We start from the raw sequence: 57,671 nt of genomic DNA, 5'->3' as shown, positions 1-57,671 counted from the left end.
CGACGCCCGGAGCGTCCGCCGTCAGGACGGTATACGCCCGCTGGTTGTGTGCCAGATCCGCCTGCGCCTGCGCCGATTTCAGCGCCGTTTCCTTGGCGTCGAGCGCCGACTGGCTGACGAAGTTCTTGTCGCGTAATTCACGATAGCGACGCGCGTCGGCCTGCGCCAGCGCCAGCTGCGCGTCTGCCGAACTGGCGCTGAGCGCGGTATCGGCCGGATCGAGCCGCGCCAGCACCTCGCCCGCCTTGACGGTTGCGCCGGCGTTGGCGCGCCGTTCGATGATCTTGCCGCCGACGCGAAAGCCCAACGGCGTCTCATAGCGCGAGCGCAGTTCGCCCGCATACGTCGTCGCCGCCGCTTCACCGCCACTGCCGAGCACCTGCGTCACCACCGGCCGGGGCGTCGGCGGCGCCGGCGGCTCTTTGGCACAGCCCGCCAATACCAGCACGACGAGCGCAGGCAGGCCGACGCCCGCGAATATGGCGCGACGCCCACAGGACAGTCCGCCAGAGTTCATCCCCTTCATGCCCGCCCCTCGGCAGCCGACGCGCCGGCAGTGCCCGTGCGTGAATCGGCACACAGGCCGTTGATGAGCAGGTTCATGTGAGTCTCCAGATAGGTCGCCGGCGCGTAATCGTAGCCGCACATGCCCACCATCGAATGCCGCCAGATCAGCAACATGAGGATCGGCGAAAAAATGACGTCAATGGCGATTTCGATGTCCAGCGGACGGAATTCGCCGCGCGCGATGCCACGTTCGAGCACCGTGCGCATCAGGGCGCGACCACGCACGATGACGCGCTCGTGATAGAACTTCGCCAATTCAGGAAAATTGCCCGCCTCGGCAATAATCAGCTTCGGCATGCCGGCCAGCGGCGTTTCGCCAAGCAGGACCCACCAGCCAACGAGCAACTCGCGCACGCTGTCGGTCGCGCTGCCCTCGTACTGCGCCAGCCATTGCTCCGCCGCCGCCAGCGCCGGCACCAGCGACTCTTCGACCACGGACTTGAAGAGCGCTTCCTTGCTGTCGAAATACAAATAGAGCGTGCCCTTGGAAACGCCCGCACGGGCCGCCACATCGTCGAGCCGCGTCGCGGCAAAGCCACGTTCGACGAAAAGACCGAGCGCCGCCGCCACCAGTTCAGAAGGCCGCGCCGCCTTGCGCCGGCGCCGCACGGGCGCACTGTCGCCGGAGGCGACGGGCGGCGCAGACGACTCCTGCAGGGTTTTTTGCCAGGACGCCATGCCCAGCGTCTCGATGAAGGCGCACAAGGACGAAGCGGCGAACGGCGGGGCATCCGCCGCGCCTGCCGACGCTTGCGGCGCCTCCCGGCGCGATGGCTGACGAATCTGGTTCATGACGACCACTAATGACTGACCGGTCAGTAATGTAATCGGCGGCACCGGGCGGCGTCAATACGCGTCCAGCGCCGCGCAGCAAATTTCGCGGCCCTCTCGCGCCCCTCTCGCGAGCCGGGTGCGCCCTCGCTACCCCACCGACGCCCGGCACACCGCCACGCACATCCCCCAGCGCGGCGACGGCTCCGCGCCATCCGCCGGCCGCCGCCACACACCTTCCAATGACATTGGAAAACCTTTGAAATTCAGCGCAGTAAAGTCATTGAACGGCACGAGAAGTTGCCGTACAGTCGCTCCCCTAGCCTTCGCCGTCGGCCCACGGCGATGCCCCGCACGCCCCGTTCATCGTGACTCACACCGCCCCCTCGACCCGACCGACATCCGCTGCCATTCTGGTTGTCGCCTCTCCATCCGGGGATTGGCTCGCGCAGCTCACCGCCTCGCCGCAACTGGCGGGTCACGCCATTCACACGGTGGTGACATTGGACGAGGCAGTCGCGGCACTGCAGCGCGATGCGTCGATCGGCCTCGTGCTGCTCTGCCACAACGCCGCCGCGAGGGCCGCGGTCGGCACGCACAGCGCGGTACCGGTGGCATCCGCCGCAAGCCCGCCGTTCTCGGGCATCCCCCCCCTCCCCGCCTGCACCACGCTTCCTGCCCACGTTCTTCGCCTGCTGGCCGAAGCGCGCCCCCTGCTCTCCGTGATGGTACGCAGCGCGACCCCGCTTGAGGCGAAGACCGCCGACGCGCTGTGGGAGCTGGGTGTCGCCGATTGCCTGTTCACCCAGCGCAGCCACGAGTGGGCGGCCTCGCTGGCGACGGCCCTGCGCGAGCAGAAGCGCCGTGCGCTGCATCTGCGCCTGACCGAATCGCCAGCGCAGATCGCCGGCGCGCGTACGGTCGCTGACGTCGCTGCCGGCGTCCTGCGCATTCTGGGCGAGCAGGAAATCGCCCTGCGCGGCGGGCTGTTTTGCGTGGAGCGCAAAACCGGCGACACCGCGCACGGTGACCTGATCGCCCTGGCCGGCATGGGCGAATTCGCCAGGCGCATATGCACGCCCGTCGCCCGCCTCGACACGCCGGCCATGCGCGCCTTTCTGCGACGCGCCTGGAGCGCCCGGCACAGCATCTTTGCCGACGATTACGCCGCGCTCTTCGTGCAGACCACCGGCGAACAAACGCAGCCGGTGCTGATCCTGCTCTGTCTGGCGGCACCGCTACCCGACTGGCACCAGCGCATGCTCGACGCCTTCACCCGCGCCATTGCCCCGGCGGTCGAACACGCGCAGGTCGCGCAACAACTGCTACGCACGCAGCGGGCGACCGTCTCGACGCTCGCTACCCTCGCTGAATACAAAGATACCGACACCGCCCGCCACGTTGGCCGCGTTGCGCGCATGAGCGCCGAAATCGCCAGCGCGCTGGCGCCCAGCCACGCGGCGATCACGCCCCACATGCTGGAGAACATCGGCTACGCCGCCGTCCTGCACGATCTGGGCAAAGTCGGCATTCCCGAAAACATCCTGCTCAAACCTGGCGCGCTGAACGCGGAAGAGCGCACGGTGATCAATCGGCACGCCCTCATTGGTCACAGCATGCTCAGCCAATCGGCGGCGCTCGCCGCGCACGGCGAAGCCCGCCTCTTTGAACTGGCGGCGACGATCGCGCGCAGCCACCACGAACGCTACGACGGCGAGGGCTACCCGGACCGCCTCGCTGGCGAGAACATCCCGCTGGCGGCGCGCATCGTCGCCGTCGTCGATGTCTTCGACGCCCTCATCAGCGACCGCCCCTACAAACGACCGTGGACCGAGGCGCAAGCGCTGGCAATGATTCGCCGCGAAGCCGGCGCACACTTTGATCCCGCCGTCGTCGACGCTTTCCTGGCTGTCCACGAACGCAAACGGACCGCGCAGTTCATCCGCTGGACGCCGGCCATGTCGGTCGGCAATGCCGAACTCGACGCCGACCACCAGCGACTGGTCGACATCATCAACGACCTCGGCGTGAACATCGAACTGGCCAATCACAACACGCTCGAATTCATCCTCGACGATCTCGTTGCCTACGCGCAGGAACACTTCGCCCGCGAAGAAGCACATCTGGCGCGCATCGATTTCCCCGACCGCGCACGCCACACCGCCCTGCACGCCGCCATCGCCACGCGCATCGAGCAGGCGCGCTGGAAAACGCGGCAGGGCTTCCCGGCGGCGCTGGAAAACGAACTGATGCGCTTCCTCACCCGCTGGCTGAACCACCACATCCTCGTCGAAGACATGCAGTACGCGGCGCACACGCGCTCCATCGACAGCCCCCCGGCCTGAACCCGCCGCTCTCCGCCCGCCCGCCGGATCCCGCCCGCACCACGTCACCCGCCGGCCCGACGCCGCGCCAGCGTCGACTCAGTAGGGCGCCGCCGCCGTCACCGTGGGCACGCCCTCTGCGGCCACGCGCAAGGCAGAGGCCTCGACCCGGCCGAGCACGTGGCCATCGTCCGCCAGCAACACGACAGCGCCACCGTCGAGCCGTAAAGCCCTGGCCCCCTCGGCCGGCTGCTGCCCGAGCGAACGCAAACGGCGCGCGTCAAACACCTCGACCTGCTCGCCGCCCAACACCCACAGCCGCCCATGCTCGGCGTCGAGCGCCAGCGCGCGCACCGAATGCCGCCGGGGCGACGGCGCGAACGCCAGCGGCGTCGGCGCGGTCGTCGCCAGACTGAAGGCGCGAATGCTGCCGCTGCGCTCATCGGCCACGAACAGCAAGCGCTCCGCCTGCCACTCGACGAGATGCTGCTTCGGCAGGGCGGCTTCACTGGAGCAGCCGACGACCAAAAAGGAGGCGCCTCCCGCCATCAGCCACGCGAACCCCGAGCACCAACGAACCCGGCTCGACCGCAAAATCTGCTGCGCTGCTGTACGAAACATGGAGCACTCCTTTCTGTCGCCCGTACCGAAAATTGGCTACAGACCCGGCAACGGCGGGAGTCTGTAATGCCGGGCATTGACCGCGACCAGACAATACCGGACACTTTTCGGACACAAAAGGAACACACCACCACGCACTGCGTGACACCGTACCGGCAAAACGACCAGTACAGTCGAGCGCCGGCAACGCACACTTGGAGCCACCCCATGCTGCCCCTGCGCCTCGACCCCGAATCGCCCCTGCCGCTCGTCGATCAGATCGTCGGCGGCGTCCGGCAGCACATCGAAGACCGCCTGCTGCGGCCGGGCATGCGCCTGCCGCCGATTCGCGGCCTCGCCGATGAGCACCACATCAGCCGCTTTACCGTCGTCGAGGCGTACGACCGGCTGGTGGCGCTCGGTTATCTGCAATCGCGGCGCGGCTCCGGCTTCTACGTCGCCCCTCGGCCGACCGCCAGCCTCCGCGAACACCGCCCCGGCGAAGTCGAGCGCGCCTTCGATAACGCCGGCGTGCTCTATCAAAGTCTGGAAGAAAGCGGCGACCGCCTGAAAGTCGGCGTCGGCTGGCTGCCACCGGAATGGCTCGACGAAGAAGGGCTGCGCCGCAACATCCGCCTGCTCGCCCGCCGCGCCGATACGCGCGTCGCCGGCTATGGCACGGCGCAAGGCTACGCGCCGCTGCGCGAACAGATCAGCTTGCGTCTCGCGGAACTGGGCATCGCCGCGCCGGCTTCGCAGATCACGCTCACCCACGGCGCGACGCAGGCACTCGACATCGTCGCCCGCACCTTCCTCTGCGCCGGCGACTGCGTGCTGGTCGACGACCCCGGCTACTGGAACCTCTTCGCCAACCTGCGCCTGTACGGCGTGCAACTGGTCGGCGTGCCGCGCACCGCCAGCGGCCCCGACCCGGAGGCACTGGCCGAACTCTTGCAGACGCACCGCCCCAAGGCCTTCTTCACGCACTCCGTCCTGCACAACCCGACCTCGGGCAGCCTCGCGCCAGCGAACGCCTTTCGTGTCCTGCAACTGGCCGAACAGCACGATTTCCTGATCGTCGAAGACGACACCTACGGCGACCTGCACCCCGGCGCAGCCACACGCCTCGCGCAACTCGACCTGCTGCGCCGGACGATCTACATCGGCAGCTTCTCGAAGACGCTTTCCGGCTGTCTGCGGGTCGGCTTCTTCGCGGCGGCGCCGGCACTGATGGCGCGGCTCACCGACGTGAAAATCGTCTCCTGCGTGTCGACCTCGGAGTTTTCCGAACGCCTCGTCTACCAGATGCTGACCGAAGGCCCGTACCGCAAATTCGTCGACCGCGTGCAAGGCCGGCTGGCGATGGTCACCGAGCAGACCTTGCGCCTGCTCGAACGCTGCGGCATGCGGATCGATACGGAGCCGAAAGGCGGCATGTTCGTCTGGGCGCGCACGCCCGGCATCAGCGATGCGACGCCGCTCGCCCGCCGCGCTGCCGACGCCGGCATCATGCTGGCGCCGGGCAGCATCTTCCGGCCACAAACGCAGCCCTCACCGTGGATTCGCTTCAACGTCGCCTACGCGACCGACCCACGCCTCGAACGCTTCCTCGGCGAAGCGCTGGGCCGCTGAGACTCAAACACCAAGGAGCGGCGGAGCGTCGAGGAGGCCACGAACCGGACCTAGCGGGATTCCTTGATCAGGCGAGCGCTCGTCGGCTGCACCGGCCGCGCATTGTCCGGATAGAGGCGGGCAAAGATGGCGATCTGATCGGCCGACACCGCTAGCGGCTGCTTCAACACCAGCCAGAGCACGTCTTCGCTGCACGGCGGCGTCGTCAGCGAGCCCATGTAGGTGAAATACGCGCGATCCGCCGGCAACAGGCCGTTGACGTCGAGGAGATAGCCGGGCGGCGAGACTTCCTCGTTCTTCTCCAGCGGCAGATGGTTCCAGACCGTCTGGATCAGCGGGTTTTCGGCGCCGCGTTCGAGGGCGATGGCGACGACCGCCAGACGGCCGTCCGCCGCCTGATGCACCAGATGCAGCGACATTTCGGCGGCGCGACCATTCACGCGCTCCTCCGCCGGGCGGTGAAAGTGGAACTGCTTGAGCTGATAAACCTTGCCGAGCAGACTCAACTGTCCGCCCGCCAGCGTCGTCTGTACGGTATGGCCGTTATCGATGACCGAGAACGCCGCCGGGTGGTAGTCAAAAACAATCGGATCGAGATCGACGCGGATGCCGTCGCGAATATCGATGGGCGACTGGCGACGGCCATTGGCGCATTGCGACCATTCGCTACGCAGTTGCCCCCAGCGCTCCGGCCCGGTCTCGCCGGCATACGACCATTCCGCGTGCCCCGAATGCGCAGCCACCGGCCGAGGCGCCGGACGAGCCACCCGACGCGGCCGCGCCGGCGGTGTCTCGACGGGCTCTTCAGCGACCGGTGGCGCCTTGGCCGCCGGGGACTCCTTCGCCGCCGGCTCTTTTGCTGCCAACTCCTTCGCCGCCGCGATTTTTTCTTCCGCGGTCTTTTCGCCCGACGCCCTGCCGGCAGCAGCCTTGTCGAGCGGCATCTTCTCGGCCCGCCCCTTGTCGCCAAGATCCCGCTCAGGCATCGGCTTGTCGCCGAGTGGCTTCAGCGCGGCTTTTTCGATGGGCGCCTTGTCGACGGGGTCTTTCTCCCGGGACGGCTTCTCTGCGGCCGGCTTCTCTGCCACCGGCTTGCTGCGGCGCAGTTCTTTTTGCAGCAAGGCTTCGTTGGCCCGCCGCAGATCGTCGGCGACTTCGCCCGCCTTGGCGGCCGTGCGCATGGCCTCCTTTTGCACTTCCTGCGGAGAACTCGGACGGCACACCTCACGCAGCACGCGATCATCGAGCGTGCCGGAGCGGACAGGCATGTCGAGGACGGTCTTCACCTCTTCTTCGCGCAGCAACTCGCCTTCTTCGCGGAAATACGTGCGCTTGAGCGTGCCGTAAGTCCGTGCGGAGCAGTCGTAGCGGCTCTGCGCCTCGATGATGCGGTAGGAAGCTCCGGTCTTGGGATCATTGATCGGCTTATCGAGGACGATGCGCCCAAGCGCCAGCGTCTTGCCGGCGGAATCCTTGGCGATGCTCGAGCGATCGACCTCGATGCGCTTGCCCTGCTCGACCAGAATCGGCTGCCAGCGCGTCGCCTTGCCGGTCGGCGCAGCCGCGCAGAGCGTCACGGGCATGACGATGGCGACGACAGCAACAGCGATGGAAGTGAAACGCATGCTCGGCCTTTCTGGCGACGTTCGTGTCCTCATCAGTGCTTGACGGACGAACGCCGGAAAACTTTAGCGCGGCGTGCGCCGATGCCCCGCGCCGCGCCTCAAAACGCCAGCCCCATACGCGCCGAAGTCCGGCGCACGCAGGCACGACACTCGCCGGATGGCGTCTTGCCATTGCCGGACGATTACAGTAACTTGCCCCCTCCGCTGGCGCCCCGCGTGTGCGGCCCTCTGGCCGCCCTCATCGCCTGCCGCCACTGCGAAGCCGCCCGAAGCGGCGCTTCGCTCCCTCCGACCGCGCGCAGACTGCTCCCCGACGCCGCGCGTCTTCGCCAGGAAAATTTATGAACGCCAACGAGAAATTCACCGCCGCCGAGGCCCACGTTGACGCTGCCGCTGTCGAGCCGCTGCCCAACTCCCGTCGCATCTACGTCAGCGGCAGCCGCCCAGACCTGCGCGTGCCGATGCGCGAAATTTCGCAAGCCGACACGCCGACCGCCTTCGGTGGCGAGAAGAACCCGCCGATCACCGTCTATGACTGTTCCGGCCCCTACGGCGATCCCGACGCCACGATCGATGTGCGCAACGGCCTGCCGCCGCTACGCGCCGGCTGGATCGACGAACGCGCCGACGTCGAGGAACTGCCCGGCCCGACCTCCGTCTTCGGCCAGCAGCGCGCCGCCAACCCGGATCTGGATGAACTGCGCTTCCCCGGCCTGCACCGCAAGCCGCTGCGTGCCAAGAGGGGCAACGGCGCCAGCGGCAACGTCACGCAGATGCACTACGCGCGGCGCGGCATCATCACGCCGGAAATGGAATACGTCGCCATCCGCGAGAACAACAACCGCCGCGCCTACCTCGACGGCCTACGCGCCGCCGGCCCGCAGGGACAGAAGCTGGCCGAACTGATCGGCCGCCAGCACCGCGGCGAGCGCTTCGGCGCGACGATCCCCGAGGAGATCACGCCCGAATTCGTTCGCGACGAGATCGCGCGCGGCCGCGCCATCATCCCGGCCAACATCAACCACCCGGAAGCCGAGCCGATGATCATCGGCCGCAACTTCCTGGTGAAGATCAACGCCAACATCGGCAACTCGGCGCTCGGATCAAGCATCCAGGAAGAAGTCGAGAAGATGACCTGGTCGATCCGCTGGGGCGGCGACACGGTGATGGACCTCTCGACCGGCAAGAACATCCACGAGACGCGCGAGTGGATCATCCGCAACAGCCCGGTGCCGATCGGCACGGTGCCGATCTATCAGGCGCTGGAAAAGGTCGACGGCCGCGCCGAAGACCTCACCTGGGAAATCTTCCGCGACACGCTGATCGAACAGGCCGAGCAAGGCGTCGATTACTTCACCATCCACGCCGGTGTGCTGCTGCGCTACGTGCCGCTCACCGCCAACCGGCTCACCGGCATCGTCTCGCGCGGCGGCTCGATCATGGCCAAGTGGTGCCTCGCGCACCACAAGGAAAGCTTCCTGTACACGCACTTCGAGGAAATCTGCGAAATCATGAAGGCCTACGACGTCGCCTTCAGCCTCGGCGACGGCCTGCGTCCCGGATCGATCTATGACGCCAACGACGAAGCACAGCTCGGCGAACTGAAGACGCTCGGCGAACTCACCGAGATCGCCTGGCGCCACGACGTGCAGGTGATGATCGAAGGCCCCGGTCACGTGCCGATGCACATGATCAAGGAAAACATGGACCTGCAGCTCGACTGGTGCAAGGAAGCGCCGTTCTACACGCTCGGGCCGCTGACCACCGACATCGCGCCGGGCTACGACCACATCACCAGCGCCATCGGCGCCGCGCAGATCGGCTGGTACGGCACGGCGATGCTCTGCTACGTGACGCCGAAGGAACACCTCGGCCTGCCTGACAAGGACGACGTCAAGGAAGGCATCATCACCTACAAGCTCGCCGCGCACGCCGCCGACCTCGCCAAGGGCCACCCCGGCGCGCAGATCCGCGACAACGCCTTGTCGAAGGCTCGCTTCGAATTCCGCTGGGACGACCAGTTCAACCTCGGCCTCGACCCGGACAAGGCGAAGAGCTTCCACGACGAAACGCTGCCCAAGGAATCGGCCAAGGTCGCGCACTTCTGCTCGATGTGCGGCCCGCACTTCTGCTCGATGAAGATCACGCAGGACGTGCGCGACTACGCCGCGGCGCAGGGTCTCGACGAACAGGCGGCGCTCGAGAAAGGCATGGAAACGAAGGCCGTCGAGTTCGTGAAGTCGGGGGCGGAGGTTTACCGCAAGGTGTAATCCCCGGCACGCGCAACGCGACGCAACCGGGCCGAGATCAGGCCCGGTTTTTTATGCACCGGAGCAATAGCGCGCCCTCTGTCTAACGTCGCAGCGGGCTATCGACGGGAACCTTGCCCTGCCCCAACCGTGAGTGAGCGCCGCGTGGCAATGCCTCGCCTGCGGCGGTGGCGACCCGGCCGCCAGCGCCGCTGCTGGTAACGTCCATCGTCGCCTCAAGCGCCGCCAGCAGCGCCCTCCCCTGCATGCGACACAGGCGCTCGATCTCATCGTCGCGGCGCTGAAGTAGCGCGCTGCCAAACGGCACACGCAAGTCGAGCACGGCGGCGCGCTCGATGGCGGGCCATGCCGGCCCAAGCGCCAGCCGTAGTTGCCGGCGCAACTGCGCGGCAAGCAACGCGAACACCGGCGCCCCGCCCGCTGCCGCCGCGCGACGCAAACACGTCAGCCAGCGCTGTGCCGCGACGATGGACTCCTCGCCAGTCGCCGTGCCATCTGCCGCGTTACCGACGACGGCCCCCTGCGCGGCGGCGCGCCGGCAATCTTCGAGCACGGCCACCAGCGCCTCGGACGAGCGCGCCGCCAGCCGGCAGAGCAGGTGGCACTCGATCTGCACGAACTGTTCGCACAGACAGGCGAGGTCGTCACGCGCCAGCGCACTGACGGCAAAGCCCTCGCCGGCCGGCCGCAGCAGTCCGTCGGTGGCGAGCCGTTGCAGGGCCGCGCGCAGTGACGCGCGCGACACGCCGTAATGACGGCTGAGCGATGCCTCGTCCAGCGCCGCGCCGGGGCGCAAGCGATGCTCGAACATGCGCTCGCGCAACGAGGCCGCGAGGCATACATCGAGTTCGCGGGCGCCGGGCAGTGCCTCGGCGATATCGTCTGCGCCGCTCACGCGAGATCCCCGGCGGCGGTGGCCTGCGGCGCGGTCGTCGCCAGCGTCGCGCCCGCTGGAGCCAGTTCCAGCGCCCGCGCATCACCCGGAATCACGCCTGACACAGGCGCGCCGTCCACGCCGTCAGCCGCCGGGCTGTCGGGCAGCGGCCCGAATGCCGCCTCGCAGTAAAAATAGGGATTAACGAACATCGCAGACTCCTCTGAAAAAAACGCCAATATCGCTTGCCAGCGCGACAGAAGATTCGCAATATACGCAACGTAAAAACGCCATAAAGACCTGAAATGGCGTAGTTTTGCGAACCCGAATGCGTTTTTCTGCGAATCTTGTGAACATCCGATGAAAAAGACCTTCATGGGCGTGCGCCTGAAACGTCTGCGCGAGGAGCGCGGCCTCACGCAAGTGGCACTGGCGCGCGCGCTTGAACTCTCGCCGAGCTACCTCAACCAGCTCGAGCAGAACCAGCGCCCGCTCACCGTGCCGGTGCTGCTGCGGCTGAACGCCGTATTCGGCGTCGACGTGCAGCTTTTTTCCGAGAATGACGAGGCGCGGCTGATCGCCGATCTGCAGGAAGCCTTTCGCGAACACGGTGCCGGCGAGCCGGTCTCGCAGGCCGAGATCCGCGAACTCGCTGCCGGCATGCCGGGTGTGGCGCGCACACTGCTGACGCTCGCCCGACGCCAGCAGGAAGCGCAGGAGCGCGAAGCGGCCTGGGCGGCACGCATGGGGCTTGACCGCAGCGAGCAGCCACTGGCCACGCGACAACCCTTCGAGGAAGTGCGCGATTTCTTCTACGCGCGGCACAACCACATCGACGAACTCGACCGCCTCGCCGAAGGCTTCGCCGACGCCTGGCAGCTGCGCCCCGGCGAGATGGCCGACGGCCTCGAAGCGCGGCTACGGCAGGCGCACGGCATCGACGTACGGCGCGGCAGCCGCCTGCCCGCCGAGGCGAGCGGCGACGCCCAGCGCGAATTCGACCCCGCCACGCGCACGCTGGCGCTGTCACCGCATCTGACGCCGGGGCAGCAGGCTTTCCAGATGGCGACGCAGCTCGCCTTCCTCGAGGCCGGCGACGGCATCGACGCGCTCGCCGCCGGCGCCGCGCTCGCCAGCGACGAGGCGCGGCGGCTGGCGCGCATCGGTCTCGCCAACTACTTCGCCGGCGCGCTGATCCTGCCCTACACGCGCTTTCTCGAACGCGCCGAAGCCCTGCGCTACGACATCGAACGCCTCGGACGCGCCTTCGGCGTCGAGTTCGAGACTACCTGCCACCGCCTGTCGACGCTGCAGCGGCCCGAGGCGCGCGGCATCCCCTTCTTTTTCGTGCGCGTCGACCGCGCCGGCAACATCTCCAAGCGCCAGTCGGCGACCGATTTCCACTTTTCGCGCATCGGCGGCACCTGCCCGCTGTGGAATGTGTACGAAGCCTTTGCGCAGCCGGAACGCGTACTCACCCAGCTGACGGCGATGCCCGACGGCCGCGCCTACCTGTGGATCGCGCGCACGGTAACGCGCGGTTATGGCGGCTACGGCGCGCCGAGCAAGCGCTTCGCCATCGGCCTTGGCTGCGACCTGCAACACGCCGAGCGGCTGGTCTACAGCAAGGGGCTGAACCTTGGCGATAGCGAGAGCTACACCCCCATCGGCGCCGGCTGCAAGGTCTGCCCGCGCGAGGTCTGTCCGCAGCGCGCCTTCCCCGCTGTCGGCGGCGCCCTTGTCGTCGACGAAAACCGCCGTCGCTTCGCGCCCTACCCGCTGCGCTGAGCGCGTTCAGGCTGGCGAACGGCGCAGCGGCGAACTGGCGAATCGACACCTCGCCAGCGGGCGACGATCCGCGCGAGAATAGGCACTCACTCAGCCCACACCCTCGCCCTCATGGATTGCCGCCCCGCCTGCGCCGCCTGCTGCATTGCCCCCTCAATCGCCACGCCAATGCCCGGCCATCCGGCGGGCAAGGCGGCTGGCGATCCCTGCGCCAACCTCACCGCCGATCTGCGCTGCGGCTTGTGGCAGCGACCGGAACGCCCGGCCTGCTGTGGTGGCTTGCAGGCGTCGGAGGAGATGTGCGGCGCAGATCGCGACGCGGCGTTGTCCTATCTCGCCCACCTCGAACGCATCACCGCACCACTCTCTTAACCTGTTCTCTCACGATCCCCGCACCGACCGACGGAGCCCCGATGAGCCATCCATTGTTCTCCCCCTTCACCCTGCGCCGGCAGACGCTCGATAACCGCATCGTCATCGCACCGATGTGCATGTACTCCGCCACCGACGGCAAGGTCGGCGACTGGCACACCATGCATCTCGGCACGCTGGCGCAAAGCGGCGCCGGCCTGCTCATCATCGAAGCCACGGCAGTCGCGCCGGAAGGCCGCATCACGCCGTATTGCCCGGGCCTCTGGGACGACGCCTGCGCCGACGCCTGGGCGCCGGTGCTCGCCGCCGTGCGCCACTACTCGACGATGCCGCTGGCGATCCAGCTCGCGCACGCCGGGCGCAAAGCCAGTTGCGAAGCCCCCTGGCGCGGCGGGCGACAACTGCCGCCCGAGGCCGGTGGCTGGCCGACGCTCGCCCCGTCGGCACTCGCTTTCAACGACGGCGACACGCCACCGACTGCCCTCGACACGGCCGGGCTGGCGCGTCTGCGCACGGCCTTTGCCGATGCTGCACGACGCGCCGATGCGCTGGGTATCGACATCATCGAAATCCACGCCGCACATGGCTACCTGCTGCACGAATTCCTGTCGCCGCTGAGCAACCTCCGACAGGACAACTACGGAGGCTCGCTGGAAAACCGCCTGCGCTTCCCGCTGGAAGTATTCGACGCCGTTCGCGCCGTCTGGCCGGCAGAAAAAGCGCTGGGCCTGCGCGTTTCCGCCGACGACTGGGTGGCCGGCGGCTGGGACATCGAGCAGACGCTGGCGCTGGCGCGCGCCCTGAAAGCGCGGGGCGCCGACTTCCTCCATGTTTCCAGTGGCGGGCTCTCTGCGGCGCAATCGATTCCCGTCGCGCCGGGCTACCAGCTGCCGTTCGCACGCAGGGTCAAGGCCGAAACCGGCCTGACGACCATTGCGGTCGGCCTCATCACCGAGCCACATCAGGCCGACGCCGTCATCGCCGATGGCGACGCCGACCTCGTCGCCCTGGCGCGCGGCATCCTCTGGAACCCGCGCTGGCCCTGGCACGCCGCCGCCGCGCTCGGCGCCACGGTGGACGCCCCGCCCCAACTCTGGCGCGGCGCACCGCATGCGGCGAGCGGCGTATTTGGTCGCTAAGGCGCAGCGGCGCCGAACGACCTCGCCGTCTCCCGGCGCCGCCCTCTTCGCCCTCTTCGCCCTCTTCGCCCTCTTCGCCCTCTTCGCCCTCTTCGCCCTCTTCGCCCTCTTCGCCCTTTCGCATGGCGGCACGCGCGGGGCAAAGAGGGCCCGCAGAGTGCCGCAGAGGCGGTCGCCCAGCCCGCTTGCCGCGCCGGCGGTCAGCCTCCTGACATACTCGCCTCTCTGGCAGCCGGTATAATCGCGCCCCTTCACACACTTTCCCCGAGCCCTGCCGCATGGAACACCTGCTTCTGCTGAAGGCCGTCATTCTCGGCATCGTCGAGGGACTGACCGAATTTCTCCCGGTCTCGTCGACCGGCCACCTGATCCTCGCCGGCGATCTGCTCAACTTCAACGACGACCGCGGCAAGCTCTTCGAGATCGTCGTCCAGTCGGGCGCCATTCTCGCCGTCTGCTGGGAATACCGGGCGCGCATCCTCAACGTTCTTCTCGGTCTGCCGCGCGAACGCGCTGCCCGCCGTTTTGCGCTGAACGTCTTCGTCGCCTTCCTGCCGCTGGCGATACTCGGCCTGCTCTTCGGCCACGCCATCAAGGATCACCTCTTCAACGCGCCGACCGTCGCCACCACCTTCATCGTCGGCGGCCTGATCATCCTCTGGGCCGAACGGCGGCGGCATCAGGTGCGCATCGTCGAAGTCGAAGACCTGCGCCTTGGCGACGCCATGAAGCTCGGTCTGGCGCAAGCCTGCGCCCTGATCCCCGGCGTATCGCGCTCGGGTGCGACGATCATCGGTGGCCTGTTTTTCGGGCTGTCGCGGCGCGCGGCGACCGAGTTTTCGTTCTTCCTGGCGATCCCGACGCTGCTCGCCGCCACGGCCTACCAGCTGTACAAGGAGCGTGCGCTGCTCTCCTTCGACGATATCGGCATGTGGGTCGCTGGCTTCATCGCCGCCTTCATCTCGGCCTTCATCGCCGTGCGCGCCCTGCTGCGCTATATCAGCACGCACGATTTCACGATCTTCGCCTGGTACCGCATCGCCTTCGGGCTCGTTGTCTTCGCCACCTGGCACTTTGGCCTGATCGCCTGGAGCGCCTCCTGAACGAGTCATAAGAGACTCCTGAGCGACGCCATCGCGGCGAGGCGCCGGCGCGCCCCGCCATCGCCGCAAAAACCGCCAGAAATGCCGTGCTGGCGGCAAATCGACGGCACAGGCCGCAGGTTATAATCGGCGCATGCACGTTCTATTCGAAGAAGACAGCGCCTTCAAGACTGGCGCCATCCTGGCCGACAACGACACCTCGTTGCAGGTCGAAGCCGTATCCGGCAAACGCAGCAAGATCAAGGCGACGAACGTGCTGCTGCGTTTCAGTGCGCCGGCGCCGGGCGAACTGCTCGAACGCGCCACCCCGCTGGCTGCCGAGATCGACGCCGACTTCCTCTGGGAGTGCGCCGGCGACGGCGAATTTGCCTTCGCCGATTTTGCCGCCGAATACTACGGACACGCCCCTTCGGCGGTCGAAGCGACGGCGCTGCTGCTCGCTCTGCACGCGGCGCCGATCTACTTTCACCGCAAGGGCCGTGGCCGCTTCCGCAAGGCGCCGCCCGACATCCTCGCCGCCGCGCTCGCCGGACTGGAAAAGAAGCGCCTGCAAGCGCTGGCCATCGAGCGCATGGCCGCCGAGCTGCAAGCCTTCACGCTGCCCCCCGAATTTCCGCCGCTGATCGACCAGCTACTCTACAAGGCCGACCGCAACCGCCCGGAGACCAAGGCGCTCGAAGCCGCCTGTGCCGCGAGCGGCCTCTCGGCGCTCGCCCTGCTGGCGCGCTGCGGCGCCATCCGCTCGCCCTACGCCTTCCATCTGCGCCGCTTCCTGCTCGACGAATTCCCACGCGGCCCCGGCTTTGGCGAACTGGCGCCGCTCGCCGAACCGGCCATCGCCGCCCTGCCGCTCGCCGAAGCGCCAGCCTTTTCCATCGACGACGCATCGACGACCGAGATCGACGACGCCTTCTCGCTGCAACGCCTGCCGGGCGTGGGCTGGCGCGTTGGCATCCACATCGCCGCGCCGGGACTTTCGATCACGCCGGATTCACCGTTTGACGCGATTGCCCGCGAGCGCCTGTCGACGGTCTACATGCCCGGCAGCAAGATCACCATGCTGCCCGACAGCGTCGTCGCGCACTTCACGCTGGCAGCCGGACGCACCTGCCCGGCGCTCTCGCTATACCTGACTGTCAGCGAAGACTTCGCCATCGTCAGCCACGAATCGCGCATCGACCGCGTGCGTATCGCCGCCAATCTGCGCCATCACGACCTGGAGCCGGTCTTCAACGCGCAGACGCTGGCCGACGGCCTCGGCGACTTTCCCTTCCGTGACGAACTGAAGACCCTCTGGCAACTGGCCGGCGCCTGCGAAGCGCGGCGCGGCAAGTCGTCGAACGCGGCAGGTTTTGTCGATTACAACTTCGACATCGTCGGCGATCTTGCCGACGCCGAATCCTGCCATGTGTCGATCAGCCAGCGCCCACGCGGCAGCCCGCTCGACATGCTCGTCGCCGAACTGATGATCGTCGCCAACAGCCTGTGGGGCGGCCTGCTCGCCGAACAGCGCGTACCGGCAATCTACCGCGCACAATCGGCCGGCAAGGTGCGCATGACGACGCAAGCCGCGCCGCACGACGGCCTCGGCGTGCCGCAATACGCGTGGATGTCCTCGCCGCTGCGCCGTTACGTCGACCTCGTCAATCAACGCCAGCTGATCGCCTGCCTCAACGACGAGGCGCCGCCCTTTGCCGCCAAGGCCGGGCGCAATCAGGAGCTGTTTGCGATCGTCCGCGATTTCGAACTCGCCTACGCCGCCTACGCCGAATTCCAGCGCGGCATGGAGCGCTACTGGAGTCTGCGCTGGCTGCAACAGGAAGCGTGCACGACCCTCGAAGCGGTCATCCGGCGCGACGGCACGGCTCGCGTCGACGGTCTGCCGATCATCCAGCGCGTGCCCTCGGCGCCGGACTTGCCCGCCGGAGCGCGCATTCGCCTGTCGGTCGAGCGCATCGACCTGCTGACGCTCGAACTCGGCTGCCGCTGGCTCGAAACGCTGGCCGCCGACGGCGTCGCCCCGGACGACGAAGAACCCGACAGTGTCAACGACAGCGACGAGTCGCCCGCCGATTCGCGTGTCGACTCCGCCGACACCTCCAGCGCCACCGACTCCATCTCGCCGACCGACGCCGCCACTGCCGACGCCGCCCCCGAGGACAGCGCGGCGGAGGCGTCCGCCCTCGCCGCCGATGCGGCGACATCCCCCTCATTGCCGGCGGCTGCCTGACGTGAACCTCGCTGTGCCGCGTTTGCCCCGCCTTGGCGCCGGCCAACCCTCGTTCCTTGCGCTGGCCATCGGCGCTTCTCTGCTGCTGCATGGCGTGCTGCTGACGCTGCATTTCGGTTTCCCCGAAATGTCGCGCGTCTTTCAGGACAAGGCACTGGAGATCGTGCTGGTCAACAGCAAATCGGCGCGCCGCCCGAGCGAAGCGCAGGCGCTGGCGCAGGCGAATCTCGATGGCGGCGGCAACGTCGAGGACAACCGCCGCGCCAAAAGCTCATTGCCAGCCTCGGCGCAACGCAAGAGCGGCAACGAACTCGAACAGGCGCAGCAGCGCGTCCAGCAACTGGAAATGCAGCAACAGAAGCTGCAAACCCGCGCCACCAGCCGCAAAGCCATTGCGCCGCGCCCCGACAGCGAGACGCAGCCGCGCCCGACGCCGGTCATCCGTGGTCGCGATCTGGCCGAGAACGCGCTGGCCATGGCCCGCCTCGAAGGCGAGATCGCGCAGAACATCGACGAGTACAACAAACGCCCGCGCAAGCGCAACATCGGCGCGCGCGTCGAGGAATACCGCTTCGCCCAGTACGTCGAGGAGTGGCGGCAGAAAATCGAGCGCGTCGGCACGCTCAACTACCCCGAAGAAGCGCGCGGCAAGCTCTACGGCACCCTCGTGCTGACGGTGGCGATCAAGAGCGACGGCAGCATCGACAAGATCGAGATCAACCGCTCCTCCGGCCATCGCATCCTCGACGACGCGGCGCGGCGCATCGTCCAGATGAGCGCGCCGTACGCGCCCTTCCCGCCTGCCATTCAGCGCGACACCGACATTCTCGAAATCACCCGCGCCTGGAACTTCGTCAACGGCGATTCCTTGCAGACTGCCGGATCGAACCGATGAGCGCCCCCGTCAGCGAGCCGATGCGTGACCCAGTGCGAGCCGCGATGCCCGATCCGTACGCCGTTTTCGGCAACCCCATCGCGCACAGCCGCTCCCCCGCCATCCATACGGCTTTCGCCCGGCAAACCGGCGAAAATCTCGTTTATACGGCGATCCTCGCTCCGCGCGACGGGTTTGCCACGGCGCTGGGCGAATTCATCGCCGCCGGCGGGCGCGGCGCCAACGTCACGGTGCCGTTCAAGGAAGAAGCCTGCCGCCTCGCCACGCGCCTGACCGAACGCGCCCGCCTCGCCGGCGCGGTCAACACGCTGAGCATCGGCGCCCTTGCGTCAGACGCCGCCACCTCCCACACCTCAGGCACCGCTGACGCCACCGCGACTAACGCCGCCACCGCAGCCAACGAAATCATCGGCGACAACACCGACGGCGCCGGCCTGCTGCGTGATCTGCAACACAACCTCGGCTGCGCGCTCGCGGACCGCCGCATCCTGCTGCTCGGCGCGGGCGGCGCGGCACGCGGCGTGCTGGCGCCGTTGCTCGACGCCCGTCCGGCCCGCCTGCTCATTGCCAACCGCAGTGCCGACAAGGCACAGGCGCTGGCCGAACACTTCCAGCCGCACGCCGCCGGCTGCCGCCTCGCGGGTGGCGGCTTCGCGGCTGTCGACACCGGCGAGGGCGCCTTCGACCTCATCATCAACGCCACCTCCGCCAGCCTTGCCGGCCAAGCCCTGCCCATCGGCAAACACGCGTTCGCGCACGACGGTCTCGCGTACGACATGATGTACCGTGCCGATGGCGACACTCCCTTTCTTGCCGAAGCACGCGCCGCTGGCGTCGGCCGCTGCGCCGACGGCCTCGGCATGCTCATCGAACAAGCGGCGGAAGCCTTTTTCGTCTGGCGCGGTCAACGCCCGGAGACCGCGCCACTGCTCGCGCAGCGACGCCACGACTGAGCCAGCGACGGGCGCCCGACGCACCGGAAAACCATGAAAACCTTTGGACTATGGGTGAAGCGCGCGGTACTCGGCGTGATCGCTCTCTTCGTGCTCTACCAGCTCTGGCTGTTCGGCCATGTGCTGTGGTGGGCCAACGCCAATCCGGGCATGACGCACTTCATGGAAATCCGGCTCGCCGAACTGCGCCAGAAAAAACCCGACGCCGAGTTGAAGCAGCAGTGGGTGAGCTTCGAGCGCATCTCGCCGAACCTCAAGCGCGCCATCATCGCCTCGGAAGATGCCCGCTTCGTCGATCACGAAGGCTTCGACTGGGACGGCATGCAAAAAGCGATGGAAAAGAACCAGCAAAAAGGCCGCATCGTCGCCGGCGGCTCGACCATCTCGCAGCAACTCGCCAAGAACCTCTTCCTCTCTCCCGCCAAGACACCCTGGCGCAAGGCCGAAGAAGCCGCCATCACGCTGATGCTCGAAAACCTCTGGAGCAAACGGCGCATCCTTGAGGTGTATCTCAACGTCATCGAATGGGGCGACGGCGTATTTGGCGCCGAAGCGGCCGCGCGGCACTACTACGGCGTCTCGGCGGCGCAACTCTCGCCCGAGCAGGCGGCGCGGCTGGCCGGCATGGTGCCCAACCCGCGCTTCTACGACCGCAATCGCGGCGCGCCGGGGCTCGCCAAAAAAACGGGGATCATCCTGACGCGCATGCCCTCGGCCGAACTACCATAGCGACCATGCAGCGCGGCCTTCAGCGCCGCGCAACGCCCGGAGCGGGCGGCGAGGCGGGGCGATGCCGGGGAGCGATGTTAGAATCGCGCTTCCCTTTGCGCAGCGCATCATGAGCGACGAACTCCACCACGCCGACGGCGACGAATTGCACGAGCACCTTAGCGCGGTGCAGACGCTGCTCGCCCGTCAAAAGCTGGTCGAGACGCTCGTGCACCGGCAGGAAATGCCGCGCCACGAGCTCGTCGAAGGATTGCTGCACAAGCAGCATCTGAGCGAACTGCGCGCACGCCTTGAGCGCATGCACCCGGCCGACATCGCCTACGTTCTCGAAGCCCTGCCGCTCGATGAACGGCTGATCGTCTGGGATCTCGTCAAAGCCGAGCGTGATGGCGACATCCTGCTCGAAGTCTCCGATGCCGTGCGCGAAAGCCTCATCGCGCACATGGATTCGCACGAACTCGTCGCCGCCGCCGAAAGCCTTGACGCCGACGAGCTCGCCGACCTCGCGCCCGACCTGCCGCACGAGGTCATCGAAGGCGTCTTCCAGTCGCTGTCGGTCGAAGAGCGCGAGCAGTTACGCGCAGCCATGTCTTACCCCGAGGAATCGGTCGGTTCGATCATGGACTTCGACATGGTCACGGTGCGCGAAGACGTCACGCTCGAAGTCGTCCTGCGCTACCTGCGCCTCTTCGACGAACTGCCCGACCACACCGACCAGCTCTTCGTCGTCGACCGCGACGAAAAGCTGAAGGGCGTGCTGCCCCTGAACCGCCTGCTCGTCTCCGACCCGGATACCGAAGTCGGCGCCGTCATGCTCACCGACTTCATCGACCTGCAACCGAGCGACGAAGCCGAAGAAGCGGCGCAGGCCTTCGAACGCTACGACCTCGTTTCCGCGCCGGTCGTCGACGCGCAGCACCGGCTGATCGGCCGCGTCACCGTCAATACCGTCGTCGACTTCATCCGCGAAGAAAGCGAAGCCGAACAACTGGCGCAGGCCGGCTTGAAAGAAGAGGAAGACATCTTCGCCTCGGTCTGGGACTCGGTGAAAAACCGCTGGGCCTGGCTGGCGATCAACCTCGTCACCGCCTTCGTCGCCTCGCGCGTCATCGGCGCCTTCGAGAACTCCATCGAAAAGCTCGTCGCGCTCGCCGCGCTGATGCCCATCGTCGCCGGCATCGGCGGCAACTCCGGCAATCAGACGATCACCATGATCGTCCGCGCCATTGCCATCGGACAGGTTCAGCCCGACGCCATTCGCCGCCTGCTCAGGAAGGAAATCAACGTCGCGCTGATCAACGGCATGATCTGGGGCGGACTCCTCGGCCTCGCCGCCTGGTGGATGTACGGCAGCGCCCCACTCGGCATGGTGATGACCGCCGCGATGACGCTCAACCTGCTGCTCGCCGCCATCGCCGGCGTCTCGATCCCGCTGCTGCGCGAACGCCTCGGCGCCGACCCGGCCGTCGGCGGCTCGGTGCTGATCACCGCCCTCACCGACTCGGGCGGCTTCTTCATCTTCCTCGGGCTGGCGACGCTGTTCTTGATGTAGTTCGGAGGGGCCGCTGTGCCGTGGTCCTGCTACGGTGTCTGCTCTTCGTCCACAGTGGCCGGCCGCATACTTCGAGCTACACGGCAGGATTAGCGAGGTGAGCAGACACTCAGATGTGCTCGGGAGTGTTAGGCAATTAACAATTCGCTCTAATACTGGTGGTTCTCGACTTGTACTGCTGCACTCTTCCGGCTAAAAAAGTTCCATTCGCATGCATTAGGTCAGAGAGATGACAACCACGGAAAGCCAGATCGAACTCGATCTGCTCGCCAAACTCGGCGACCTCAAATACGCCTACCGTCCAGACATCCGCGACCGCGCTGCGCTGGAAGCGAATTTCCGCGAGAAGTTCTTCTCGCGCACCAACCGCGTGCTCAACGACAGCAAGGCGAGCAGGCGCCGCCGGTCGTGCAGCAACTCGATTTCGAATTCGTGCTGTTCTACACCCACCACTTCAACATGCTGCGCACCATTCTGGAGAAAACGGCGAGCTTTCAGGAGTTGAGCGAGGCAGCAGTTGTCAACCATTGGATGACAACTGCCACCGATGGCAAGAACTACCGGGTGGCGCACTACAAGCTCGACGCCATCCTTGCCGTGGGCTACCGCCGTGCGTTCGCCGCGCGGGGTGCAGTTCCGCCGCTGGGCAAGCACGGTGCTGAAGGAGTACCTGCTCAAGGGCTCGCGATCAGACTTGATCCTGCCCCAGCACGCCCCATGAAAAACGGCGACCTTTCGGTCGCCGTTTTCGTTTGCGGCTACGCCGGACTTACCAGGCAGCAAACACCGCGTCGGCGGCCGCAATCGTCGCGTCGATGTCGGCGTCGGTGTGCGCGGCCGAAACGAAGCCGGCTTCGAAGGCCGACGGCGCAAAGTAGTGGCCGGCGTCGAGCATGGCGTGGAAGAAGCGGTTGAACGCTTCCTTGTCGCAGGCCATCACCGCGTCGTAGGTGGCCGGGCATTCCGGCGCGAAGTAGAGGCCGAACATGCCGCCGACCGACTGCGCCGAGAAGACGACGCCGTGCTTCTTCGCCGCGGCAACGAGGCCGTCGGTGAGGCGCTTGGTGCGTGCGGTGAGCGTCTCGTAGAAGCCCGGCGCGCGCGTCAGCTTGAGCGTCGCCAGACCGGCGGCGACGGCCACCGGGTTGCCGGAGAGCGTGCCGGCCTGATAGACCGGGCCGAGCGGCGCGATCTTTTCCATGATTTCGCGCTTGCCGCCAAAGGCGCCGACCGGCAGACCGCCGCCGATCACCTTGCCCAGCGTAACGAGGTCGGCGTCGATGCCAAAGAGACCCTGCGCGCCCTGCGGGCCGACGCGGAAGCCGGTCATCACTTCGTCGAAAATCAGCACCGAGCCGTTCTTCTTCGTCAGCTCGCGCATTGCCTTCAGGAATTCGGGCTTCGGCGCGATCAGGTTCATGTTGCCGACGACGGCTTCGACGATCACCACGGCGATCTTGTCGCCATGCTCGGCGAAAGCCGCTTCCAGCGCGGCGACGTCGTTGTACGGCAGCACCAGCGTGTGCTTGGCGAGATCCGCCGGGACGCCAGCCGAATCCGGGTTGCCGAAGGTGAGCAGACCAGAGCCGGCCTTGACCAGCAGACTGTCGGAGTGGCCGTGGTAGCAGCCTTCGAACTTCACCAGCAGGTCGCGCCCGGTGTAGCCGCGCGCCAGACGGATCGCGCTCATCGTCGCTTCGGTGCCGGAGCTGACCAGACGCACCATGTCGAGCATCGGCAGGAGATCGCAGAGCAGATCGGCCATGTCGAGCTCCATCTCGGTCGGCGCGCCGAAGGAGAGGCTCTTCGCGGCCGTCTCGTTCACGGCGGCGAGCACTTCCGGATGGGCGTGGCCGGCGATCAGCGGGCCCCACGAGCAGACGTAGTCGAGATAGGTCTTGCCGTCGACGTCAGTCACGCGCGGCCCCTTGCCCTCGACGAAGAAGCGCGGCGCACCGCCCACCGAACGGAAGGCGCGAACCGGCGAATTGACGCCGCCAGGAATGTGGCGCTGAGCGCGGGCGAAAAGCTGGTCGTTGCGGGAGGGGGTGCTCATTCTCAGTTTTCCTCAAAGAGACGTTGAAAAGCAGCAGCGCGCGCGCGAATGGCGGACGCCGCAAAAGAAAAATCTTCCGAATCATATGGTTCGACCGCAACCACTCCGTCAGCGCGAACGGCAGCGGGTGTCGCCGGCACAAACAGATCGCTGATCACGGCCAGCAGTTGTGCGCCAGCAGCGATCACCGGCGCGGCGTTGGCAAGCGTAATTCCGCCGATGGCGCAGCACGGCACCGACAACTCGGCGCGCGCACGGGTAAAGAGCGCCAGATCGGCACGCGCCGCCAGCGGCTTGGTCGGCGAACCGTAGACGGCGCCGAACGCCACATAATCGGCGCCCGCCGCCTGCGCCGCCTGGGCGCGCGCAAAGTCGGCATAACACGAGGCGCCAAGCAGACTGCCGGCCGGCAAGGCCAGCCGCGCCGCCGCGAGATCACCGTCGTCGCCGCCCAGATGCACGCCGTCGGCGGCCACCGCGAGCGCCATCGCAACATCGTCGTTGACGATGAAACGCGCGTCATAGCGACGGCACAGCGCCGCGAGCGCGTGCCCCAGGCGTGCGCGCCGCGCGGCGTCCGACGATTTATCGCGCAGCTGCAAAAACTGCGCGCCACCGGCCAGCGCGGCCTCGGCGTACGCCAAGAGCGGCGCTTCCGGCAGGCCATCCGGAGTGATCGCGTACAAGCCTCGCCACTGCCGCACCGACTCAGGCATGGTCGTCCGTGGCGGCGGGCGATACCCTGCCGCGCTGCGCATAGAAGCGGTCGGGGATGAACTGGCCCATGCCGGGGCGGAAACCCGCCGCCAGCGTCTGCCAGGTAAACGACTGCGCAACCCGCACGGCTTCTTCGATCGGCAAGCCGCGCGCCAGAGCGGCCGCAATCGCCGAGGCCAGCGTGCAGCCCGAGCCGTGATAGACGCCGGGCAAGCGCGGCCAGGTGTCCCGGCGCAGATAGCCGGTCGCGCCGTAGAGCGTATTGACGACCTCGGCGGTGTTTTCGTGCGTGCCCGTAATCAGCACATAGCGGCAACCGCAGCCAACGAGACGGGCGGCGCAGTCGCTCAACGACGGCTCGCCGGCATCCGGCAACGGCGGCTCGTCTTCGTCGTCGAGAAGACGACGCGCCTCGAGGCTATTCGGCGTCAGCACGGTCGTCAGCGGCAGCAGAAGCTCGCGCAGGGCGCCGATGCCGTCCTCATCGGCGAGTTCGTCTCCGCGGCCAGAGGCCAGCACCGGATCGAGCACGACCGGAATATCCGGATAGTCGGCGATGATGCCGGCGATGGCGGCGATGTTCTCGACGCCGCCGGTGACGCCAATCTTGAAGGCCGCCACGGGCATATCGGCGAGCAGGGTGCGCGCCTGTTCCTCGACCCAATCGGCGTCGATCGGCAAGACGCCATCGACGCCCATCGAATCCTGAACGGTGATCGCCGTCAGCACCGACAGCGGATGGCAGCCATTCGCCGCCAGCGTCAGCAGATCGGCTTGCACGCCGGCGCCGCCCGTCGGATCACTGGCGGCAAAGCTGAGAACGATGGGCGGAGGGGCGGAATGTTGATCCATGCGCAGAGCCAAAAGCCGCCAACGGCCAAGGCTGGAAAAGGGCAAAACAGGCGCCAGACGGCGACGCCGGCAAGGCGGAGAAAACGCACCGACGGCGCCGGCGGCGTCCGCGCGGGTAGCAACACCGCAGCGAAGGCGCCGCAAGGGCATCGGACCAGCGCGGATTCTAACCGAAAAGCCCGGCCCGCCGCCCGCCGGGGAAGCTCGGCGCTGCCGACAATCCGGTATGATGAGGACGGAAGCACAGCCTGCGCCACGGCCCGGCGCGGCAGGAGCCGCCGCCGCTGCGACAACGCGGCGCCCACCTCGTGCGCAGAGCAGACCACCACATCACCGGCGGCCGACAGGGAGGCAGCAATTGACGGCAAGCACGACGCCGCAGAGCGTCAGGATTCTGGTTATCGACGATAGCGCGACCATCCGGCGCAGCGCCGAGCTGTTTCTCGGCGAGGCCGGCCATGAGGTACTCCTCGCCGACGACGGCTTCGCCGCGCTGGCCGTTATCGCCGAACACTCGCCTGATCTCATTTTCTGCGACATCACGATGCCCCGCCTCGACGGCTACCAGACCTGCGCGCTGATCAAGAGCAACCCGCGCTATCAGGCGACGCCGGTCGTCATGCTGACGGCCAAGGACAGCCTTTTCGACCGCACGCGTGGCCGCCTTTGCGGCGCCAGCGAACACCTGACCAAACCCTTCAGCCGCGAAGCCCTGCTGGCCTGCGTCGACGCTCTGGCGTCTGTGCCGGCCTGACGCGGACAGCACGACTGCCTGTTTTTTGACGAATCGGGAGCTTATCGAATGACTGTCAAAAAAATCCTCATCGTCGACGACTCGCCGACCGAACGCCATTTCCTCCAGGAAGTCCTCAACGGCGCTGGCTACGAGGTGCTGATCGCCGAAAGTGGCGAAGAAGGCATCGACACGACGCGCCGCGAGATGCCCGATCTGGTGCTGATGGATGTCGTGATGCCCGGCCTCAATGGCTATCAGGCCACGCGCACGCTCGCCCGCGACGAACAGACGCGGCACATCCCGATTTTCGTGTGCACCACCAAGGGCCAGGAAACCGACAAGATCTGGGGGCTGCGCCAGGGCGCGGTGGATTACCTCGTCAAACCCATCGATGGCGACGAACTGCTCGCCCGCATCGCTGCCCTCTGACCGCCGCCGCATGCCGCACCGGACTCGCCTTACCGACACCCAGGAACTGCCGCCTCCCCGCTCGCCCGAGGACGGCGGCGTAGCGGCTGCCACCCTGCTCGGCTTTCAGGCGGGCGAGGAACGCTGGCTGACGCCGCTGACCGACGCCGGCGAGATCGTCTCGACACCACCGCTGGCGCGCGCGCCGCTCACCTGCCCGTGGTTCGCCGGCCTCGCCAACGTACGCGGAACGCTCTACGCAGTCAGCGATTTCGCGCTGTTTCGCGGCGGCGAGGCGACCCCGCACAACAGTCACGCCCGACTGCTCCTCATCGGCGCCCGCCACGGCGTCAATGCCGCCCTGCTCGTCAGCCGCCTGATCGGCCTGCGCAAACCGGAGGCACTGCACGCCAACGTCCCGACCGTCGACGCCCCCGTCTGGGCAGCGCAATCTTTCCGCGACGACGACGGCCACGACTGGCGCTGCCTCGACGTTGCGGGCCTGCTCGCCGACCCGCGCTTTCTGGAGATCGGCGCCTGAACGGCGTCCATCCGTATGGCTACTCGCCCCGCCCCCGGCGCCACAACCTCCGGCACGAAGCCCTTCTCCGGCACGATGGTGCTGTTTGGCCAGCTGCCGGTCATGCAGCAGCTGAAGATTCTCGGCGGCGTGCTGCTGCTCGCCATGCTCGGCATCGCCGGCATCGTCTATCACGACAACCGCGAAGCCAGCTACGGCGCCACCTACATCGCCGCCTCCGGCGAAATGCGCATGCTCTCGCAGCGCCTCGCCAAAGCCTCGAATCAGGCCCTGCAAGGCGACGTCACGGCCTTCCGCCAGCTGCGCGATTCGCGCGACGCCTTCGCCCAGCGCCTCGACACCCTGCGCCAAGGCGGCCAGATCAATGGCCGCACCGTCCCGCGCTCTCCGGAGAGCGCGCAAGAGCCGCTGCAACGGCTGGCCGGCGAATGGGCCAAAACGGGCCGCAATGCGGAACAATTGCTCGACATGGAGAAAAACCTCGTCTCGCTCGGCAGCGACGTGGCGCTCATCAACAGCAAGAACCTGCAACTGCTCGAACTCGCCGAACAAGTCGCGGCGCTCAAGCTGCAAACCGGCAGCAGCCCGCGCGAGATCGCCGCCGCCAACGAAATGGTCATGCTGACGCAACGCATCGCCAAAAACGCCAACGCGCTGGAAGTCAGCGACATCATCGACCCGGAAGTCGCCTTCCTGCTCGGCAAAGACGTCAACACCTTCCGCGACCTCATCGCCGCCCTGCAAAAAGGCAACGCCGCGCAACACATCGGCGCCAGCCACGACGCCGACACACAGCAAAAGCTCACGCAACTGGAAAGCGCCTTCAAGGAATATCAGCAATCGGTCGGCGGCATCCTCGGCGGCATGCAGCGGCTGGTGCAGGCCAAACAGGCCGGCGCCCGCATCTTCCGTGACAGCGAAACCCTGCTCGACGCCACCGACCAGCTGACACTCGCCTATCAGGGCAACCTCGCCGAACGCGCCGCCTACGCCGCCGCGCTCGCCGTCCTCGTCCTCATCGCCATCGGCGCGCTGGGGCTGATGGCCAAGGTCTACCTCGACGACGCCCGCCACAACGCCGAAGAAGCCGAGCGCAGCCGGCAGGCGTCGGAAGCGGCCAACCGGCAAACGCAGGAAGCCATCCTGCGCCTGATGAACGAGCTGGGAAATCTCGCCGACGGCGACCTCACCGTCACGGCGACGGTGTCCGAAGAAATCACCGGCGCCATCGCCGATTCGATCAACTACGCCATCGAAGAACTGCGCGTCCTCGTCCGGCGCATCAACGACGCCGCCGAGCGCGTCACGCACACCACCGGCATCGCCCACCAGACCTCCGGCGAACTCCTCGCCGCCGCGCAACGGCAAGCGCTGAAGATCCAGAGCGCCGGCAGCTCGGCGCTGGCCATGGCGCAATCGATGACGGCTGTCTCCGGCGAAGCCGGCCTCGCCGCGCATGTCGCCCGCCAGTCGCTCACCGCCGCCGGCAAAGGCACGCTCGCCGTGCACGACTCGATCAAGGGCATGAACGAAATCCGCGGCCAGATTCAGGAAACCGCCAAGCGCATCAAGCGTCTGGGCGAATCCTCACAGGAGATCGGCGAAATCGTCGAACTCATTTCCGACATCACCGAGCAGACCAACGTCCTCGCGCTCAACGCCGCCATTCAGGCCGCCTCGGCGGGCGAAGCCGGACGCGGCTTCACCATCGTCGCCGAAGAAGTGCAGCGGCTGGCCGAACGCTCCGCCGCCGCCACGCAACAGATCGCCGCCATCGTCAAAACCATCCAGACCGACACGCACGCAGCGGTCTGCGCCATGGAAGAATCGACGCAAGGCGTCGTCGCCGGCGCCAAACGCTCCGACGCTGCCGGGCAGGCTCTCAGCGAGATCGGCGAAGTGTCGCGCACCCTCGCCGACCTGATCGAAAACATCTCCAGCGCCACCGAGCAGCAAGCCGGCTCGGCCAGCGGTGTCGCCGACAAGATGCAGGACATTCTCACCATTACCGAACAAACCACTGCCGGCACCCAGCGCACTGCCCTCGCCGTCGGCGAACTGGCTACGCTGGCGAGCGAACTGAAAGGTTCTGTCGCCGGCTTCAAAATCAAGGCATGAACGGCAACACAGCGACCAGCGGAGACGCGCCTGAGATGAACGCAGCCACCGGAATGAACGCCGCCGCCGAAGTCATCGGAGCCATCGGAGCCACCGGAAATCCCCCCGGCCCGCTTCTCCCGGTCAGCCGCGAGATCGAACGCGCCCTCGCCCTCACCGGCGAAGCGCTGGCGCAATTCGCCGACTGCGGCGAAGCCATGCCCTTCGGCGCCAGCACCTTGCCGGGCGCGAGTGAAGCGTTCCCGCTCGCCGCCGCTGAAGCCTCGCCACGCGCATCGCTGAACACCGCCCGCGTCACGCCCTCGCGGGGTACGCATGCCGAGCGAGCCGCAACGCCGCTCGCCGTCTGCCGTCAGCAGCTGGCGCAGGTGCGCGGCGCCTTCCAGCTGGCCGGCGACGACGGGCTCGCCCTGCTCTGCGCAGCGCTCGCCGACCTGATCGACGACGCTGGCCGACGCCCCGACACGACGCACCATGTCGCGCTGGCGCAACGCGCGCTTGACCGCCTCGGCGACGCGCTGACCGACCGTCTGGCCGGACTTCCCGCCGAAGGGCTGCACCTGCTGCCGCTGCTACGCGAGTTGCAGCGCGCCGCTGGCCGCCCGCTCGCCGCGCCCGGCGCGCTGTTTTTCCCTGACCTGTCGCGCCCGCTGCCGCCGCGCGCCGCCCCCAGCCTCACCGCCGCCCAGCAGCAACTCGTCCTGCGCCGCGAACTGCCGCGCTTCCAGCGTGGCCTGCTCGCCTTCCTGCGCAGTCCGAACAAAGACGAGGGAATCGCCGACGGCATCGCCGACATGCGCAACGCCGTCGAGCGCATCGACACCGCCAAAAACGCCGAAGGCCACATCTTCTGGCGGATCGCCGCCGCCTTTCTCGGCGCACTGGCCGAACGCGCCCTGCCCAGCGACTGCGACGTCACCCCGCTGCTGGCACGCCTCGACCTGCAAATCCGCCGCGTTCAGGAAGGCACGCCCGGCATCGCCCTCGCCCTCACGCGCGACCTCCTCTACGCACTGGCCCGCTCCGGCCGTGGCAACGAAGCGGTGCGCGAGATACAGGACGCCTTCGCGCTCCCCTCCTTGATCCCCGGCCTGCGGATCGTCGCCGCGGCGCCGGGCGCCGCGCCGGAGGCCATCAAGGCCGCCGCGAGCGGGGAGGAGAGCGACGCCGCGCAACCGCAAGCGGCGACCCCAGCACCTTCTCAGTCGGCAGCCGAACCCACACTCCCAGCGCCGGCCACCGGCGCCTCGCTGCCGGAGCCAGACAACGACGCGCCGGTGGCCGGCACCGCCACAACGGAGTTCGCCAGTCACGACGCAACCGACGCGGCGCCCGCCCCTACGCCGGAAGAGCAGCCCGACCCCCCGAACGGCACACCCGATGCGGCATCTGACACAACGCCCGACGAGCACCGCCGCGCCGTAGCGCATCTTGGCGCCGCCGCCCGCGCCAGCGAAGTCGCCTGGCTGGAATGCTGGTGCGGCGAAGCCTCACTGCCACGCTTTCGCCGCCACGCCGCGCGGCTCGCGGCCGCCGCCGACGCCCTTGGCAATACCGACTGCCGCCGCCTGACGCAATGCATCGTCGCCGCCGGCAACTGGATTGCCGATCCGGCCACGGCACTCGACGACACGCTCGCCCGCGAAGTCGCCTGCGCCATCCTGCTGCTGCAACGCGCGCCCGCCCTGCTGCCGGCGCCCGGCGCCGACTTCCTGCACGAAGTCGACCTGACCGTCGCGCGCGTTCACGCCTGCTTCGCCGGCAACCCACCGACGAGCGCCGCAGAGTTGCCGGCACTGCAAACGCTCGCCGACTACGCCCAGCAGCGCCGGCGTGCCCGCCAGCAGACGGGCGCCATCCGCAACGCGCTCGAGTGCATCGAACAAACACTCGACACCCTTGCCCAAGCGCCGCAGCGCTACCGCGAACTGTCGGCGCTGCCGCCCGCCCTGCGCGCCCTCGCTGACACCTTCGCCGGTCCGGCGCTCGCCGACACCGGCGACGCGCTGCGCCACTGCGCCCGCCGCATCGGCGAACTCGCCGACGCCGGGAGTGCGCCAGCAAATGACGACTTCCTGCCGCTCGCCGAAGCGCTGACGCGCATTGCGCAGCTCATCGAGGCACAGAGCCACGCGCCCACCCACACCTCTGTTGCCCCTGATATCGCCGACCCCGTCCGCGCCGCGCAGCTCTGGGCGCAGAGCGTCGAACACGGACTCGAACGCGACAAGCGCCTCGCCCAGGCCGCCCTGCAAAACCATCGCGCAGACCCCGCCGACGAGGCACGACGTGACGCCCTGCGCCAGCACCTGAGCAGCCTGCAAAACACCGCCGAACTCGTCGGCGACACGGCGCTGCGCGAACGCGCACGTAGCGCGCTGCTCGCTCTCATCGCCGACGACGCCACCGACGGCGCCGACCGCCGCCGCTCGCCCATCGACCCGACCCTCGATCTGCGCCACGCGTCGACGCGCCGCCCCGCGCCACCGGACGCCAACTGGCTGGGTGTATTCATCGAAGAAGCGCACGAAATGCTCTTCGCCATCGCTGAAAGCCGCGCCCGTCTGGCCAGCGGCCTGCGCGGCGGCGAAGCGCTCGCCGCCCTGCGCCGCGCCTTGCACACCCTGAAGGGCAGCGCTTACATGGTTGGCCTGCGCGCCTTCGGCGACACCGCGCGCGCCCTCGAACACACGGCCAAGGACTGGCAACCCCGCGCCAGCGACGCGCCGCCGGCGCTCACCGATCTCTTCGCCGAAGCCGAGCGTCTGCTATCGGCCTGGGTGGAACATCTCGCCAGCGGCAGCGGCGACGCCCCCGACCCGAGCGCCCTGCTGGCGCAAGCCGCCGCCCTGCGCGCTGCGGCCGCCAACGTCGACGCCAGCCGCGGTGCCGACGTCATCGAACTCGGCCGCTTCCGCCCGCCCCGCCCGCCACTCGACGGGACTCGTGAGGATGCGCCCGATGCTGCGACGGAAGAGACAGGCGAGGATGCCGCCGACGCCAGCGAGGGGCATACCCCGCCCGACGCCGATCCCGACGTGTCTCCGGAATCGCAGGCTGCCCTGCCAGCCCAGTCCGAACCGGCGCCACCCACCGACACCGCCCAGGAAACGCCAGAAACGCCGCCCCTGCGCCGGCAGCAGATCAAGGTGTCCTCCTCGCTCTGGCAAATCTTTCTCGACGAAGCGCAGGTCCACCTCGACACGCTCGAGCGCGAACTCGCGCAACTCACGGCGACGCCGGCAGCGCCGACCTCCGCCGCCTTCCACCGCGCCGCCCACACGCTCGGCAGCATTGCCGGCACCGTCGGGCTGCAGGCCGTCAACGCGCTCGGCGTTGCCCTCGAACATGCCTTGCAACGCCGCCGCCACACGCCGCAACCGGCGGCGAGCGAGGCGCTCACCGTACTGCGCGCAGCCATCGACGCCCTCGGCCACATGCTCGCCGCCACGGCCGCACATCGCCTGCCCGACGCCGCGCCGGCGCTCGTCGCCACGCTCGAAGCCATCTACCCGGCCAGCGCCGACGCCCTCGCCGCCGATGCCGTTGCCGAGTTCACGGCCGAGCCCGTCGACGCGCCGCCCACAACGCCTGCCTGCGCCGCCCCGCCCGACATGGCTGGCGCCTTGCCGCCTCCAGCGGCCGACACGCAGCCGGTGGCCCCGCCGCCGACTGCATCGGCCGCGTCATCCGTCTCGCCACACTCCGCCGCCGCGCCGCGCCAGCGAGAAATCCTCGCCCGCCAGCTCGGTCACGACGTCGTCAGCGCACTCGACGAACTCCTGTACGGCGCCAGCGCAGAGCCGTCGCCGAGCGCGGCGAGTGCGGTCAACGGAACGAGCGGAACGCACACGGCCGACACAAGCGCCGCCCCGCCCACCGCCTCCGCAATCTCATCCGCCCCGACCACGCCCACCGCGCCCGCGACGGCCGGCGAATGCACGCTCGGCGACGAACTCGACGAACAGCTCCTGCCGATCTTCCTCGAAGAAGCGAGCGATCTCGAACACCGCATCGAGGCGGCCCTGCGCGCCTGCCGCGAAGACCTCGCCAATGGGGAGGCGGCACGCGCCCTGGCGCGGCTGCTGCACACCTTGAAGGGCAGCGCCCGCATGGCCGGCGCCATGCGGCTCGGCGACATCACGCACGCCATCGAAACGCGCGTCGAAGCACTGGCGCACAGCACACCGGCCGACGGTACGGCCAGCGACGCCATCGACGCCATCGAAAGCGCCGTCGATGCCGTGCTCGAAGAAATCGACAGCCTGCGCGCGGGCGGCGCAATGCCGCCTGAGACCAGCACCGCCGCCCTGGCAGACGTCGACGCGCCCCCTGCTGCCAGCGCTCGCCCGGACGCCTCCGCCAACGAACGCCGCCTCGCCGACCGCGAACGGCGCGACAGTCCGAGCGCCAGCGACGACGATGCCCTGACGCAACGCAGCACGCTGCGCGTGCGCGCCGACCTCGTCGACCGCTTGGTCAACGAGGCCGGCGAACTGTCGATCGCCCGCGCGCGCATCGGCGACGAAGTGCGCGCCCTCAAGGACACCTTGCTCGAACTGACCGACAACGTGCTGCGCCTGCGCCGGCAATTGCACGACGTCGACCTGCAGGCGGAAACGCAGATGACCGCGCACAGCGCGCCGCCAGCGACGGCGACTGAAGCGGCGGACACCTTCGACCCGCTCGAATTCGACCGTTTCACCCGCTTCCAGGAACTCACGCGCATGATGGCCGAGTCGGTCGACGACGTCGCCACCATCCAGCAGCAACTCCTGCAGCACGTCGACGCCGCCGACACGGCGCTGGTCGCGCAGACGCGCCTAAGCCGCGCACTGCAACAGGAACTGCTCGATGTCCGCAAAGCGCCCTTTGGCAGCATCGCCGACCGGCTCTACCGCATCGTCCGGCAGACCGCCAAAGACACCGGCAAGCGCGCCAACCTCGATCTGCACGGCAGCCGCATCGATATCGACCGTGGCGTGCTCGACCGCCTCGCCGCGCCGCTCGAACACCTGCTGCGCAACGCCGTGGTGCACGGCATCGAAGCGCGCGAAGAACGCCGCGCCAAGGGCAAGAGCGAAATCGGCGAGATCGCGCTGACGCTGCAACAGACCGGCAACGAGCTCATCCTGACGCTGAGCGACGACGGCGGCGGTCTCGATTTCGCCCGCATCCGCGCCCATGCGCGGGAGGCCGGCCTGCTCGACGACGACGCCAGCGCTGCCACCGCCCCGGATAGCGAGCGCAAGGCGCGCCTCGTCGAACTCATTTTTGCCCCCGGTTTCTCCACCGCCGAGCTGTCGCAAGTCGCCGGCCGCGGCGTCGGTCTGGATGTCGTCAAAACCGAAATCGCCCAACTGGGCGGCCGCATCGAAGTCGATCCCGCGCCCACGCAAGGCACCACCTTCCGTCTGACCGTACCGCTGACGCTGGCGCTCATGCAGGCGCTGCTGGTCGACGTCGGCGGCGCCACCTACGCGATTCCCTCAACGATGATCGAGCAGGCACTGGATCTCAAAGCCCCGGCACTGGCGCCGCTGCGCGAGAGCGGCGCAGGCGAGTGGCAGGGACAGCGCTACCCCTTCAGAACGCTCGGCCAGCTGCTCGGCGAAAACGTCCCGGAAACCCCGCCGGCACACGCCTGGGTGCTGCTGCTCAAGAGCGGCGCACAGCGCCTTGCCATCGAAGTCGAAGCCCTGCGCGGCGCGCAGGAAATCGTCGTCAAGAACGTCGGCCCGCAACTGTCGCGCGTCGGCGGCATCGACGCCGCTACCGTCCTTGGCGACGGTAAGATCGTCCTCATCGTAAACCCGGTGGCGCTCGCCGCGCGCCCGCTGAGCGCGCCACCGCCGGCGCCACACGAAACGCCAGTAAACAGCGCTGCGACGGTGCCGACGCTGATGGTCGTCGACGACTCGCTGACCGTGCGCAAAGTCACGGGCCGCCTTCTGGAACGCGAGGGCTACCGCGTCCTCACCGCCCGCGACGGCGTCGACGCCCTCGAACAACTGCGGCAAACGCGGCCCGCCGCCCTGCTCGTCGACATCGAGATGCCGCGCATGGACGGCTTCGACCTGACGCGCGCCATCCGCGCCGACACACGCCTGAAAGATGTGCCGATCATCATGATCACCTCGCGCACCGCCGAAAAACACCGCCAGTACGCCGCCTCGCTGGGCGTCGACCGCTACTTCGGCAAGCCTTATCAGGAGACTGAACTGCTGGCGAGCGTTGCCGCGCTGGTGCGCGATGGGCGCAATCACCTCGCCTGACGCCGCCGCAAGCGGCGACCGGATCGCGTTAGAATCGGCCCCTTAGTCCTTGCCGCCGGCAGTGCCGGCTGCGTCACGCAGTTACCCAGTGGAGAAGCCATGCCCCGGCATACCAAGATCGTCGCCACCCTCGGCCCCGCCTCCAGCGACGCCGACGTCCTCGAGCAAATGATTCTGGCCGGCGTCGATGTTGTCCGCCTCAATTTCTCGCACGGCAAAGCCTCCGATCACGTCGCCCGCGCGGAAGCCGTCCGCGCCGTCGCCGCGCGTGCCGGGCGCCCGATCGGCATCCTGGCCGACCTGCAAGGGCCGAAGATCCGTGTCGGCAAGTTCGCCGGCGGCCGTGTCACGCTCGAACCCGGGCAAGCCTTCATCCTCGACGCCCGTTGTGAACTCGGCGACAACACGCGCGCCGGTCTCGACTACAAGGACCTGCCGCGCGACGTTTCGCCGGGCAGCGTGCTCCTGCTCGACGATGGCCGCATCACGCTGAACGTGGTGCGGGTCGTCGGCCCGGAAATCCATACCGTCGTCCAGCACGGCGGCGACCTCTCCGACAACAAGGGCATCAACCGGCAGGGCGGCGGACTCTCCGCCCCGGCGCTGACGCCGAAGGACATGGACGACATCCGTACGGCAGCGGCGCTCAACGCCGACTTCCTCGCCATTTCCTTCCCGAAGAGCGCCGCCGACATGTACATGGCGCGCCAGCTGATGGCGGCGGCCGGCGTCCACGCCCTGCTCATCGCCAAGATCGAGCGTGTCGAAGCCGTTGCCGCGCTCGATGAAATCCTCGACGCCTCCGACGGCGTCATGGTCGCGCGCGGCGATCTGGCCGTCGAAGTCGGCGACGCCGCCGTGCCGGCCTTGCAAAAGCGCATGATCCGGCTCGCCCGCGAGAAGAACAAACTGGCGATTACGGCGACGCAGATGATGGAGTCGATGATCTCCTCGCCGACGCCGACGCGTGCCGAAGTCTCCGATGTCGCCAACGCCGTGCTCGACGGCACCGACGCCGTGATGCTGTCGGCCGAGACCGCCGCCGGCAAATATCCGGTGAAAACGGTCGAATCGATGGCACGCATCTGTCTCGAAGCCGAAAAATCCGCCGAAGTCGTGCTCGACCGCGAATTCCTCAACCGCGTGTTTACGCGCATCGACCAGTCGATCGCCATGGCCGCGCTGTTTACCGCCGACCACCTCAAGGTCAAGGCCGTGGCGGCGCTGACGCAGTCGGGCTCGACGGCCTTGTGGATGAGCCGCCTCAATTGCGGCGTGCCGATTTATGCCCTGACGCCGGAAACGCCGTCGCTGACGAAGATGGCGCTCTACCGCGCCGTCTTCCCGCTGCACATGGAACAACAGCACACCGACCGCGACCTCCTGCTGCAAGAAGCCGAAGAGCGCCTGATCGAAGCCGGCGTGGTGACGCCGGGCGACCTCATCGTCATCACTATCGGCGAACCGATCGGCACACAGGGCGGCACCAACACGCTGAAGATCCTGCGCGTCGGCGAATCCCGCCTGCCCGGCACCTTCTGACGACGCCCGCCGCCAGCGGCGGCGGCGCTTCGCGGTAGAATGCGGACAGTGCCCGGCCCCGGCGCCGGGCGTGCCGCTGACATTCCCTTACCCGATTTCCAACACTCTCGCGATCCACAGGAGACAAGCATGCCGATCGTATCGATGCGCCAACTGCTCGACCATGCCGCTGAACATGGCTATGGCCTGCCGGCTTTCAACGTGAACAACATGGAGCAGGTGTGGGCGATCATGGAAGCCGCCGCGCACGTCGACGCGCCGGTAATCATGCAAGCCTCCGCCGGCGCCCGCAAATACGCCGGCGAAGCCTTCCTGCGCCACCAGATTCTCGCTGCGCTCGAAGCCTACCCCGAGATTCCGGTCGTCATGCACCAGGACCACGGCCAATCGCCGGCGGTCTGCATGGCGGCGATCAAATCCGGCTTCTCGTCGGTGATGATGGACGGATCCCTGCACGCCGACGGCAAGACGGTCGCCACCTACGACTACAACGTCGAAGTGACGCAGAAGGTCGTCGAGTTCTCGCACTCGATCGGCGTCTCCGTCGAAGGCGAACTGGGCGTGCTCGGCTCGCTGGAAACGATGAAGGGCGACAAGGAAGACGGCCACGGCGCCGACGGTCACATGACGCGCGAGCAGCTGCTCACCGACCCGGATCAGGCCGCCGACTTCGTCCGCGCCACGCAGTGCGACGCGCTCGCCATCGCCATCGGCACCAGCCACGGCGCCTACAAGTTCACCAAGAAGCCGACGGGCGACATCCTCGCCATCGAGCGCATCAAGGAAATCCACGCCCGCATCCCGAACACGCACCTCGTCATGCACGGCTCCTCGTCGGTGCCGCAGGAACTGCTCGCCGAAATCCGCGAATTCGGTGGCGACATGAAGGAAACCTACGGCGTGCCAGTCGAAGAAATCGTCATCGGCATCAAGAACGGCGTGCGCAAGATCAACATCGACACCGACATCCGTCTCGCCATGACGGGCGCCGTGCGTCGCTATCTGGTGGAAAACCCCTCCAAGTTCGACCCGCGCGACTTCCTCAAGCCCGCCCGCGAAGCCGCCAAGAAGGTCTGCGTCGCCCGCTACGAAGCCTTCGGCTGTGCCGGCCAGGGCAGCCGGATCAAGGCGATCTCGCTGGAAAAAATGGCGGAACGCTACAAAAAGGGCGAACTTGACCAGATCGTTCGCTGACACAGCCATGACGCGCGCCGTCAGCCGACGGCGCGCATGCCATTGAGCGGGAGATCGCATGCTTGCCAGCTTTGAATTTGAAGAGCATCCGTTGCGACAGCGGCTGAATCAGGAATTCCACGCCCGTCCGCCGATCCCGCTGGCGGTGCCGACCCTGGTCTCGCATCTCGCCTTCAAACACGAAGGCAACTCGGTCGCCGACGAGCGCGAGCACCTCTCGCGCCTGTGCAATGACGGCGTCTGCCGCTTCCTCGAAAACTCCGACACGCACCTCGTGCTCGAAGCCGAGAAGTTCACGCTGCGCTGGGAATTGCACACCGAGTTCTCCAGTTACACCTTCTCGCACCCGCTGGCGCCCGGCGAAGCCGGCGACGGCTCGGGAACCGCCGCCACGGCCCTGCAATCGCTGCTGCCGGAATGGCTGGCGGCGATCCCCGGCAAACTGATCGTCGCCACCCACGTCGAGCTGCGCTCGGCGCGCGAAATCACGCCGGAAGCCGCCATGGCCGCCTACTCGGCCAGCTCGCGGCAAGTCGCGGCGTCACTGGTCTCGGGCGGTTCGGCCTGGGTGTTTTCGGATTTCATGTTCGACGAAGGATTCACTCGCTTTCTCGTCATCGACATTTCGCTGACCGAGCGTCAGGCCGGGCGAACCGTGCAGCGGCTCGTCGAAATCGAGACCTACCGCATCATGGCGCTGCTCGGCCTACCGGTCGCGAAGCAGGTCGGTCGCTGGCTGCCGGACGCCGAAAAGCGCCTCGCCGCGATGATGTCGGGCATCGTCGACACGCAAAACTCCGACGACGAGCGCGAAGTGCTCGCCGAGCTGTCGCGGCTGGCCGCCGAAGTCGAAGACTCGGTGGCGCGCACCACCTACCGCTTTGGCGCCTCGCACGCCTATCACAGCTTCGTGAACCAGCGGATCGAGGAGTTGCGCGAAGTGCGCGTCCCGGGCTTCCCGATCTTCTCCGAATTCATGCAGCGGCGGCTGTTGCCGGCGATGAACACCTGCGACGCCATGGCGCGCCGGCAGGAAGACCTCTCCGGCCGCGTCGTGCGCAGCAGCCAGCTCCTGCGCACGCGCGTCGACATCGAACTCGAACGGCAGAATCAGGCCTTGCTGGCGCAGATGAACAATCGCGCCCGTCTGCAATTGCGCCTGCAGGAAACCGTCGAAGGCCTGTCCGTGGTGGCGATCACCTACTACGGCTCGCAGCTGGTGAAAAACCTTTCGGCCGGCGTCGCCGCGATCATTCCGGAGCTGTCGCCAGAAGTGGCCGCGGCGCTGTCGGTGCCGCTGATCGCCACCTTCTCGCTCATCGGCATCCGCAAAATGCGTCAGCAACTCGCGCGCGAGGAAGGCGAAGAGAGCTGACGTCGCCCGTATAATTGCCTCCGGACAGTGGCCCTCCCGTTTTGCCGACGCGTCTGCCGGCCCGTAGCCGCCGAGGTGGCGCACTCGCGCCCTGGCGAGCCAAGAGGCCGCACGACGTCCCCTCCGTGTTCCTGCGCCGCCAATTTCGCTTGAGTTCGTTCAATCTCGTTCATTGACCGCCTCTATTTTTCCGCCCCCCTTTCGCCCTTTTCTCTTTTTTCTCCTCTTTCCCTGACCGGACCATCATCGTGAGCCAAGCCCTATTTGAATCCCGCATCGACAGCCTGCCGCTGATTGCCCGCGGCAAAGTGCGCGACATCTACGCCGTCGGCGACGACTCGCTCCTCGTCGTTACCAGCGACCGCCTCTCCGCCTTCGACGTCATCCTGCCCAACCCGATTCCGGGCAAAGGCAAGGTGCTCACGCAGCTGTCGAACTTCTGGTTCGGCAAGCTCGGCCACATCCTGCCCGGACAGCTGACCGGCATCGCCCCGGAAGACGTCGTCGCCCCCGCCGAGCGCGATCAGGTGACGGGCCGCGCGCTCGTCGTCAAACGCCTGCGCCCCCTGCCGATCGAAGCCGTCGTGCGCGGCTACCTGATCGGTTCCGGCTGGAAGGATTACCAGTCGACCGGCGCCGTCTGCGGCGTCGCCCTGCCCAAGGGGCTGCCGCTGGCGGCCAAGCTGCCGAGCCCGATTTTCACGCCGGCGACCAAGGCCGAGATCGGCGAACACGACGAGAACATCTCCTTCGAAGCCTCGAAAACGCACTGCGCGACGATCCTCGCCGACGCGCTGGCCGGCACCGGCAAAGACGGCGCGCAGCTCGCCGGCGAAGCGCGCGACGCCGCGCTGGCGCTCTACAGCGAAGCCGCCGATTACGCGCGTTCGCGCGGCATCATCATCGCCGATACCAAGTTCGAGTTCGGTATTGACGCAACCGGCACACTGCACCTGATCGACGAAGCGCTGACGCCCGACTCCTCGCGCTTCTGGCCGGCGGATGCCTGGCACGAAGGCGCGAATCCGCCGTCCTACGACAAGCAGTACGTGCGCGACTACCTGGAAACGCTCGACTGGAACAAGCAGGCGCCCGGCCCGAGCCTGCCCGGCAACGTCGTCGAACGCACCCGCGCCAAGTACGTCGAGGCCTTCGAAACCCTCACGGGCCGCCCCTTCGCTGACTGAAAGCCGATACCCGCAATGACCGACATCCCCACGCCCGCTTCGTCCTCGCCGCGCCCGGCCAGCGCCAACGCTCTGCTCGACAGCTCGGGCCTGCCGCGTTTCGACGCGATTGCGCCGAGCGACGTTGCCCCCGCCATCGGTGAGCTGCTGACGCGTTCGCGGGCGCTGGTGGCCCGTCTGACGGCCGCCGACGCGGCGCCCGCCAGCTGGGAGAACTTCGCGCAACCGCTCGCTGACGGCATCGAAGAGCTGTCGCGGGCCTGGGGCATCGTCGGTCATCTGCACTCGGTGAACGACGTTCCCGAGTGGCGCGAGGCGTACAACGCCATGCTGCCGGAGGTCTCGCGCTTTTTTGCCGAACTGGGGCAAAACCTCGCCCTCTTCGCCGGCTACACGACCCTCCGCGACAGCGCCGCCTTCGCCCGGCTCAACGCCGCGCAGCAACGTATCGTCAGCAACGAGATCCGCGATTTTCGTCTCTCCGGCGCCGAACTGCCGGACGCCGACAAGCCCCGCTTCCAGGCCATTCAGGAAGAGCTCGCCAGCCTGGCGGCGAAATTCTCCGAGAACGTGCTCGACGCAACCAACGCCTTCGCCGAGATCGTCACCGATCCAGCCGAGCTTGCCGGTCTGCCCGCCGACGTCGTCGACGCGGCGCGTGCGGCGGCCGGCGACAGCGCCAGCGACGCCTGGAAATTCACGCTGCACATGCCGTCCTACCTGCCGGTATTGCAGTACGCCGACAGCCGCCGCCTGCGCCAGTCACTGTATCGCGGCCACGCCACGCGCGCCTCGGAATTCGGCCCGACCGAACTCGACAACACGCCGCTGATCCGCCGCATCCTCGAACTGCGTCAGGAAGAAGCCCGCCTCCTCGGCTTTGCCAACTACGCCGAAGTCTCGCTGGCGCCGAAGATGGCCGAATCGACCGAGCAAGTCGCCGCCTTCCTGCGTGATCTGGCGAGCAAGGCACGCCCCTTCGCCGAGCGCGATCTGGCGGAGCTGAAAGAGTTCGCCGCCCGCGAACTCGGCCTCTCCGAGCTGGAGCCATGGGATGTCGCCTACGCCTCGGAAAAACTCCGCGAACAGCGTTATTCCTTCTCCGAACAGGAAGTGAAGCAGTACCTCACCGAACCGCGCGTCATCGCCGGCCTCTTTGGCGTCATCGAAAAGCTGTTTGCGGTGCGCGTGCGCCCGGACACGGCGCCGGTATGGCATGAGGACGTACGCTTTTTCCGCATCGAAACGCCGGCCGGCGAACTCGTCGGCCAGTTCTATCTCGACCTCTACGCGCGCGAAACCAAGCGCGGCGGCGCCTGGATGGACGAAGCGATCACGCGGCGGCGCATCGCCGGGGGCATCCAGACGCCCGTCGCCTATCTCAACTGCAACTTCCCGCGCCCGGTCGGCGAAAAGGACGGTCAGGCAAAGCCCGCCACCTTCAGCCACGACGACGTAATCACGCTTTTCCACGAGACCGGGCATGGCCTGCATCACCTGCTGACGCGGGTCGAAGAGCTTGGCGTCTCGGGCATCCACGGCGTCGAATGGGATGCCGTCGAACTGCCGTCGCAGTTCATGGAAAACTACTGCTGGGAGTGGGACGTCGTGCGCGGCATGAGCGCGCATGTCGACAACGGCGAAGCCCTGCCGCGCGCGCTCTTCGAGCGCATGCTGGCGGCGCGGAATTTCCAGAGCGGGCTGCAAACGGTACGGCAGATCGAATTTTCGCTGTTCGATCTGCTGCTGCACTGCGCGTACGACCCGGTTGCCGATGCCGCCAAGGGGCGCGGCCTCTACGACGTGCTCGCCGAGGTGCGGCGCGAGGTGTCGGTGCTCATCCCGCCCGCGTGGCATCGCTTCCCGAACAGCTTTTCGCACATCTTCGCCGGCGGCTACGCGGCCGGCTACTTCAGCTACAAGTGGGCGGAAGTGCTCTCGGCCGACTGCTACGCCGCCTTCGAGGAAGCCGGCGATCCCTTCGATGCGCGCACCGGCAGCCGCTTCCTCGACGAAATCCTCTCGGTCGGCGGCTCGCGCCCGGCGCTCGACTCCTTCCGCGCCTTCCGTGGCCGCGACCCGGCGGTCGACGCGCTGCTGCGCCACAGCGGCATGATCGCTGCCTGAGTCTGCCGCACCGGCGGCGTCTCACCGGCGCCGGCCGGAAAAGGCGGGCGGCGTCGATACGCGCCGCCGCGCACTGCTGCGCTCAGGCGACCGGCGAGCCAATCAGGCGCGCGCCGTCCTGCAACAGGCAGCCAAAAGCATCGGCCGGCATCGGCCGAGCAAACAGGTAACCCTGCATTTCGTCGCACTCACGCACTCGCAGGTAGTCGAGCTGCGCCTCGGTTTCGACGCCTTCCGCGATGACCTTCAAACGCATGCGGTGCGCCAGATCGATGATCGAGACGGCGATCATCGCCGCTTCTGGCTCGGCGGCGAGATTGCGCACGAAGGATTGGTCGATCTTCAGCGTATCGATGGGGAAGCGGCTCAGGTAGGCAAAACTCGAATAGCCGGTACCAAAGTCGTCGAGCGAGAGTTTGACGCCGATGCGCTTCAAGGCGTGCAGTGTGGCGATGGTCGCCTCCGGGTCTTCCATGAGCATGCTCTCGGTCAGCTCAAGTTCCAGCGCGGCGGCAGCAACCCCATGGCGGGCGAGCGCCTGCGTCACCACATCGGCAAGATCGCCGGAGGCGAACTGGCGCCCCGAGACATTGACGGCGAGCCGCAGATCGGGGCGACCGTCATCGCTCCAGGCGCGTAGCTGGCGGCAGGCGCAATCGATCACCCAGGTACCGATAGCGACGATCAGGCCGGTTTTTTCGGCGAGCGGGATGAAGCGGCCGGGCGCCTCCAGACCACCACCTTCGCGCTGCCAGCGGATCAGCGCCTCGGCGCCAACGACGCGGCCACTGCGCAAATCGACTTTCGGCTGGTAGTGCAGCAGAAACTCGTTGCGCTCAAGCGCGCGGCGCAGCGCCGCCTCCAGCTCCAGCTGCGCCATCGCCTGCACGTTCATGTCGGCGGTGTAAAAGCAGAAGCGGTTGCGCCCCTGCCCCTTGGCCTGATGCATCGCCGCGTCGGCACCGCGCAGGAGGTCGGCGGCGCTGCTGCCGTCTTCCGGAAAGATGCTGATGCCGATGCTGGCGCCGACGAATACCTCGTTCTTGCCGTCCAGGCGGAAGGGCTGCGCCAGTATCGCCAAAACATCGCGGGCCACGACGGCGGCCTCGTCGGTATTGATGACAGGTTCGAGCAGGAGCAGGAATTCGTCGCCGCCAAAGCGGCCCAGCGTGTCGTCGTCACGCAGCCGCTGACGCAGACGCTGCGCCACATCGATCAGCAGGCGGTCGCCGACGACATGGCCGAGGCTGTCGTTCACCGTCTTGAAAAAGTCGAGGTCGATGAACAGTGCGGCCGCGCGTCGCCCATGCCGTTGCGCACGATCGAGCGCGTGCTCGAGGCGCGATTGCAGGAGCAGCCGGTTGGGCAAGTCGGTCAGCGGATCGTAGTGCGCCAGATGCGCCAGTTGCTCCTCGCTGCGCCGTAACTGACTGATATCGCTGAAGACACCGACGTAATGTGTCGGCCGACCGAAATCGTCGCGCACGGTCGAAATATTCACCCAAGCCGGATACACCTCGCCGTTCTTGCGCCGGTTCCAGATCTCGCCGTGCCACTGCCCGGTGCCCAGCAGGCTGGCCCAGAGCGCCTGATAGAACTCGTCGCCGTGCCGCCCCGAGCGCTGAATGTTGGTTTGACGGCCAAGCGCTTCCGCCTCGCTGTAGCCGCTGATGTCGGTAAACGCCTTGTTGACCGCCAGCAGACGCCCGTCCAGCGCCGCGATCATCACCCCCTCGAGGGTGCTCTCGAAAACGGTAGCTGCCTGCCGCAAGCGTTCCTCGGCGTCGTGGCGTTCGGTGACGTCCTCGACCACGCCAACGTAGCAACTGGGCGTGCCTCCGGTCGCAAGAACGGGGAAGCCGCGATTGGTCACCCAGCGCACTTCGCCGTCGGGGCGCAGCACGCGATAGTCGAGAGAAAACGTCTGTCCGGCGGACTGCGCCTCGTTCGTCAGGCGCATGACCCATTCGCGGTCGTCGGCATGGATGTCGTCGAGAGAGGCGCGCGGATTCTGATAGAGCGAGGCGCAGGAGCGCTGCCAGATGCGCTCGTACGCCGGGCTGACGTAGAAAAACTGGGTGAAGCCAACGTTGGCCATCCAGATCGCTTCGGTGATGGTGCCGGCAATCAGGCGAAAACGCTCTTCGCTCTGCTGCAACGCCTGCTCGGCCACCCGCCGCGCGCGATGCTGGGCGGCGTCGCGCAGGCCACGTTCGATGGCGGCGCCGAGCCGCGACAGATTGTCCTTCGGCACGACGTCCCAGACGCCGTCCTTCAGCAGGCACACCGCGACTTCTTCGCCGACGTAACCGGAGACGAGAATCACCGGCGTGTCAGGAAAGCGCTGGCGCAGCAGTGCGAGCGTCTCGTGAAACACCAAGGACGGTATTTCATAGTCGCTGAGAATGGCGTCCCAGACGCGCTCGTCCAGCGCCGCCGCAAGGCTCGCCGGATCGTCGACACGGACGATGGTGGCGTCGACTCCCTGGCGCTTCAGCTGACGCACGATCAGCTGAAAATCGGCCAGCGAGTCTTCAATGGAGAGGAGATGAATCATGCGCTACCTCTCAGGCGGCGGCTCGTTGGTGGCGAGCCAGTAGATGCCGAGATTAGCGACGGTTTCGGCGAATTCGGCAAAATCGAGCGGCTTACGGACAAAGCTGTTGGCGCCGCCCTCATAGCTGCGGATGCGGTCGCGCTCCTCGTCCGACGAGGTCAGGATCACCACCGGCAGCAAGCGCGTGCGCGGATCGGCGCGCAGGCGCGTCAACACCTCGAGGCCGGAGAGGCGGGGCAGCGCGATGTCGAGCAGCACCACCGTCGGCAATTCCACGGCTGCGCCGGTGGCGAACTCGCCTTCGCCAAAGAGATAGTCGAGTGCTTGCTGACCGTCGCGCGCAACGTCGATCTGGTTCGCCAGATTGATCTTGCGCAGGCCGCGCAGGATCAGCATTTCGTCCTGAGGATTGTCTTCGACCAGCAGGATTCCTCGTTTGCTCATGATGCCTCTCCATCCTTGCCGACGCTCTCGGCGGGGTTGATCGGGAGGGTGTCGCCGTGTGGTGCGCTGCTGGCTGCGAGCGGGCCGGCTACGGCGCCCTCCTCGGCCAGCACAGCCGGCAGCGCAAAGCAGAAGCTCGCCCCCTGCCCCGGCGTGGCATGCGCGCAAATGTCGCCGCCATGGCGACGGACGATGCGCTGCACGGTCGCCAGACCGATGCCGATACCGGGAAACTCATCCTGCCGATGCAGCCGCCGGAAGGGCTGGAAGAGCTGCTCGGCGTGCGCCATGTCGAAGCCGGCGCCGTTGTCGACCACGCAAATGCCGGGCATGCTGGCAACCTCGCCAGCCCGGACGCAAATGCGCGCCGCCGCCGTGCGGGCGGTGTATTTCCAGGCGTTGCCGAGCAGATTGAGCATGACGGCTTCGACAAGGCGGGCATCGCCATGCACGCGAAGACCGGGCTCGATCTCGATCTCCACCACGCGCGCGGGGTCGGCGAGGATCAGATCCGCCAGAAGGCGGCGCGACATCTCGGAGATGTTGACGACATCGCGGTGCAACTCGCCGCGCATGCTGCGCGACAGGGCCAGGATGCCGTCGATCAGATCGCCCATCTTGCGACTGGCGATGATGATCTGGTCGAGATACAGGCGCGCCTCGCCGTCGAGTCGCTCGCCATAGTCCTCGAGCAGTGCCTTGGAGAAACCATTCATCGCCCGCAGCGGCGCCCGCAGGTCGTGCGAAACGGCGTAGGCGAAAGTGTCGAGTTCCTGATTGGTCGCGATCAGGTCGGCGGTGCGCTGCTCGACGCGCTGTTCGAGACTGGCGTTGAGTTCATGCAGAGCGTCGGCGGCCTCTTTGCGCTCGGTGATGTCCTGCACGGTGCCGTGCAGTTCGACGATGTCGCCGCTAGCATCGCGCGTCGCTTCGCCGCGCGCGGTGATCCAGCGATGCGTGCCATCCGGGCGCACCACCTCGGCATCGACGGCGTAGGGGATGCCTTCGCGCATCGCCGCTTCGATGATGGCGCGCATCTCCGCCCAGCTCGCCGGCGTGAAGTACGACTGCACTTCCGGAACGCCGGCCGGCGGCAGTGCCGGATCGCGGCCGTAGATACGGTAGATCTCTTCCGACCAGCTATGCACGTCACGCCGCAGATCCCAGGACCAGTTGCCAATGCCGGTGAGCCGCTGCGCTTCGCTGAGCGTCGCCTCGCGCGCCTTGAGGGCGAGTTCGGCCTGCTTGCGCCGCTGAATGTCCTCGACCACCGAAATGAAGTAATCGGGCTGCGCATCCTCCCGCCGCACCAGCGCCACCGTCAGGTTGATCCAGACCAGTTCGCCGTCCTTGCGCACATAGCGCTTTTCCATTGAGTAGGTCGACAGTTCGCCGGCGAGGATGCGGCGCACGAACAATAGATCGCTGTCGAGATCGTCCGGGTAAGTGATGGCCTGAAAATCGAGCGCCAGCAGTTCCTCGTGCGTGTAGCCAACGATGTCGCAGAGCTTGTGATTGACGCGCAGCCAGCGCCCTTCCGGATCGACCAGTGCCAGCCCGACGGCCGCCTGCTCGAAGGTGGCGCGAAAACGCTGCTCACTCGCGCGCAGGGCAAATTCGGCAACGCGGCGGCTCTCTGCCGTGACATCGAGAACGTGGCGAACCGCCGCCACTTCGGTAATTTCGCTGAGCGGCAAGGCGGCCGTCGTCGGCTCCGTCAATGCGCGCAAATCCTCGCCGAGTCGGCGGCTGCCCGACAGGGCACCGAAGACGCCCGTGACGGTCGCCAGCAGCAGGGCAGCGACAAGGCTGAGCCCTGCCACGAGCATCGGCGTCCGGTAAAGCTCGCGGGGAATTTCCAGCGTCACCGTCCACGGCGCCACCTTCGAGGCGACGACGAAACGCCCCTCGGCGTCGACATCGCGGGCGGAATCGAAACCAGCCGGAGCGCGCCGCGCCAGCACGACGCCCGCCCCGTCGCGCAAGCTGATCGCCCAGCCCGACGGCAGGGCGACCTGATCGAGCAACTGCTGAAACTGCGCCAGTTCGACAATGGCAATCACGAGAAAAGCGACCCGCCCGCCGCGCAGGCCGGGTACCGCAACGGCGATCAACGGCTCCTTGGCCACCGGCCCGATGAAGCTGTCGCCTACCGCCGGCTCACCACTCGCCAGTGCCAACGGCACCGCCGCCCGTCCCGCCGGGCGAGGCATTGGCGGCAACTCGCTGCCGAAGGGCTGCCGGGTATTGAAGAGCAAATGCAACTGCGGATCGGCGAGCGCGACGTGACCGCCAAAACTCTGCCGAAAGCCCAGCGCCTCTTCGTAGAGCGCATGTCGCAAGGCTGGATCGTTGGCCAAGGGCGACACGGCGAGGAGGTTGAGCGCGCCGATACGCGCCTTCAGCCCGAGATCGAGCGCAGTGGCGAAATTGCGGGCGACGTCGTTCGCCTGCTGAGCGTTTTGCTCGCGCGCCGAGCGCACGCTGTCGACAACCAGATAGGCGGACAGCGCCAGCAATGGCAATATGCACAGCCAGATAAGCCGGATCAGAAACCTTCGCAGCGACATGCGCCCCCCTGCGGGTTGGAATACACAACGGGTTGTTGTGCTGGCGTTGATGCGTTCGGAAGTTCTGTTGCCTGATTGCGTAGTCGGCATGCTGACGGAGGCCGCACCCCGGCGGCGTCAGACGCTCGACCTGTGACTCGCGCGACATCTGCCCGCGCCGCGCGTCGCGACATGGCGTCAAGTTATTCGGCATAACCCACACCTTACTTCACAACACTGATCCTGTTGGTTTTTTTCACCACCGGCAACGACCGGATTACCGCTCAGCGCCCCCTGCCGGCATCACTGCCCTGCCGCTCCCGCAAAACCCCTCAAGCACCGATGACACGACCATGAAAATTGCTGCCTGGAACGTCAACTCCCTGAAGGTCCGCCTGCCACAACTGCTCGACTGGCTCGCCGTGCAAAAACCCGACGTCATTTGCCTACAAGAGACGAAACTTGAGGACCACAAGTTCCCCAATGCTGAAATGGAAGCGGCCGGATACCACGTCGCCTGCAGCGGCCAGAAGACCTATAACGGCGTCGCCCTGCTCGCGCGCGCACCAATGACGGACGTCGTCTGCGGCAATCCGCTGTTTCCGGACGAGCAAAAGCGCCTCATCGCCGCGACCATCGGCGGCGTGCGCGTGATCTCGGCCTACGTGCCGAACGGCCAGTCGGTCGACAGCGACAAATACGCCTACAAGCTCGCCTGGCTCGACGCGCTGGCGCGCTGGCTGGAAGACGAACTGCGCCGCCATCCGCAACTGGTGATCGCCGGCGACTTCAACATCGCCCCGGAAGACCGCGACGTGCACGATCCCGCCGCCTGGGACGGACAAGTGCTGTGCTCGGCGCCGGAGCGCGCCGCCTTTCAGCGTCTGCTCGCGCTCGGGCTGGCCGACAGTTTCCGCTGCCACCCGCAAACCGAAAAAAGCTGGTCCTGGTGGGATTACCGCATGGCCGCCTTCCGCCGCAACATCGGTCTGCGCATCGATCATGTGCTGCTGTCGACGCCGCTCGCCCAACGTTGCTCGGCTGCCGGCATCGACCGCGACGTGCGCGCGCTGGAGCGCCCCTCGGATCACGCGCCGGTATTTGCGCAAATCGACGCGCCCGCCCCATGAAATGGCGTGCCCGGCGGCATCGGCAACATTGCACCGGCCTGTCGACTCGCCGATAATGCGCGGTTAATTGTGCGAGCAGCTTGGCCTTTGCTTGGCGACATGCCAGGAAACGTTCGGCGCTTTTTCGTCTATTGAATTTCTGGCTGCGCTGTTGACCTCATGAACATCAAATTCCAGCGTGCCGTCGACCGCCTTGCCGGCGTTCCGATCTGTGCTTTTCTCTCGCTGCTCGACGCGCTGTTCGGAAAGAAGGTCGGCGCACTCGTACCGCGCCGCATCCTCGTCATCCTGCTGTCGGAAATGGGCAGTCTGGTACTCGCCCAACCGATGTTCGCGCGCCTCAAAGAGAAATACCCCGGCGCCGAGATTCACGTCATGCTCTTCGCCAAGAACCGCGAAGTCCTTGATCTGCTTGATGTCGTCCCGCCTGCCAACATCATCACGCTCAACGACCGCTCGCTTGGCGCCTTCGTCAGCGACAGTCTGCGCGCCATCGCGCGTACCCGCGCGCTCAAGCTCGACGCCGTCATCGATTGCGAGCTGTTTTCGCGCGTCAGCAGCATTTTTTCCTACCTGTCCGGAGCGCGTCTGCGCGTCGGTTTCCACAGGCACACGCAGGAAGGCCTCTACCGCGGCGACTTCATCAACCGGCCGGTGCCGTACAACCCGTACCGGCATCTGACGCTGCAATTCCTGACGATGGTCGCCGCCCTCGAATCGTCGGCCTACCCGCTCGGCAAGGATGCCGCGCCCGTCACACCGCAAGACCCGCCGCATCTGCGCTTCGCCGACGGCGAACTGGCGGCGATGGCGGCACGCGTACATGCCGATTTCCCCGCCACGACCGGCAAGCGGCTGGTGCTCGTCTATCCGAGCGGCGGCATCCTGCCGATCCGCGCCTGGCCGTTCGAGTCGTACGCGACGCTCTGTGCAGGTCTGCTGGCCGCCGGCTACGCGGTTGGCGTCATTGGCCTGAAGGACGACCGTCCGCTCGGGCAGGCGCTCGTCGCCCATTGCGCCAGCGATCTGTGCATCGACCTCACCGGCTACACGAAGTCGGTCCGTGAACTGCTGGCGCTCTTTCATCGTGCCGCCCTGCTTATCACCAATGACGGGGGGCCGGGGCAGTTCGCCGCACTGACGCCGATCCCATCCATCGTCTTTTTCGGCCCCGAGACGCCGCAGCTCTATCGCTCGCTGTCGGCGAACGCGTATTGCTTCCATACCCCGCTCTCCTGTTCGCCGTGCCTGACCGCCTACAACCATCGCCTGTCATCGTGCGACGGCGACAATCAGTGTCTGAAACAGATTTCGCCTGAACAGGTGCTCGCCAAGGCGCAGCAGATGCTTGCCTCGCCGGACGGCCAGCCGGTATGCGCCTGAACGACACCGCCGCCCGTCTCGCCGGCCACCCTTGGGCACGGCGCCTCCTGCGCGTGCGCTTCCTCAAATTCGGTCTCGTCGGCGCCTCGGGCACCTTCGTCAACCTCGGGGTGCTCTATGTCGCGCAGGAGTATCTCTTTCGCACGCTGCTGCCGGACGGCATCCGCCTCGATGCCTCGCTGGTGCTCGCGATCTTTTTTGCGACGGTCAATAATTTCCTGTGGAACCGAGCGTGGACCTGGCGCGACCGCAAGCATCAGCATCGTGACCTCTCGCGGCTGGCGCAATTCGGACAGTACGCGATGGCCTGCTGGGTCGGCATTGCGCTACAGATTGCCTTCACCAAGATCCTCGTCCTCTATCTCCATTACCTGATCGCCAACGGCATCGCGATCGTCTTCGCCAGCGTTTTCAATTACGTGGTCAACGACCTATGGACTTTCCGCCATCGCAAGGCGCCCCAGCCCAAGGCGGGGAGCTGACATGACGCCGCTGCCGACACGCCTCACGCGCGGACGCTGGCTGCTCTACGCTCTCGCCGCACTGCTCGCCGTCCTCGTCTACTTCTTCGACCTCGACGGACAGCACATCCCGAAAAACGGCGACGAATACCCCTACGAACACATCGCGCGCATGACGGCCGCCTCTGGCCACCTGTTGCCTTTGCAGTCCGAACTCGACGACATGCGCAACACCAAGCCGCCGATGCTCTTCTGGCAGGGCATCGCGTCGACGAACTGGGGCGCCGACTGGACGCTCTGGCATCTGCGCTACCCGAGCGTGATCTACACGTTGCTCACCGCGCTGATGGTCTTCCTGCTCGCGACACGGCTGGCGCGCGATCCGGGCAAGGGCTTTCTCGGCGCGCTCGCCTTTCTCGCTTTTTTCAGCACCTATCGCTTTGGCCGCCCCTTCCTGACCAATCCGCCGGAAGTGTTCTGGCTGTTCCTGCCGCTGTTCATCCTGCTTTACTGGGGGCGTGCCGCCTTCGCCTCGCGCAGCCTGCCGCTCCTGCTCGGCGCCGTCATCGGCGTCGGCCTGCTCTACAAGTCCTTCGCCCTGCTTCTGCCGATCGGCCTGTGTCTGGCGCTCTGGTATCTGGCGCAACGTCAGTACCGCCTCGGCCCGTTCTTGCGCAAGGACCTCTGGAAGCTCGCCGTGATCGCCGTCGTCGCGCTCGCCGCCTTCAGCCTGTGGTTCGCGCTCGACCCGCAACCGCAGGAAATCTGGCGCGAATTCGTGCTCAAGGAAAACGCCGGCAAGTTCGACCCGCACAGTTCGTCCGGCTATCTCTCGAAGCTGCTCTGGGGAACGTCGAGCTTCTGGGTGCTCGTTCTCGGCTACCCGCTCAACGCCGGCCTGCTGGCCTTCCCGGTGATCGGCCTGATGATCGGCGCGCTGCGCCAGCGGCACACGCTGAGCGACGCTGAAAAGCTCCTGTGGATCTGGGTGCTCGTGCTGCTCGTCGTCTTCAGCCTGCCGAGCCAGCGCTCCGCACGTTACCTGCTCGCCGCCATGCCCGCCATTGCCGTACTCGGCGCACTCGGCTGGCAGCGCATCAGCCGCGCCTGGTTCGTCCTCAGCCTCGTCATCGTTGCCGTCGCCGTCGCCGGGCTGGCCTACCTCTCCGTCCGCCTGCAGGCGGCCATGCCGGGAGAGGCGCTCTATCCGCTGCTCACCTGGCTGCTCTACGGCGCCACGATCCTGCTCGCGCTCGCCGCCATGGTGCGGCCCGCGCTGACGCGCATCGGCAGCTGCGTCGCGGTCCTGCTGGTCTTCCTCTCGCTCGCCGCCTTTCTGCGTCCTTTCGACGGCGCGCTGGGGCAGTACCCGCAGGAGACGCAACGCCGCCTCGCCGGTGCCGAGGTCTGGGTGCCCTACGATTTCAACGCCAAATACGAGCTGTACCGCTTCCTCCTGCCGGGCGCGACGATTCGCGGCTATGTCGAGGAACGCGAGGAAAACATCGCCGAGCTGGCGAGCACCTACCCGATCTTCGCCGTGCGCGTGCCGCTGGCGACCGAGTCCGGCGAACGCTGCGAAGTCATCGGCCAGCGCCTCGATCTGCGCGGACGGCAAACCGACGCCGAAATCAAGGCGATCCTGCACGGCAAGGTGCTGGAAAACCTGTTCCTCAAGGAGCTGCTGATGGAATGCCCCGCAGCCACGACGCCGGCGCCGCGCCCATGAGACGAAAACGAAGCACGCCACACGCGGGCTGGCGGGCGCTGACGCTGCTGCTGCTCGTCGTCGCCTTTGGCGCCGGCGCCCTGCGCGTCTGGCATCGCCCGCCCGCAGCCAACTTCCTCCCGTCCGCCAGTGACATCGCGACGAGCGCCGCCAAGACTGACTCTCCGACAAGCGACGCACTGGTCTCGCGCTTCGTTTCGCCCATCGCCGGCCCGCACCGGCACGCCGCCTCGCTCGTCGAACTCAAGGACGGGCGCATCCGCGCCTTCTGGTTCTCCGGCAGCCAGGAAGGCGCCCCCGATGTCGAGATCCGCAGCGCCGTCTTCGACCCGCGCCGCGGCGAATGGAGCCCGGAAGCGCGCGTGACCGACCGCTTCGACACCGCGCGCGGCCTCTGGCGCTACGTCAAAAAACTCGGCAACCCGGTCGCCGAGCGCGCCGCCGACGGCAGTCTGCGCCTCTACTACGTCACCGTCTCGCTCGGCGGCTGGGCCGGTAGCTCAATCACGACGCGGCGCTCCGACGACGACGGCGCCACCTGGAGCGCGCCGCAACGCCTGATTACCTCGCCATTCCTCAACCTCAGCACACTAGTCAAGGGCACGCCCTTCCACTACGCCGACGACAGCATCGGCTTGCCGGTCTATCACGAGTTCATCAACAAATTCGGCGAGATTCTGCGGCTCGACCGCGACGGTCGGCTGCTCGACAAACAACGGCTGAGCGTCGGCCATCTCGCGCTGCAACCGGTGGTTCTCGTCCGCGATACCGAACACGCGCAAGTGCTGATGCGCCACAGCGATGGCGGGCAAAACCGCGTCATCGGCAGTTCCAGTGACGACGGCGGCCGGCACTGGACGCGCCCCAGCGAAACCTCGCTGCGCAACCCGAATTCCGCCGTCGCCGGCGTTGTTCTGGCCGACGGCACCTTGCTGGCCGTGCTCAACGACATCGAAGGCAACCGCGATGCCCTGTCGCTGCTCGCCTCCACCGACGGTGGCGCGAACTGGCGAACGCTGCGCGTGCTGGAGGATCAGACCGACCGGCACGGACAAGAGCTCGATGTCGCTGCCTATCGCCGCCGCGTCGCCGAACTGGCGCGCGCCGACGGCGCCGATGCCAGCGCCGCCGAGGCTATTGCCGAGGCCGCTTCCACCCACATGTGCCCGGACGCGCGTTGCGGCTTCGAGTTCTCCTACCCTTACCTGATCCTCACCGCGCGCGGCGACGTCGAACTCGTCTATACGTGGAACCGCAGCTACATCAAGCACACGAGCTTCCCCCGTCACTGGCTGGCGCAACGCCTGCACGAGACGACGGACGCGGCGACAACGAAGACGGGGGAGGCGGCGCATGATTAATCCCAGCGATCTGTGCGGACTGGGCGGCGTCGCGCTGACCATCGCCGGCACGCTCGTCCTGATGCTCGGCCGTCTGCCGTTTTCGCGGCGCGTGCTCCTGGGTGTGGGGACACTTCTTTTTGTGCTCCTGCTCCTGCCCTTCGGCGATCTGCCGCTGGCGGCGTATCCGCGCGGCATGGTCGGCGATCTGAGCATCAGCACGCTGCTGCTCGTGCTCTATGCCCTCGCGCGCCGCGGCGGCCTTGGCGCGCCGATCGATCCCGCGCGCCGCCTGCTGGCGCTGTTCATCCCCGTACTTGGCGCACTGATGCTCTACCCGCTGGCGCTGGGCGCCGCGTATTACGACCCCTATCGCTGGGGCTTCGGCGAACCGGCCTTTCTCGGCAGCCTGCTGGTACTGAGCCTCCTCGCCTTTGCCGCCCGTCTGCCGCTCGTCGCCGTCGCCATCAGTCTGGCGGTGCTGGCCTGGGCGGCCGGCGTGTATGAATCGCGCAATCTCTGGGATTACCTGCTCGACCCCCTGCTCGCGCTATACGCCTTCGCGGCCTGCCTGCGGGCCCCCTTTGCCCGGCGGGCGAAGGCGTATTGAGCGTGAGCGCCGATCACGCCACCTCCCGCCCCGCCAGCCCATTGCTGGCGCGCTACCCCGTGCTCACCGCGCTGCGCGCTCAGGATCTGGCGCCACTGCTTGACGCCGACGCCTATCTGCGACTGCCCACCGGTAGCGAACTCTTTGCCGAACACTCGCCGTGCCGGGGCTTTCCGCTCGTCATCGACGGAACGATCAAGGTCGTCAAACGCGCAGCGAACGGGCGAGAAATGCTGCTCTATCGCGTTGAAGCGGGCGGCTCGTGCATCATCACCTCGAGCTGCCTGCTGGGCGGCGCGGCTTATTCGGCGTGTGGCGTCGCCGAGACGCCGCTGACGCTGACCCTGCTGCCGGAGCCGCAATTCACGCGTCTGCTCGGCGATTGCGCGCCTTTTCGGCAGTTCGTCTTCCATCTCTTCGCGCAACGCATCGCGCACCTGATGCAGCGCGTCGAAGAAGTCGCCTTCGTCCGCCTCGATCAACGTCTGGCGCGCCTGCTGCTCGCGCGCGGCGACGACATCCACGCGTCGCAGCAACTGCTCGCCGACGAACTCGGCAGCGTGCGCGAGATCGTCAGCCGCCTGCTCAAGGGATTCGCCGACGCCGGTTGGGTAGCGCTGGGGCGTGAGCACATCCGGATTCTCGACCGCCCACGCCTGCGCGAATTCGCCGACGCCGAACGGTAATCGGCGCAGCGTAAGGCGCAGGTGCGGCAACAGAAGCCACAAGCACGCCCGCTCACTTCGCGTACCACCGCCTTGGCGCCCGCCTGTGCCGGCGAGGCCTTGCACACTCCCTGTCGCCCCTCATCGCCGTGCGTCTGCGCGTATGTGACTCAGGTTACATACGCGCAGACGCCAGCCCCGTACGCTAGCGCGACGATCAATTGACGGGAGAATCATCATGAACGCAAACGTGGGCGGCATCGACCGCAGCGTACGTATCGTTATCGGCGCCGCACTCGTCGGCGCGGCGGCGGCCGGCATCATCGGCGCCTGGGGCTGGCTGGGCCTGCTACCGCTCGCCAGCGGCCTTTTCTCGCGTTGCCCCGCCTATCCGCTGCTGGGCATCAACACATACCGCAAACGCTAAGGCCTGCGCTCCTGCCCTTTTGGGCAGCGCGCGGTCTGCGGCGGCGGGGTTCAAGCAGCGCCGGGCCCCGTCACCGCGACAATGCGGATTTCCTCGTCGCCCACGCGCACCGATTCGCCGCCTCGCAGCTTGCGCGTCTTGCGCGATTCGACGACGCCGTCGACGCTGACTTCGCCAGCGGCAACCATTGCCTTGGCAGCGCCGCCCGAGGAGGCGAGCGCCAGCAACTTGAGCAGGACATTCAGTTCGATGAATTCCCGGTCGAGGGGGAAGGTGTGCAGGGCCATGCGTATTCTCCGTCAGTGAGGCGCGAGCCGCCGGGGCGGGCGGGACTGGTCAGGGCGAGTCGTGACGACTCGTGACTACTCGGGGCGCCGGAATTCGTTATCGACCCAGGCGCTGGCGCTGGCCGCTGAAAGCACGAAGCCAGCGTCGACACGGACACGCGCAAGTTCGTCCCCGGCGGCGTCAAACGCCGCCAGAAACGCGTGTGGATCGTCTTCATCGGCGACGATATCGAGCGTGATGCGCAAGCGCCCGGTCGCCTGATTGAGCGTCAGCGCCTTGTGCAACTGCGCGTGGCGCGCCTGCTCGTGGCGGCGCAACACCTCGGAAGCCGTCTTGACCAGTGTGGCGAACGCCGCCGCATCGAGCGGCTTCGGGTTCTTCTTGTCGCGCCCCATGGTCCACGGGCCGACCAGCGCCGGCTCCGCTTCGCCATCCAGCGTCATCGACACCGCCCAGCCCTCGTCGTCTTCGTTCTTGATGACGCGCGCCGTCCAGCCCTTGCCGGACCAGAGACGTGCTTCGTTGATCGGCGCATCGCACTCGGCGATGGAGTCTTCGGTCAGGGCGCTAGCGTTCATGCGCCATTTTACCGCGTCGTCCGCCTCAGAACGTCCATTGCAGCAAGCCGGCCGCGAGGCGCGCCAGCGCCGCCAGAATCAGCGCGCCGACCACCGACAGCGCCGCCGAATACAGCGCCTCCCGCCGCCCCAGCGTTTTCAGCATGACGGCGAAGGTCGACAGGCAGGGAATGTAGAAAGTGAGGAAAACCAGAAAGGTGAAGATCTGCGTCCGATCGAGCAGCGGAACGATGTCCTGCGTGCCCAGCGCCTGATAGATCATCAGCAGCGACAACTCCTTGCGCAGGATGCCGAACAGGATCGGCACACCAAGCACCAGCGGCAAACCCAGCCACCAGACGGTAATCGGCGTCAGCGCCGTATTGATGACGGCATCGGCGCCAAAGTGCCCAAGCAGCGCCAGCACGATGCTGCCCGCCACCAGCAGGGGCGTCACGACGGTGACGATATCGCTGGTGCGCTCCCAGGTCTTCTGCCCGAGCGCCCGCCAGGTCGGCAGCGAATACGGCGGAATCTCCTGCACCAGACCCGGCGCACGATCGGCGTAGCGCCGCGCCAGCAGACGCCCGAGAAAGGCGATGACGAGCAAGGTCAGCATGAAGATGGCGAAGACGCCCGCCGCACCAAGATACTTGCCCCCCAGGGCGAGGATCAGCGCCGAGCGCGCCGAACACGGCACGAAGGTGATCAGCGTGGCAGCGACGACGCGTTCGCGTCCCGACGCCGTATTCGCCACCGCCGCGATGGCCGGCACGTTGCATCCGAGACCGATGAGGAAAGGCACGGCGACGCCACCGTGTAGCCCGATGCGGTGAAAACCGCGATCGACGACGAAAGCAACGCGATGCATGATGCCCGACTCTTCCAGCGCCACCAGCAGGAGCACCAGCGGAATCATGTACGGCACGACGATACCGATCAGGCCGACCAGACCGTCGGCCACCGCCCGCGCGACGAC

At 67.1% G+C, this 57,671-nt stretch carries 46 protein-coding genes (2 of these 46 cut by a window edge); 30 read left to right on the top strand and 16 right to left on the bottom strand.

The genetic code is table 11. The annotated features are described in order from the left end of the window. Together GHK24_RS07105 and GHK24_RS07100 are read right to left on the bottom strand one after the other, a co-directional pair. Positions 1 to 517 carry the start of an efflux RND transporter periplasmic adaptor subunit gene (locus GHK24_RS07105; RefSeq protein ID WP_153471154.1) on the bottom strand. Its footprint begins 650 nt before the window's first position, so only the first 517 of its 1,167 coding nucleotides appear in the window; its start codon is at positions 515 to 517; the stop codon falls past the left edge of the window. Between the two features lie 5 nt (positions 518 to 522). Further along, a complete protein-coding gene (locus GHK24_RS07100) occupies positions 523 to 1,359 on the bottom strand; it encodes a TetR/AcrR family transcriptional regulator (protein WP_228384581.1) in 837 nt (278 codons plus the stop codon). Positions 1,360 to 1,706: 347 nt separating this feature from the next. On the opposite strand from GHK24_RS07100, the gene GHK24_RS07095 reads away from it, so the two are divergent. Next, on the top strand, positions 1,707 to 3,683 hold the full coding sequence (locus tag GHK24_RS07095; protein WP_153471151.1) for a bacteriohemerythrin: 1,977 nt from the start codon (positions 1,707 to 1,709) through the stop codon (positions 3,681 to 3,683). A 78-nt stretch (positions 3,684 to 3,761) separates the two neighbouring features. On the opposite strand, the gene GHK24_RS07090 is transcribed toward GHK24_RS07095, so the two are convergent. Continuing rightward, positions 3,762 to 4,283, bottom strand: coding sequence for a hypothetical protein (locus GHK24_RS07090; RefSeq protein WP_153471148.1), 522 nt, complete (start codon positions 4,281 to 4,283; stop codon positions 3,762 to 3,764). 207 nt (positions 4,284 to 4,490) lie between these two features. Here GHK24_RS07090 and GHK24_RS07085 point away from each other — a divergent pair, with 207 nt between their 5' ends. After that, positions 4,491 to 5,894 (top strand): aminotransferase-like domain-containing protein, encoded by a 1,404-nt coding sequence (locus GHK24_RS07085; RefSeq protein WP_153471145.1) that lies wholly within the window; start codon positions 4,491 to 4,493, stop codon positions 5,892 to 5,894. 50 nt (positions 5,895 to 5,944) lie between these two features. On the opposite strand, the gene GHK24_RS07080 is transcribed toward GHK24_RS07085, so the two are convergent. After that, positions 5,945 to 7,519 carry a carbonic anhydrase gene (locus tag GHK24_RS07080; RefSeq protein WP_228384580.1) on the bottom strand — a complete coding sequence of 525 codons (1,575 nt, stop codon included), beginning with the start codon at positions 7,517 to 7,519 and terminating at the stop codon, positions 5,945 to 5,947. 341 nt (positions 7,520 to 7,860) lie between these two features. Here GHK24_RS07080 and thiC point away from each other — a divergent pair, with 341 nt between their 5' ends. Beyond that, positions 7,861 to 9,789, top strand: a complete 1,929-nt coding sequence (gene thiC / locus GHK24_RS07075) for a phosphomethylpyrimidine synthase ThiC (protein ID WP_153471142.1) — start codon at positions 7,861 to 7,863, stop codon at positions 9,787 to 9,789. 82 nt (positions 9,790 to 9,871) lie between these two features. Here thiC and GHK24_RS07070 read toward each other — a convergent pair whose 3' ends face one another. Both GHK24_RS07070 and GHK24_RS07065 read right to left on the bottom strand, forming a co-directional pair. Then, entirely contained in the window at positions 9,872 to 10,684 is an 813-nt protein-coding gene (locus tag GHK24_RS07070) for a GntR family transcriptional regulator (protein WP_153471139.1), read from the bottom strand. After that, positions 10,681 to 11,040, bottom strand: coding sequence for a hypothetical protein (locus GHK24_RS07065; protein WP_153471135.1), 360 nt, complete (start codon positions 11,038 to 11,040; stop codon positions 10,681 to 10,683). Before GHK24_RS07065 ends, GHK24_RS07070 begins: the two co-directional genes overlap by 4 nt. Here GHK24_RS07065 and GHK24_RS07060 point away from each other — a divergent pair. The 9 genes from GHK24_RS07060 (at position 11,024) to mgtE (ending at position 21,424) form a co-directional block, all read left to right on the top strand. Next, positions 11,024 to 12,451 carry a short-chain fatty acyl-CoA regulator family protein gene (locus tag GHK24_RS07060; protein ID WP_153471132.1) on the top strand — a complete coding sequence of 476 codons (1,428 nt, stop codon included), beginning with the start codon at positions 11,024 to 11,026 and terminating at the stop codon, positions 12,449 to 12,451. The genes GHK24_RS07065 and GHK24_RS07060 overlap by 17 nt on opposite strands. Before the next feature lie 168 nt (positions 12,452 to 12,619). After that, positions 12,620 to 12,823, top strand: coding sequence for a YkgJ family cysteine cluster protein (locus GHK24_RS07055; protein WP_340642686.1), 204 nt, complete (start codon positions 12,620 to 12,622; stop codon positions 12,821 to 12,823). 41 nt (positions 12,824 to 12,864) lie between these two features. Further along, positions 12,865 to 13,962 carry an NADH:flavin oxidoreductase/NADH oxidase gene (locus GHK24_RS07050; RefSeq protein WP_153471126.1) on the top strand — a complete coding sequence of 366 codons (1,098 nt, stop codon included), beginning with the start codon at positions 12,865 to 12,867 and terminating at the stop codon, positions 13,960 to 13,962. A gap of 278 nt (positions 13,963 to 14,240) precedes the next feature. Then, positions 14,241 to 15,065 (top strand): undecaprenyl-diphosphate phosphatase, encoded by an 825-nt coding sequence (locus GHK24_RS07045; RefSeq protein WP_209022624.1) that lies wholly within the window; start codon positions 14,241 to 14,243, stop codon positions 15,063 to 15,065. Positions 15,066 to 15,198: 133 nt separating this feature from the next. Next, the gene (locus GHK24_RS07040; RefSeq protein ID WP_153471123.1) at positions 15,199 to 17,295 is read left to right on the top strand and encodes a ribonuclease catalytic domain-containing protein; all 2,097 of its coding nucleotides are present in this window, start codon (positions 15,199 to 15,201) and stop codon (positions 17,293 to 17,295) included. Position 17,296: 1 nt separating this feature from the next. Further along, positions 17,297 to 18,190 carry an energy transducer TonB gene (locus GHK24_RS07035; RefSeq protein ID WP_340666132.1) on the top strand — a complete coding sequence of 298 codons (894 nt, stop codon included), beginning with the start codon at positions 17,297 to 17,299 and terminating at the stop codon, positions 18,188 to 18,190. Further along, positions 18,187 to 19,143 (top strand): shikimate dehydrogenase, encoded by a 957-nt coding sequence (gene aroE, locus GHK24_RS07030; RefSeq protein ID WP_228384579.1) that lies wholly within the window; start codon positions 18,187 to 18,189, stop codon positions 19,141 to 19,143. The genes GHK24_RS07035 and aroE overlap by 4 nt, the downstream gene beginning before the upstream one ends. Positions 19,144 to 19,176: 33 nt before the next feature. Beyond that, on the top strand, positions 19,177 to 19,872 hold the full coding sequence (mtgA, locus tag GHK24_RS07025; protein ID WP_153471117.1) for a monofunctional biosynthetic peptidoglycan transglycosylase: 696 nt from the start codon (positions 19,177 to 19,179) through the stop codon (positions 19,870 to 19,872). A 109-nt stretch (positions 19,873 to 19,981) separates the two neighbouring features. Then, on the top strand, positions 19,982 to 21,424 hold the full coding sequence (gene mgtE / locus GHK24_RS07020) for a magnesium transporter (protein ID WP_153471114.1): 1,443 nt from the start codon (positions 19,982 to 19,984) through the stop codon (positions 21,422 to 21,424). Between the two features lie 294 nt (positions 21,425 to 21,718). Here the strand turns inward: mgtE and GHK24_RS13615 are convergent, their stop codons facing one another. The 4 genes from GHK24_RS13615 to thiD form a co-directional block, all read right to left on the bottom strand. Further along, entirely contained in the window at positions 21,719 to 22,102 is a 384-nt protein-coding gene (locus GHK24_RS13615) for a hypothetical protein (protein WP_228384578.1), read from the bottom strand. 91 nt (positions 22,103 to 22,193) lie between these two features. Further along, positions 22,194 to 23,480 (bottom strand): glutamate-1-semialdehyde 2,1-aminomutase, encoded by a 1,287-nt coding sequence (hemL, locus tag GHK24_RS07005; RefSeq protein ID WP_153471108.1) that lies wholly within the window; start codon positions 23,478 to 23,480, stop codon positions 22,194 to 22,196. 2 nt (positions 23,481 to 23,482) lie between these two features. Beyond that, entirely contained in the window at positions 23,483 to 24,196 is a 714-nt protein-coding gene (gene thiE, locus GHK24_RS07000) for a thiamine phosphate synthase (RefSeq protein ID WP_153471105.1), read from the bottom strand. Continuing rightward, complete coding sequence (gene thiD / locus GHK24_RS06995) at positions 24,189 to 25,049, bottom strand: bifunctional hydroxymethylpyrimidine kinase/phosphomethylpyrimidine kinase (RefSeq protein WP_153471102.1); 861 nt, start codon at positions 25,047 to 25,049, stop codon at positions 24,189 to 24,191. Before thiD ends, thiE begins: the two co-directional genes overlap by 8 nt. A 358-nt stretch (positions 25,050 to 25,407) precedes the next feature. Here thiD and GHK24_RS06990 point away from each other — a divergent pair, with 358 nt between their 5' ends. From GHK24_RS06990 to GHK24_RS06945, 10 genes are all read left to right on the top strand, one after another. Then, positions 25,408 to 25,803: a response regulator gene (locus GHK24_RS06990; RefSeq protein WP_228384577.1), complete on the top strand. Its 396-nt coding sequence runs from the start codon at positions 25,408 to 25,410 to the stop codon at positions 25,801 to 25,803. Positions 25,804 to 25,851: 48 nt separating this feature from the next. Continuing rightward, complete coding sequence (locus GHK24_RS06985; protein ID WP_153471099.1) at positions 25,852 to 26,214, top strand: response regulator; 363 nt, start codon at positions 25,852 to 25,854, stop codon at positions 26,212 to 26,214. 10 nt (positions 26,215 to 26,224) lie between these two features. After that, entirely contained in the window at positions 26,225 to 26,734 is a 510-nt protein-coding gene (locus GHK24_RS06980) for a chemotaxis protein CheW (RefSeq protein ID WP_153471096.1), read from the top strand. A 15-nt stretch (positions 26,735 to 26,749) separates the two neighbouring features. After that, positions 26,750 to 28,852, top strand: coding sequence for a methyl-accepting chemotaxis protein (locus GHK24_RS06975; protein WP_153471093.1), 2,103 nt, complete (start codon positions 26,750 to 26,752; stop codon positions 28,850 to 28,852). A gap of 35 nt (positions 28,853 to 28,887) precedes the next feature. Continuing rightward, positions 28,888 to 35,127 carry a hybrid sensor histidine kinase/response regulator gene (locus GHK24_RS06970; RefSeq protein WP_153471090.1) on the top strand — a complete coding sequence of 2,080 codons (6,240 nt, stop codon included), beginning with the start codon at positions 28,888 to 28,890 and terminating at the stop codon, positions 35,125 to 35,127. Between the two features lie 99 nt (positions 35,128 to 35,226). Continuing rightward, positions 35,227 to 36,669, top strand: coding sequence for a pyruvate kinase (gene pyk, locus GHK24_RS06965; protein WP_153471087.1), 1,443 nt, complete (start codon positions 35,227 to 35,229; stop codon positions 36,667 to 36,669). A 129-nt stretch (positions 36,670 to 36,798) separates the two neighbouring features. Next, on the top strand, positions 36,799 to 37,863 hold the full coding sequence (gene fba / locus GHK24_RS06960; RefSeq protein WP_153471084.1) for a class II fructose-bisphosphate aldolase: 1,065 nt from the start codon (positions 36,799 to 36,801) through the stop codon (positions 37,861 to 37,863). A 58-nt stretch (positions 37,864 to 37,921) separates the two neighbouring features. Next, positions 37,922 to 39,238, top strand: a complete 1,317-nt coding sequence (locus GHK24_RS06955; RefSeq protein WP_153471080.1) for a DUF3422 family protein — start codon at positions 37,922 to 37,924, stop codon at positions 39,236 to 39,238. Positions 39,239 to 39,486: 248 nt separating this feature from the next. Further along, entirely contained in the window at positions 39,487 to 40,425 is a 939-nt protein-coding gene (locus tag GHK24_RS06950) for a phosphoribosylaminoimidazolesuccinocarboxamide synthase (protein WP_340666131.1), read from the top strand. Positions 40,426 to 40,440: 15 nt separating this feature from the next. Further along, complete coding sequence (locus GHK24_RS06945; protein ID WP_194286390.1) at positions 40,441 to 42,552, top strand: M3 family metallopeptidase; 2,112 nt, start codon at positions 40,441 to 40,443, stop codon at positions 42,550 to 42,552. Positions 42,553 to 42,634: 82 nt separating this feature from the next. Here GHK24_RS06945 and GHK24_RS06940 read toward each other — a convergent pair whose 3' ends face one another. The 3 genes from GHK24_RS06940 to GHK24_RS06930 are packed head-to-tail and all read right to left on the bottom strand — an operon-like array spanning position 42,635 to position 48,123. Then, positions 42,635 to 45,109 carry an EAL domain-containing protein gene (locus GHK24_RS06940; RefSeq protein WP_153471077.1) on the bottom strand — a complete coding sequence of 825 codons (2,475 nt, stop codon included), beginning with the start codon at positions 45,107 to 45,109 and terminating at the stop codon, positions 42,635 to 42,637. 3 nt (positions 45,110 to 45,112) lie between these two features. Beyond that, positions 45,113 to 45,553, bottom strand: a complete 441-nt coding sequence (locus GHK24_RS06935; protein ID WP_153471074.1) for a response regulator — start codon at positions 45,551 to 45,553, stop codon at positions 45,113 to 45,115. Next, entirely contained in the window at positions 45,550 to 48,123 is a 2,574-nt protein-coding gene (locus GHK24_RS06930) for a sensor histidine kinase (protein WP_228384576.1), read from the bottom strand. The genes GHK24_RS06935 and GHK24_RS06930 overlap by 4 nt, the downstream gene beginning before the upstream one ends. A gap of 332 nt (positions 48,124 to 48,455) precedes the next feature. Here GHK24_RS06930 and xth point away from each other — a divergent pair, with 332 nt between their 5' ends. From xth to GHK24_RS06890, 8 genes are all read left to right on the top strand, one after another. Next, a complete protein-coding gene (xth, locus tag GHK24_RS06925) occupies positions 48,456 to 49,232 on the top strand; it encodes an exodeoxyribonuclease III (protein ID WP_153471067.1) in 777 nt (258 codons plus the stop codon). A gap of 159 nt (positions 49,233 to 49,391) precedes the next feature. Continuing rightward, positions 49,392 to 50,615, top strand: coding sequence for a glycosyltransferase family 9 protein (locus GHK24_RS06920; RefSeq protein ID WP_153471064.1), 1,224 nt, complete (start codon positions 49,392 to 49,394; stop codon positions 50,613 to 50,615). Continuing rightward, positions 50,606 to 51,097 (top strand): GtrA family protein, encoded by a 492-nt coding sequence (locus GHK24_RS06915; protein ID WP_153471061.1) that lies wholly within the window; start codon positions 50,606 to 50,608, stop codon positions 51,095 to 51,097. The genes GHK24_RS06920 and GHK24_RS06915 overlap by 10 nt, the downstream gene beginning before the upstream one ends. Before the next feature lies 1 nt (position 51,098). Next, positions 51,099 to 52,805: an ArnT family glycosyltransferase gene (locus GHK24_RS06910; protein ID WP_153471058.1), complete on the top strand. Its 1,707-nt coding sequence runs from the start codon at positions 51,099 to 51,101 to the stop codon at positions 52,803 to 52,805. Beyond that, positions 52,802 to 54,166 (top strand): sialidase family protein, encoded by a 1,365-nt coding sequence (locus tag GHK24_RS06905; protein WP_153471055.1) that lies wholly within the window; start codon positions 52,802 to 52,804, stop codon positions 54,164 to 54,166. Before GHK24_RS06910 ends, GHK24_RS06905 begins: the two co-directional genes overlap by 4 nt. Next, positions 54,159 to 54,755, top strand: a complete 597-nt coding sequence (locus tag GHK24_RS06900; RefSeq protein ID WP_153471052.1) for a hypothetical protein — start codon at positions 54,159 to 54,161, stop codon at positions 54,753 to 54,755. The genes GHK24_RS06905 and GHK24_RS06900 overlap by 8 nt, the downstream gene beginning before the upstream one ends. After that, positions 54,752 to 55,441 carry a Crp/Fnr family transcriptional regulator gene (locus GHK24_RS06895; RefSeq protein ID WP_153471049.1) on the top strand — a complete coding sequence of 230 codons (690 nt, stop codon included), beginning with the start codon at positions 54,752 to 54,754 and terminating at the stop codon, positions 55,439 to 55,441. The genes GHK24_RS06900 and GHK24_RS06895 overlap by 4 nt, the downstream gene beginning before the upstream one ends. Positions 55,442 to 55,658: 217 nt before the next feature. Further along, on the top strand, positions 55,659 to 55,847 hold the full coding sequence (locus GHK24_RS06890) for a YgaP family membrane protein (protein ID WP_153471046.1): 189 nt from the start codon (positions 55,659 to 55,661) through the stop codon (positions 55,845 to 55,847). 50 nt (positions 55,848 to 55,897) lie between these two features. On the opposite strand, the gene GHK24_RS06885 is transcribed toward GHK24_RS06890, so the two are convergent. The 3 genes from GHK24_RS06885 to GHK24_RS06875 all read right to left on the bottom strand — a co-directional run. Continuing rightward, positions 55,898 to 56,134 (bottom strand): RNA-binding S4 domain-containing protein, encoded by a 237-nt coding sequence (locus tag GHK24_RS06885; RefSeq protein WP_153471043.1) that lies wholly within the window; start codon positions 56,132 to 56,134, stop codon positions 55,898 to 55,900. Positions 56,135 to 56,209: 75 nt separating this feature from the next. Beyond that, positions 56,210 to 56,713: a hypothetical protein gene (locus GHK24_RS06880; protein ID WP_153471040.1), complete on the bottom strand. Its 504-nt coding sequence runs from the start codon at positions 56,711 to 56,713 to the stop codon at positions 56,210 to 56,212. Positions 56,714 to 56,738: 25 nt separating this feature from the next. Further along, positions 56,739 to 57,671, bottom strand: the 3' end of a protein-coding gene (locus GHK24_RS06875) for a FeoB small GTPase domain-containing protein (RefSeq protein ID WP_340666129.1). It continues 1,125 nt past the right edge of the window; the window shows 933 of its 2,058 coding nt (coding positions 1,126-2,058); its start codon lies off the right edge, out of view — the gene reads right to left on this strand; the stop codon is at positions 56,739 to 56,741.

This window comes from Rhodocyclus gracilis (assembly GCF_009617575.1).
Classification (GTDB): Bacteria; Pseudomonadota; Gammaproteobacteria; order Burkholderiales; family Rhodocyclaceae; genus Rhodocyclus; species Rhodocyclus gracilis.
This window is presented reverse-complemented; position numbering and strand designations above follow the sequence as displayed.

What these genes read in the sequence shown, in the direction of transcription:
- GHK24_RS07100 (WP_228384581.1), bottom strand. Translation starts at nt 1,359, where the DNA reads ATGAACCAGATTCGTCAGCCATCGCGCCGGGAGGCGCCGCAAGCGTCG.
- GHK24_RS07090 (WP_153471148.1), bottom strand. Translation starts at nt 4,283, where the DNA reads ATGTTTCGTACAGCAGCGCAGCAGATTTTGCGGTCGAGCCGGGTTCGT.
- GHK24_RS07085 (WP_153471145.1), top strand. Translation starts at nt 4,491, where the DNA reads ATGCTGCCCCTGCGCCTCGACCCCGAATCGCCCCTGCCGCTCGTCGAT.
- GHK24_RS07080 (WP_228384580.1), bottom strand. Translation starts at nt 7,519, where the DNA reads ATGCGTTTCACTTCCATCGCTGTTGCTGTCGTCGCCATCGTCATGCCC.
- thiC (WP_153471142.1), top strand. Translation starts at nt 7,861, where the DNA reads ATGAACGCCAACGAGAAATTCACCGCCGCCGAGGCCCACGTTGACGCT.
- GHK24_RS07060 (WP_153471132.1), top strand. Translation starts at nt 11,024, where the DNA reads ATGAAAAAGACCTTCATGGGCGTGCGCCTGAAACGTCTGCGCGAGGAG.
- GHK24_RS07065 (WP_153471135.1), bottom strand. Translation starts at nt 11,040, where the DNA reads ATGAAGGTCTTTTTCATCGGATGTTCACAAGATTCGCAGAAAAACGCA.
- GHK24_RS07055 (WP_340642686.1), top strand. Translation starts at nt 12,620, where the DNA reads ATGCCCGGCCATCCGGCGGGCAAGGCGGCTGGCGATCCCTGCGCCAAC.
- GHK24_RS07050 (WP_153471126.1), top strand. Translation starts at nt 12,865, where the DNA reads ATGAGCCATCCATTGTTCTCCCCCTTCACCCTGCGCCGGCAGACGCTC.
- GHK24_RS07045 (WP_209022624.1), top strand. Translation starts at nt 14,241, where the DNA reads ATGGAACACCTGCTTCTGCTGAAGGCCGTCATTCTCGGCATCGTCGAG.
- GHK24_RS07040 (WP_153471123.1), top strand. Translation starts at nt 15,199, where the DNA reads ATGCACGTTCTATTCGAAGAAGACAGCGCCTTCAAGACTGGCGCCATC.
- aroE (WP_228384579.1), top strand. Translation starts at nt 18,187, where the DNA reads ATGAGCGCCCCCGTCAGCGAGCCGATGCGTGACCCAGTGCGAGCCGCG.
- mtgA (WP_153471117.1), top strand. Translation starts at nt 19,177, where the DNA reads ATGAAAACCTTTGGACTATGGGTGAAGCGCGCGGTACTCGGCGTGATC.
- mgtE (WP_153471114.1), top strand. Translation starts at nt 19,982, where the DNA reads ATGAGCGACGAACTCCACCACGCCGACGGCGACGAATTGCACGAGCAC.
- hemL (WP_153471108.1), bottom strand. Translation starts at nt 23,480, where the DNA reads ATGAGCACCCCCTCCCGCAACGACCAGCTTTTCGCCCGCGCTCAGCGC.
- thiE (WP_153471105.1), bottom strand. Translation starts at nt 24,196, where the DNA reads ATGCCTGAGTCGGTGCGGCAGTGGCGAGGCTTGTACGCGATCACTCCG.
- thiD (WP_153471102.1), bottom strand. Translation starts at nt 25,049, where the DNA reads ATGGATCAACATTCCGCCCCTCCGCCCATCGTTCTCAGCTTTGCCGCC.
- GHK24_RS06985 (WP_153471099.1), top strand. Translation starts at nt 25,852, where the DNA reads ATGACTGTCAAAAAAATCCTCATCGTCGACGACTCGCCGACCGAACGC.
- GHK24_RS06980 (WP_153471096.1), top strand. Translation starts at nt 26,225, where the DNA reads ATGCCGCACCGGACTCGCCTTACCGACACCCAGGAACTGCCGCCTCCC.
- GHK24_RS06975 (WP_153471093.1), top strand. Translation starts at nt 26,750, where the DNA reads ATGGCTACTCGCCCCGCCCCCGGCGCCACAACCTCCGGCACGAAGCCC.
- GHK24_RS06970 (WP_153471090.1), top strand. Translation starts at nt 28,888, where the DNA reads ATGAACGCAGCCACCGGAATGAACGCCGCCGCCGAAGTCATCGGAGCC.
- pyk (WP_153471087.1), top strand. Translation starts at nt 35,227, where the DNA reads ATGCCCCGGCATACCAAGATCGTCGCCACCCTCGGCCCCGCCTCCAGC.
- fba (WP_153471084.1), top strand. Translation starts at nt 36,799, where the DNA reads ATGCCGATCGTATCGATGCGCCAACTGCTCGACCATGCCGCTGAACAT.
- GHK24_RS06955 (WP_153471080.1), top strand. Translation starts at nt 37,922, where the DNA reads ATGCTTGCCAGCTTTGAATTTGAAGAGCATCCGTTGCGACAGCGGCTG.
- GHK24_RS06945 (WP_194286390.1), top strand. Translation starts at nt 40,441, where the DNA reads ATGACCGACATCCCCACGCCCGCTTCGTCCTCGCCGCGCCCGGCCAGC.
- GHK24_RS06940 (WP_153471077.1), bottom strand. Translation starts at nt 45,109, where the DNA reads ATGATTCATCTCCTCTCCATTGAAGACTCGCTGGCCGATTTTCAGCTG.
- GHK24_RS06935 (WP_153471074.1), bottom strand. Translation starts at nt 45,553, where the DNA reads ATGAGCAAACGAGGAATCCTGCTGGTCGAAGACAATCCTCAGGACGAA.
- GHK24_RS06930 (WP_228384576.1), bottom strand. Translation starts at nt 48,123, where the DNA reads ATGTCGCTGCGAAGGTTTCTGATCCGGCTTATCTGGCTGTGCATATTG.
- xth (WP_153471067.1), top strand. Translation starts at nt 48,456, where the DNA reads ATGAAAATTGCTGCCTGGAACGTCAACTCCCTGAAGGTCCGCCTGCCA.
- GHK24_RS06920 (WP_153471064.1), top strand. Translation starts at nt 49,392, where the DNA reads ATGAACATCAAATTCCAGCGTGCCGTCGACCGCCTTGCCGGCGTTCCG.
- GHK24_RS06915 (WP_153471061.1), top strand. Translation starts at nt 50,606, where the DNA reads ATGCGCCTGAACGACACCGCCGCCCGTCTCGCCGGCCACCCTTGGGCA.
- GHK24_RS06910 (WP_153471058.1), top strand. Translation starts at nt 51,099, where the DNA reads ATGACGCCGCTGCCGACACGCCTCACGCGCGGACGCTGGCTGCTCTAC.
- GHK24_RS06905 (WP_153471055.1), top strand. Translation starts at nt 52,802, where the DNA reads ATGAGACGAAAACGAAGCACGCCACACGCGGGCTGGCGGGCGCTGACG.
- GHK24_RS06900 (WP_153471052.1), top strand. Translation starts at nt 54,159, where the DNA reads ATGATTAATCCCAGCGATCTGTGCGGACTGGGCGGCGTCGCGCTGACC.
- GHK24_RS06890 (WP_153471046.1), top strand. Translation starts at nt 55,659, where the DNA reads ATGAACGCAAACGTGGGCGGCATCGACCGCAGCGTACGTATCGTTATC.
- GHK24_RS06885 (WP_153471043.1), bottom strand. Translation starts at nt 56,134, where the DNA reads ATGGCCCTGCACACCTTCCCCCTCGACCGGGAATTCATCGAACTGAAT.
- GHK24_RS06880 (WP_153471040.1), bottom strand. Translation starts at nt 56,713, where the DNA reads ATGAACGCTAGCGCCCTGACCGAAGACTCCATCGCCGAGTGCGATGCG.